Annotated in this window: 43 protein-coding genes and 1 pseudogene; 27 read left to right on the plus strand and 17 right to left on the minus strand. The window is 74.4% G+C overall.

What is annotated here, in order from left to right; translation table 11 throughout:
- Positions 1–131 precede the first annotated feature (131 nt).
- From ACFWJ4_RS08125 to ACFWJ4_RS08135, 3 genes are all read left to right on the plus strand, one after another.
- On the plus strand, positions 132–380 hold the full coding sequence (locus ACFWJ4_RS08125; RefSeq protein WP_380540709.1) for an amidohydrolase family protein: 249 nt from the start codon (positions 132–134) through the stop codon (positions 378–380).
- 389 nt (positions 381–769) lie between these two features.
- Positions 770–2,191, plus strand: a complete 1,422-nt coding sequence (locus ACFWJ4_RS08130; RefSeq protein WP_380540603.1) for an erythromycin esterase family protein — start codon at positions 770–772, stop codon at positions 2,189–2,191.
- Positions 2,192–2,300: 109 nt separating this feature from the next.
- Positions 2,301–3,206, plus strand: coding sequence for an immunity 49 family protein (locus tag ACFWJ4_RS08135; protein WP_380540606.1), 906 nt, complete (start codon positions 2,301–2,303; stop codon positions 3,204–3,206).
- A 44-nt stretch (positions 3,207–3,250) separates the two neighbouring features.
- On the opposite strand, the gene ACFWJ4_RS08140 is transcribed toward ACFWJ4_RS08135, so the two are convergent.
- The 3 genes from ACFWJ4_RS08140 to ACFWJ4_RS08150 form a co-directional block, all read right to left on the minus strand.
- A complete protein-coding gene (locus ACFWJ4_RS08140) occupies positions 3,251–4,468 on the minus strand; it encodes an amidohydrolase (protein ID WP_380540609.1) in 1,218 nt (405 codons plus the stop codon).
- A gap of 182 nt (positions 4,469–4,650) precedes the next feature.
- On the minus strand, positions 4,651–5,304 hold the full coding sequence (locus tag ACFWJ4_RS08145) for a response regulator transcription factor (RefSeq protein WP_359898483.1): 654 nt from the start codon (positions 5,302–5,304) through the stop codon (positions 4,651–4,653).
- The gene (locus ACFWJ4_RS08150) at positions 5,286–6,572 is read right to left on the minus strand and encodes a histidine kinase (protein WP_380540612.1); all 1,287 of its coding nucleotides are present in this window, start codon (positions 6,570–6,572) and stop codon (positions 5,286–5,288) included. The genes ACFWJ4_RS08145 and ACFWJ4_RS08150 overlap by 19 nt, the downstream gene beginning before the upstream one ends.
- Positions 6,573–6,682: 110 nt before the next feature.
- On the opposite strand from ACFWJ4_RS08150, the gene ACFWJ4_RS08155 reads away from it, so the two are divergent.
- Positions 6,683–7,429 carry an ABC transporter ATP-binding protein gene (locus tag ACFWJ4_RS08155; protein WP_380540615.1) on the plus strand — a complete coding sequence of 249 codons (747 nt, stop codon included), beginning with the start codon at positions 6,683–6,685 and terminating at the stop codon, positions 7,427–7,429.
- Complete coding sequence (locus ACFWJ4_RS08160; protein ID WP_380540618.1) at positions 7,423–9,906, plus strand: ABC transporter permease; 2,484 nt, start codon at positions 7,423–7,425, stop codon at positions 9,904–9,906. Before ACFWJ4_RS08155 ends, ACFWJ4_RS08160 begins: the two co-directional genes overlap by 7 nt.
- A 240-nt stretch (positions 9,907–10,146) precedes the next feature.
- Here the strand turns inward: ACFWJ4_RS08160 and ACFWJ4_RS08165 are convergent, their stop codons facing one another.
- Positions 10,147–10,731, minus strand: coding sequence for an SRPBCC family protein (locus ACFWJ4_RS08165; protein WP_380540621.1), 585 nt, complete (start codon positions 10,729–10,731; stop codon positions 10,147–10,149).
- A 38-nt stretch (positions 10,732–10,769) separates the two neighbouring features.
- On the opposite strand from ACFWJ4_RS08165, the gene ACFWJ4_RS08170 reads away from it, so the two are divergent.
- Both ACFWJ4_RS08170 and ACFWJ4_RS08175 read left to right on the plus strand, forming a co-directional pair.
- Positions 10,770–10,952 (plus strand): hypothetical protein, encoded by a 183-nt coding sequence (locus ACFWJ4_RS08170; protein ID WP_380540624.1) that lies wholly within the window; start codon positions 10,770–10,772, stop codon positions 10,950–10,952.
- 71 nt (positions 10,953–11,023) lie between these two features.
- A complete protein-coding gene (locus ACFWJ4_RS08175) occupies positions 11,024–11,944 on the plus strand; it encodes a LysR family transcriptional regulator (protein WP_380540627.1) in 921 nt (306 codons plus the stop codon).
- An 18-nt stretch (positions 11,945–11,962) separates the two neighbouring features.
- Here the strand turns inward: ACFWJ4_RS08175 and ACFWJ4_RS08180 are convergent, their stop codons facing one another.
- The 3 genes from ACFWJ4_RS08180 to ACFWJ4_RS08190 all read right to left on the minus strand — a co-directional run bounded on the left by ACFWJ4_RS08180 (position 11,963) and on the right by ACFWJ4_RS08190 (position 14,061).
- Positions 11,963–12,346, minus strand: coding sequence for a hypothetical protein (locus ACFWJ4_RS08180; RefSeq protein WP_380540630.1), 384 nt, complete (start codon positions 12,344–12,346; stop codon positions 11,963–11,965).
- A 107-nt stretch (positions 12,347–12,453) separates the two neighbouring features.
- Entirely contained in the window at positions 12,454–13,224 is a 771-nt protein-coding gene (locus ACFWJ4_RS08185; RefSeq protein ID WP_380540633.1) for a GNAT family N-acetyltransferase, read from the minus strand.
- Positions 13,225–13,278: 54 nt separating this feature from the next.
- Positions 13,279–14,061 (minus strand): crotonase/enoyl-CoA hydratase family protein, encoded by a 783-nt coding sequence (locus ACFWJ4_RS08190; protein ID WP_380540636.1) that lies wholly within the window; start codon positions 14,059–14,061, stop codon positions 13,279–13,281.
- A gap of 146 nt (positions 14,062–14,207) precedes the next feature.
- Between ACFWJ4_RS08190 and ACFWJ4_RS08195 the strand changes: the two genes are divergently transcribed.
- Positions 14,208–15,542, plus strand: a complete 1,335-nt coding sequence (locus ACFWJ4_RS08195; RefSeq protein WP_380540638.1) for a PLP-dependent aminotransferase family protein — start codon at positions 14,208–14,210, stop codon at positions 15,540–15,542.
- A 76-nt stretch (positions 15,543–15,618) separates the two neighbouring features.
- Here ACFWJ4_RS08195 and ACFWJ4_RS08200 read toward each other — a convergent pair whose 3' ends face one another.
- On the minus strand, positions 15,619–16,590 hold the full coding sequence (locus ACFWJ4_RS08200) for a helix-turn-helix transcriptional regulator (protein WP_380540641.1): 972 nt from the start codon (positions 16,588–16,590) through the stop codon (positions 15,619–15,621).
- Between the two features lie 99 nt (positions 16,591–16,689).
- Between ACFWJ4_RS08200 and ACFWJ4_RS08205 the strand changes: the two genes are divergently transcribed.
- Positions 16,690–17,226: a DinB family protein gene (locus tag ACFWJ4_RS08205; RefSeq protein WP_380540644.1), complete on the plus strand. Its 537-nt coding sequence runs from the start codon at positions 16,690–16,692 to the stop codon at positions 17,224–17,226.
- Between the two features lie 68 nt (positions 17,227–17,294).
- Here ACFWJ4_RS08205 and ACFWJ4_RS08210 read toward each other — a convergent pair whose 3' ends face one another.
- Positions 17,295–17,510 carry a heavy-metal-associated domain-containing protein gene (locus ACFWJ4_RS08210; RefSeq protein WP_359898470.1) on the minus strand — a complete coding sequence of 72 codons (216 nt, stop codon included), beginning with the start codon at positions 17,508–17,510 and terminating at the stop codon, positions 17,295–17,297.
- Positions 17,511–17,819: 309 nt separating this feature from the next.
- Here ACFWJ4_RS08210 and ACFWJ4_RS08215 point away from each other — a divergent pair, with 309 nt between their 5' ends.
- The 3 genes from ACFWJ4_RS08215 (at position 17,820) to ACFWJ4_RS08225 (ending at position 19,742) form a co-directional block, all read left to right on the plus strand.
- The gene (locus tag ACFWJ4_RS08215; RefSeq protein WP_380540647.1) at positions 17,820–17,957 is read left to right on the plus strand and encodes a hypothetical protein; all 138 of its coding nucleotides are present in this window, start codon (positions 17,820–17,822) and stop codon (positions 17,955–17,957) included.
- Entirely contained in the window at positions 17,954–18,652 is a 699-nt protein-coding gene (locus ACFWJ4_RS08220; RefSeq protein WP_380540650.1) for a DUF3152 domain-containing protein, read from the plus strand. The genes ACFWJ4_RS08215 and ACFWJ4_RS08220 overlap by 4 nt, the downstream gene beginning before the upstream one ends.
- Positions 18,653–18,830: 178 nt before the next feature.
- Positions 18,831–19,742 (plus strand): glutaminase, encoded by a 912-nt coding sequence (locus tag ACFWJ4_RS08225; RefSeq protein WP_380540712.1) that lies wholly within the window; start codon positions 18,831–18,833, stop codon positions 19,740–19,742.
- Between the two features lie 104 nt (positions 19,743–19,846).
- Here ACFWJ4_RS08225 and glmS read toward each other — a convergent pair whose 3' ends face one another.
- On the minus strand, positions 19,847–21,673 hold the full coding sequence (gene glmS / locus ACFWJ4_RS08230; RefSeq protein ID WP_359898467.1) for a glutamine--fructose-6-phosphate transaminase (isomerizing): 1,827 nt from the start codon (positions 21,671–21,673) through the stop codon (positions 19,847–19,849).
- A gap of 45 nt (positions 21,674–21,718) precedes the next feature.
- The gene (locus tag ACFWJ4_RS08235; RefSeq protein ID WP_359898466.1) at positions 21,719–21,994 is read right to left on the minus strand and encodes a hypothetical protein; all 276 of its coding nucleotides are present in this window, start codon (positions 21,992–21,994) and stop codon (positions 21,719–21,721) included.
- 216 nt (positions 21,995–22,210) lie between these two features.
- On the opposite strand from ACFWJ4_RS08235, the gene asnB reads away from it, so the two are divergent.
- The 4 genes from asnB to ACFWJ4_RS08255 all read left to right on the plus strand — a co-directional run bounded on the left by asnB (position 22,211) and on the right by ACFWJ4_RS08255 (position 27,721).
- Positions 22,211–24,061, plus strand: coding sequence for an asparagine synthase (glutamine-hydrolyzing) (gene asnB / locus ACFWJ4_RS08240; protein ID WP_359898465.1), 1,851 nt, complete (start codon positions 22,211–22,213; stop codon positions 24,059–24,061).
- Between the two features lie 330 nt (positions 24,062–24,391).
- Positions 24,392–25,510: a hypothetical protein gene (locus ACFWJ4_RS08245; RefSeq protein WP_380540652.1), complete on the plus strand. Its 1,119-nt coding sequence runs from the start codon at positions 24,392–24,394 to the stop codon at positions 25,508–25,510.
- A 159-nt stretch (positions 25,511–25,669) separates the two neighbouring features.
- Entirely contained in the window at positions 25,670–27,124 is a 1,455-nt protein-coding gene (locus ACFWJ4_RS08250; RefSeq protein ID WP_380540655.1) for a pyridoxal phosphate-dependent decarboxylase family protein, read from the plus strand.
- Positions 27,125–27,253: 129 nt separating this feature from the next.
- Positions 27,254–27,721 carry a hypothetical protein gene (locus tag ACFWJ4_RS08255; protein WP_380540658.1) on the plus strand — a complete coding sequence of 156 codons (468 nt, stop codon included), beginning with the start codon at positions 27,254–27,256 and terminating at the stop codon, positions 27,719–27,721.
- A 9-nt stretch (positions 27,722–27,730) separates the two neighbouring features.
- Here the strand turns inward: ACFWJ4_RS08255 and ACFWJ4_RS08260 are convergent, their stop codons facing one another.
- The 3 genes from ACFWJ4_RS08260 to ACFWJ4_RS08270 form a co-directional block, all read right to left on the minus strand.
- A complete protein-coding gene (locus ACFWJ4_RS08260) occupies positions 27,731–28,021 on the minus strand; it encodes a muconolactone Delta-isomerase family protein (protein ID WP_380540661.1) in 291 nt (96 codons plus the stop codon).
- A 219-nt stretch (positions 28,022–28,240) separates the two neighbouring features.
- Positions 28,241–28,456 (minus strand): hypothetical protein, encoded by a 216-nt coding sequence (locus ACFWJ4_RS08265; RefSeq protein WP_380540664.1) that lies wholly within the window; start codon positions 28,454–28,456, stop codon positions 28,241–28,243.
- A gap of 194 nt (positions 28,457–28,650) precedes the next feature.
- On the minus strand, positions 28,651–32,571 hold the full coding sequence (locus ACFWJ4_RS08270; protein ID WP_380540667.1) for an amino acid adenylation domain-containing protein: 3,921 nt from the start codon (positions 32,569–32,571) through the stop codon (positions 28,651–28,653).
- Between the two features lie 262 nt (positions 32,572–32,833).
- On the opposite strand from ACFWJ4_RS08270, the gene ACFWJ4_RS08275 reads away from it, so the two are divergent.
- The 7 genes from ACFWJ4_RS08275 (at position 32,834) to ACFWJ4_RS08305 (ending at position 40,146) form a co-directional block, all read left to right on the plus strand.
- Positions 32,834–33,529, plus strand: coding sequence for a GNAT family N-acetyltransferase (locus tag ACFWJ4_RS08275; RefSeq protein WP_380540669.1), 696 nt, complete (start codon positions 32,834–32,836; stop codon positions 33,527–33,529).
- Between the two features lie 286 nt (positions 33,530–33,815).
- Positions 33,816–35,078 carry a MurT ligase domain-containing protein gene (locus tag ACFWJ4_RS08280; protein WP_359898457.1) on the plus strand — a complete coding sequence of 421 codons (1,263 nt, stop codon included), beginning with the start codon at positions 33,816–33,818 and terminating at the stop codon, positions 35,076–35,078.
- Positions 35,079–35,124: 46 nt separating this feature from the next.
- Entirely contained in the window at positions 35,125–35,853 is a 729-nt protein-coding gene (locus tag ACFWJ4_RS08285) for a glutamine amidotransferase (protein ID WP_359898456.1), read from the plus strand.
- A gap of 352 nt (positions 35,854–36,205) precedes the next feature.
- The gene (locus tag ACFWJ4_RS08290) at positions 36,206–37,231 is read left to right on the plus strand and encodes a 6-phosphofructokinase (protein ID WP_359898455.1); all 1,026 of its coding nucleotides are present in this window, start codon (positions 36,206–36,208) and stop codon (positions 37,229–37,231) included.
- 119 nt (positions 37,232–37,350) lie between these two features.
- Positions 37,351–38,346, plus strand: coding sequence for a 2-hydroxyacid dehydrogenase (locus ACFWJ4_RS08295; protein ID WP_380540672.1), 996 nt, complete (start codon positions 37,351–37,353; stop codon positions 38,344–38,346).
- 112 nt (positions 38,347–38,458) lie between these two features.
- Positions 38,459–39,094 (plus strand): RNA polymerase sigma factor, encoded by a 636-nt coding sequence (locus tag ACFWJ4_RS08300; protein ID WP_380540675.1) that lies wholly within the window; start codon positions 38,459–38,461, stop codon positions 39,092–39,094.
- Positions 39,091–40,146, plus strand: a complete 1,056-nt coding sequence (locus ACFWJ4_RS08305; RefSeq protein WP_380540678.1) for a CU044_5270 family protein — start codon at positions 39,091–39,093, stop codon at positions 40,144–40,146. Before ACFWJ4_RS08300 ends, ACFWJ4_RS08305 begins: the two co-directional genes overlap by 4 nt.
- 71 nt (positions 40,147–40,217) lie before the next feature.
- On the opposite strand, the gene ACFWJ4_RS08310 is transcribed toward ACFWJ4_RS08305, so the two are convergent.
- Complete coding sequence (locus ACFWJ4_RS08310; protein ID WP_380540681.1) at positions 40,218–41,183, minus strand: NAD-dependent epimerase/dehydratase family protein; 966 nt, start codon at positions 41,181–41,183, stop codon at positions 40,218–40,220.
- Positions 41,184–41,385: 202 nt separating this feature from the next.
- Here ACFWJ4_RS08310 and ACFWJ4_RS08315 point away from each other — a divergent pair, with 202 nt between their 5' ends.
- Both ACFWJ4_RS08315 and ACFWJ4_RS08320 read left to right on the plus strand, forming a co-directional pair.
- The gene (locus tag ACFWJ4_RS08315; protein ID WP_380540684.1) at positions 41,386–42,393 is read left to right on the plus strand and encodes a cytochrome c oxidase assembly protein; all 1,008 of its coding nucleotides are present in this window, start codon (positions 41,386–41,388) and stop codon (positions 42,391–42,393) included.
- A 178-nt stretch (positions 42,394–42,571) separates the two neighbouring features.
- Complete coding sequence (locus tag ACFWJ4_RS08320) at positions 42,572–43,159, plus strand: YdcF family protein (RefSeq protein WP_380540686.1); 588 nt, start codon at positions 42,572–42,574, stop codon at positions 43,157–43,159.
- 123 nt (positions 43,160–43,282) lie between these two features.
- On the opposite strand, the gene ACFWJ4_RS08325 is transcribed toward ACFWJ4_RS08320, so the two are convergent.
- Positions 43,283–45,505 carry an NADP-dependent isocitrate dehydrogenase gene (locus tag ACFWJ4_RS08325; RefSeq protein WP_380540688.1) on the minus strand — a complete coding sequence of 741 codons (2,223 nt, stop codon included), beginning with the start codon at positions 45,503–45,505 and terminating at the stop codon, positions 43,283–43,285.
- Positions 45,506–45,941: 436 nt separating this feature from the next.
- On the opposite strand from ACFWJ4_RS08325, the gene ACFWJ4_RS08330 reads away from it, so the two are divergent.
- Entirely contained in the window at positions 45,942–46,280 is a 339-nt protein-coding gene (locus ACFWJ4_RS08330; protein ID WP_380540691.1) for an SAV_915 family protein, read from the plus strand.
- A complete protein-coding gene (locus ACFWJ4_RS08335) occupies positions 46,277–46,603 on the plus strand; it encodes a hypothetical protein (RefSeq protein WP_359898446.1) in 327 nt (108 codons plus the stop codon). Before ACFWJ4_RS08330 ends, ACFWJ4_RS08335 begins: the two co-directional genes overlap by 4 nt.
- A gap of 86 nt (positions 46,604–46,689) precedes the next feature.
- On the opposite strand, the pseudogene ACFWJ4_RS08340 reads toward ACFWJ4_RS08335, so the two are convergent.
- Positions 46,690–46,936: pseudogene (locus ACFWJ4_RS08340) on the minus strand (hypothetical protein); the annotation flags it as partial.

The raw sequence follows: 46,936 nt of genomic DNA on the forward strand, positions 1-46,936 counted from the left end.
GGATCGCTCTCCTCTTCAGCCCCGGCCGGGGGGGGGGGGGGCCAGGGGGGGCCGCGCCCACCCGGCCGCCCCCCCCCCCCCCGCGGGGGGGGGTCGGGGGGGGCGCCCCCCACCGCCGCCCCAGCCGCAACCTGAGCCAGGCCCCGCACAACCCCGGCCAGGCGCTCACCGCCCTGGAGTCGCTGCTGGCGATGACCGCCAACGCCGCCCGCGCGGCCGGTGAGGAGCAGCTGGCGGGCCGGATCACCGTCGGCCACCGCGCCGACCTCACCGTGTTCGCCGCCGACCCGCTCACCACTCCGGCCACCGAACTGGCGGACCTCCCCGTCCTGCTGACCGTCCTGGACGGCCGTCCCACCCACCGGTCCGCCTCGCTCTGAACCGGCCGCGGCCGACGAACGCCCGGCGGCCCCGCCGTGCACCCCCGAACGGGGGCACGCGGGGCCGCCCGGGCCCCGCATCCGTGTCCTCGTCCATTCGTCCTGAACCGCGCAGCCCCCGCCCTCCGTTGTCTTCCGCTTCCGTTGTCCGTACGGTGGTCCCGCGCTCCGACCCGCCCCGCCGGGAGCGCCGGACCTCCCGGGGGTTGTCCCCCCGCCGGATCCGGTGGTGTTCCCCAGCGCGTCGCCGCCCCTCGGTGATCGACGATTCGTTGGCCGGCATTCGTCGGCGAACCGTTCGCACCCATCGAACCGGCTGCCCGAATCGTCGAATTGACGGTCGGCGTACCGGCGGATCGATGGTTCGAGGAACCGAGGAGCAGCCCGACATGACCGCACGCAGCGAGGAGCGCGGCAAGCGCATCGACCGACGCGCCCTGCTGACCGCCACCGCGGCCGCCGTGACCGCCACCCTGCTCGCCCCCGCGGCCCGCGCGGACCAGCCGACGAACGCCGAGCAGCCGGAGAAGGCGAACCGGACCGACCGTCAGATCTCCACCGTGGTCCGCGAACTGGGTGCGCTCGCCCACCCGCTGCGGTCCACCGAACCCACCGGCCGGACCACCGACCTGCGGCCGCTGGGCGCGATGATCGGCGACGCCACGGTGGTGGGGCTCGGCGAGGCCACGCACGGCGCGCACGAGTTCTTCACCTTGAAGCAGCGGGTGCTGCGCCACCTGGTCGAGGAGAAGGGGTTCACCACCTTCGCCCTGGAGACGAGCTGGTCCAGCGGCCTGCGGATCGACGACTACGTCCAGGGCCGCACCGGCGGCGACGCCCGGCAGCTGGTGAAGGACACGATGGGCACCTCGCCCTGGGAGCGCCAGGAGTTCGCCGACCTGATCGACTGGATGCGCGACCACAACCGTGAACACCCGCTGCGCCCGGTCCACTTCCTCGGCGACGACCTGAACTTCCCCGCGATCGGCGACCAGCTCTTCGACCGGGTGACCGCCTATGTGCGCGAGGCCGCCCCCGGGTCGCTGCCGCGGCTGGAGCAGCTGTACGCCGGCCTGCGCCCCTTCGACGACGCCATCGGCTACGTCACCACGCGGCCGCTCGCCGAGCGGCGGCAGAACGCCGTCGTGGCGCAGCGGACGCTGGAGCTGGTCACCGCCGCCGGGCGCGCGGCCGGAGCCGGGGCCGGGGGCAAGGAGGACGACGCGTACGCGTGGGCGCTGCAGAACGCCCGGAGCATCGCCCTGACCTTCGCCTTCAGCGCGGTGAACCTGGAGGACACCGCCGACGTGGCCGCGATGCAGCAGCTCCGCGACCGGGCGATGACCGACAACACCCTCTGGTGGCAGCGCCGCACCGGCGGGAAGGTGCTGCTGTCCGCGCACAACGGCCATGTCGGGTACCGGAGCAGCGACCCCGAGCTCTACCCCAGGACCCAGGGCGAGTACCTGCGCGACGCCCTCGGCACGGGCTACGTCGCCATCGGTCTCACCTTCGGCCGCGGCTCGTTCCTCACCAAGGACTCCCCGTTCGCCCCCGTCTGGAAGAAGGTCACCGTTCCCCCGGCCACCGCCGGAATGAACGAGTACGTCCTCGACCGGGTGCGCCCCCGCGACTACTACGTCGACCTGCGCTCCGCCCCGCCGGCCACCCGCTCCTGGCTGGACACCGCCCGCCCGACCTACGACGCCGGGACGGAGTTCCGCAGCGACCCGCTGCCGCGGCTGGCGATCGGCCCGGCCTACGACGCGCTGGTCCACCTCCACGAGACCGGCGCGGCCCGCCTCCTCTGAGCGCCGGCTCCCGGTGTCAGTGGTCGCTGCTAGCGTGCCTCTCCGTCAGCACGGTTATGCGGGACGACGGACCGCGCCACCGACGGGGAGGCACCAGCACGTGCGGGAAGTGACGCGTCACACCGTGGTCCAGCAGCGGATCCGCGACGCCCTGGGGGACGTCCGCGGCCGGGCGCTCGGCCACTGGTACGACCTCGAGGACGAGTTGACCATCGGGTCGGTCCGCGCGATGGGCGAGGAACTGCTCGACCACGTCGCCGCCCTCTCCCTGGAGGACGGGGGCCTCACCGGAGCCGACGCCCGCGCGGCCCTGTGGACGGCGGCCGAGTGCGCCCTCGGCGTGCTCCAGCTCGGCTGCTTCCCCCGGGGCGACTTCGACGTCCCCTTCCCGTACATCGGCAGGACGCTGGACAGCGAGGACATCCGCTTCGGTGCGGTCGTGGACTTCGCGCCCACGGCCGCGACCTGGGTGGAGGCCTTCGCGATGTGCCTGATCGGCGGTCTGCTGCCGCACCGCGACCGCATGCTCGGCCCGCTGCTCGTCGAGGACTACGCGCCCGCGGTCCGCGACGGCCTGCCCCACTCGGACCTGACGTCCGTCTCCGAGCCCGCGGACCTGGCCGGGATGACGGCCCTCGGCTCGTACCTCTTCGTCGTGGAGACGGAGCGGTCGCCGTGGATCGCCCCCGGTCCCGTCCCGCTGCGCAAGCCGGACGCCGACGAGCGCGCGGCCGCCGTCCGGGGCCTGGACGCCGCGGCCGGGGCGGCGCCCGGCGGGCTGAGCCCGGACCAGCGGCTGCTTCGGGTCATGCTGGACGACGACCGGGCCGCCTTCGAGGAGGCACTCGCCGCCCGCCTCGCCCTCCACCGCGACAGCACGCCCGCGACGGCCCGGCCCCGCACCCTGCTCCCGGTCGTCCCGATCGCCCTCGCCGCCCTCGCGGTCCAGGCGCACGGGTGGGAGCTGGGCATATCCTCCGGCTACCTCCCGGCGACGCTGGTCGGCGCGGGCTGACCGATCCTCGGATCGACAGGCCCGCACCGGCCCCGCGGCGCCGCTCAGCCCGCGAACCGCCCGTCCCGCGCCACCACCCGGCCCGCGCGGACCACCAGGTCGGGCCTCGGCAGGTCGATCACCACCTGCGGCAGGCACTCGCCCGTCACCAGCATGAAGTCGGCGGGCGAGCCGGCCTCCAGGGTGGCGGCCGGCAGGTCCAGCAGTTCGGCGCCGCCGTCGGCCGCCAGCGCGAAGCAGTCGGCCAGCTGCTCGTCGGTGCGGGCGTCGGTGGTCCAGCCGAGCAGGTGGGCGCGGTGCAGCATGTCGGCGTTGCCGTACGGGCTCCACGAGTCGCGCACCCCGTCCGAGCCGAGCCCGACCCGCACCCCGTGCGCCCGCAGCTCGCGGAACGGCAGCACCTGGTGGGCCGAGGGCGCCACGGTGGTGAGGCCGACGCCGGATTCGGCCAGCTCGGCGGCGAGGTCGGCGAGCGGGGCACCGGTCAGTTCGGGGACGCAGAAGGCGTGGCTGACGACCACCCGTCCGGCCAGTCCGGCCGCCCTGGTCCGCGCGGCGATGTCGCGCAGCGGGCCGAGGCCGCGCTCGCCCCGGTCGTGCAGGTGGATGTCGAGGCGCAGTCCGTGCTGTTCGGCCAGGCCGAACAGCAGCTCCAGCTGGGCGGGCCCCTCACCGTCGCCGCCCTCGGCCGGGGTGGCGTCGAAGCCCGCCGGGTCGATGCCGCCGACGGCGTCGACCAGTCCGCTCGCCGCCGCCTCCGCGAGCAGCGCGCCCGCGCCGGGCGTCCGCCGGACGCCGTGCTGCGGGAAGGCCACCAGCTGGACGTCCAGCGCGCCGGCCAGCCGCTCGCGCACCTCGGCGAGCCCGGTCACCCCGGCCAGCCCGTACGCGGGCGCCACGTCCACGTGGGCCCGCACGGCGCGGGTGCCGCGCGCCACGGCGTGGCTCAGCAGCCGGTGGGCACGGTCGGCGAGCGGGGTGCGCTGGTGCCGGTGGAGGTCGACGTCGCCCCGGACGTACTCGGGCAGCGAGCCCGCCGGGCGCCGGCTGTACCAGGGCTCGCCCCAGGCGGTCTTGTCGGGGTGGATGTGCGCGTCCACCAGGGTGGGCAGCGCGATCCGGCCACCGCCCTCGACCACCTCCGGCACCGCCCCGTCCGGCACCCGCTGGGCCAGCAGGCCGTCCACGGCGACCAGGTCGACGGCCCGGTCGGCACCGTACGGGCGGACGTCCCGGAAGACGGTGACGGAAGGCGCGGTCATGGGCTGCTCGCTCTCGCTCTGGTTCCCGAGGCGGTCCGGCGCCGTGGACGGATACTGTCCGACAGGCAAAACGTCCTACCTTTCATTCAACAGTCTGTTTATCATCTCCGGGTCCCTGTCCCCCGTCCGGAGTCGCTCACGCATGTCCACACCACCGCCCGCAGCCCCGGCCTCGGCGGTCCTCACGACCCCAGGTACCTCAGCACCGCCAGCACCCGGCGGTGGTCGTCCGGCGCCTGCGGCAGGTCGAGCTTGGTGAAGATGCTCGCGATCCGCTTGGCCACCGTGGCCTCGGTGACCACCAGCCGGCGGGCGACGGCCGCGTTGGAACGGCCCTCCGCGATCAGCGCCAGCACCTCGCGCTCCTTGGGGCTCAGGCGCTGCAGCGGGTCGTGCCGGCGGGTCAGCAGCTGGCGGACCACCTCCGGGTCCACCACCGTCCCGCCCCCGGCCACGTCGGTGAGGGCGGCGACGAACTCCCGCACCTCGCCGATCCGGTCCTTGAGCAGGTAGCCGGTGCCCGCGCCCCGGTCGCCGGCGGAGATCAGCTCCGCGGTGTACCCCTGCGAGACGTACTGGCTGAGCACCAGGACGGGCAGCCGCGGATCCTCCTCGCGCAGCCGGCGGGCCGCGCGCAGTCCGTCGTCGGTGTTGTCCGGGGGCATCCGGACGTCGACGACCACCACGTCCGGCCGGTGCTCCCGGACCGCCTCGACCAGTGCCGGGGCGTCGCCGACGGCGGCCGCCACGGTGTGCCCGAACCGCTCCAGCAGGGAGACCAGGCCCTCCCGCAGGAGCACCGAGTCCTCCGCGACGACTAACCGAAGTGCCGGCACGGGATCTCCACTCGCAGGACGGTCGGCCCACCGGCCGGGGAACGCAGGCACAGGGTGCCGTCGATGACGGCGAGCCGGTCGCTGATGCCCAGCAGGCCGGTCCCGGCGGCCGGGTCGGCGCCGCCGGCCCCGTCGTCCCGGATCTCCAGCACCAGCCCGTCCGCCGCCGCGCGGCCGTGCACCGAGGCGCGCCGGGCGCCGCTGTGCCGGACCACGTTCGCCAGCGCCTCGCAGACCACGAAGTAGGCGGCGGCCTCGACCGGGGCGGGCGGCCGCCCGGGCAGCGCGACGTCGACGTCCACCGGCACCGCCGAGCGGCCCGCGAGGTCCCGCACCGCCGGTTCCAGCCCCCGGTCGGTGAGGACCTGCGGATGGATGCCGTGGATCAGTTCGCGCAGTTCCCGCAGCGCCGTCTGCACCTCCTCCCGGGCCTCCCGGACCTGCCGGGCGGCGGCCGAGTCCTCGGGCAGGTCGAGACCGGCCAGGCCGAGCCTGACGGCGAGCGAGACCAGCCGCTGCTGGGCGCCGTCGTGCAGGTCGCGCTCGATCCGGCGCCGTTCCACCTCGTACGCGTCCACCAGCCGGGCCCGGGAGGCCACCACCCGGGTCAGCTCGTTCTCGGCGGGCTCCAGCACGGCCCGGGCGGTCACCGCCCGTACCCCCGCCCAGGCCGCCAGCGGGTAGGCCGCCACCGGGAGCAGCACGAGTCCGGCGAGCGGTCCGAGCCAGGAGGCGGTGGGGTTCGCGGTGGGCTGGAACGGGGCGGCCAGCAGGAACAACGGGGTGCCGAGGCCCACCGCGACCAGTCCGAGGTCGATCCACCAGAGCAGCAGCAGGGAGACCAGCCCGTAGCCGAGGTCGCGCCGGGCCGCCGGCCCCCGGACCAGTTCGCGGGCACGTCCGCGCCGGCCCTCCGCCCCGCCCCGCGGCCCCGACGGTACCGACCCTGACGGTACCGACCCCGGCACCACCCGCCCCGACCGCACCCGCCCCGACGGCCCCGCCCCGGGCAGCACCAGCCGCAGCCGCCACCGCTCGTACCCGGTCACCGCCCGCCCCGCCAGGGCCAGCGGCGGCAGCACGACCGCCACCGCCAGGGGCCCCAGCCCGCCCCACAGCAGCACCGGCAGCGCCGCCAGCCCGGCGGCCGTCGCCCCCACCACGGCTCCCGCGAGCAGGAAGCCCAGCGCGCGCCACGGCCACACGGAGCCGAGGAACGCCGACGGCCGCTGGGCCAGCGCCTCCAGTGTGTTGCGGACAGCGATCACCCTGCCGACCCTAGCCGCCGCCCACCGCCCGCCGCAGGGGTGCTGGCACTACCTCTGTTCTCGCCCCAACGCCCCTGCGCTCCGCCACCGTTGACGGGTTGCCTGGGACCATGACGAACTCGACCGACACGGTCCTCCTGCGGGCCGTGACCAAGCAGTACGGCACCGGCGACCGCGCCGTCACCGCACTGGACGACGTGACCGTCGCCTTCCCGCGCGGCAGCTTCACCGCGGTGATGGGCCCCTCCGGCTCCGGAAAGTCGACGCTGCTGCACTGCGCGGCCGGCCTGGACCGGGTCTCCGACGGCACCGTGGTGATCGACGGCACCGAACTCGGCGACCTGGACGAGACCCGGCTGACCCTGCTGCGCCGCGAGCGCCTCGGCTTCGTCTTCCAGTCCTTCAACCTGGTCTCCGCGCTGACCGCCGAACAGAACGTGGCCCTGCCGCTGCGGCTGGCCGGGCGCCGCCCGGACCGGGCCGAACTCGCCACGGCGCTCGCCGAGGTGGGGCTCGGCCACCGCGGCGGGCACCGGCCGAGCGAGCTGTCCGGCGGCGAGCAGCAGCGCGTCGCGATCGCCCGGGCGCTGATCACCCGGCCCGCCGTGCTGTTCGCCGACGAGCCGACCGGTGCCCTGGACACCCGTACCTCGCGCGAGGTCCTCACCCTGCTGCGCGGCATCGTCGACCGCCACCGGCAGACCGTGATCATGGTGACCCACGACCCGACCGCCGCCGGCTACGCCGACCGCGTCCTGCTGCTCGCCGACGGACGGATCGTGGAAGAGCTGCACGGCCGCAGCGAGGCCGCGGTCATCGCCGGCCGGATGGCCGCCCTGGAGGCCCCGGCATGCTGAGCCTCGCCACCGTCCGCGCCCGCTGGACGTCCCTCCTCGGCACCTTCGTCGCGCTCGGCCTGGGCGTGACGGTCCTGGCCATGACCGCCCTGGTGCTCACCTCGGCCGAACCGGAGGTGCCCCGACGCTACGCGGGCACCCGGGTCGTGGTGCAGAGCCCCGCCGTCGACCAGTCCGACGGCACCTTCACCCCGGGCCGGCCCTGGTCGCGGGAACGCACGCGGGAGCTGCTGCGCGCCCTGGCCGCCGTTCCGGGCGTGGACCGGGCCGTGCCGGACCGCGCCTTCTACGCCCAGCCGGTGATCGACGGAAGGCCGGTGGGCGCCCCGGGCCCGGAACCGCGCGGCCGCAACTGGTCCGGCACCGCGTTCGGGCCCGAGCGGCTCGTCGCGGGCGGCCCGCCGGCCGACGAGCACCAGGTGGTGCTGGACGCCTCGCTGGGCCTGGCACCCGGCTCGCCGGTCACCCTGCTCACCGCCGCCGGGCCGGCCCGCTACACCGTGTCCGGCCTCGTCTCCGGCACCGTCTCCGGCACCGTGTCAGGAACTGCCCCCGGGACCGTCGACCCGCCGTCCCTCTACCTGTCCGACCGCGCCGCCGAGGCGCTCGCCCCCGGGGTCCGGGTGATCGGCCTGGTCACCGCGCCGGGCGCCGACGTCCCGGCCGTCGCCGCGGCCGTGGCCTCCGCCGTGGGCGGCGACGGGACGGTGCTGCACGGCGCCGCGCTCACCGCCCTGGAGGACAGGAGCGCCGAGAAGACCCGCTGGATCGGCCTGCAGATCCTGACCGCGACGGCCGGGCTGACCGCCTTCGTCTCCGTCTTCGTGGTCGCCTCCACCTTCGCCTTCGCGATCGTCCAGCGGCGGCGCGAGTTCGGCCTGCTGCGCACCATCGGCGCCACCCCCCGTCAGATCGCGCGCACGGTGTACGCCGAGTCGCTCGGGGTGGGCGTCGCGGCCGGCGGCGCTGGTGTACTGCTCGGCGCGCTGCTGGCGCCCGCGCTGGGCGCGCTGATGGTCGAGGGCGGCCTGGAGCCGGCGGGATTCACCGTACGGTTCCGGGCGCTGCCGCTGCTCGGCTCCTTCGCGCTGGGCCTGGTGGTCGCGCTGCTCGGGGTCTGGTCGGCCTCCCGCCGGGCGGCCCGGACGGCCCCGCTGGAGGCGCTGCGCGAGGCCGCCGTCGAGCACCGGCCGATGACCCGCGGCCGGTGGATCGCCGGCGGGATCTCCACCGCCCTCGGGCTCGGGCTGGTGGTGGTCGCGGCCGGCAGTGAGTCCGACAGCATGATCAACAACGCCCTGTACGCGGCCATGGCGCTGATCGTCGGCCTCATGCTGTTCGCACCCGCCGTCCTCCCGCCGATCGTCCGTACGGTCTGCCGACCGCTGTCCGGGCTGCGCGGCGCCACCGCCGCGGTGGCCCGGGAGAGTGCGGTGACCGCCGTCCGGCGCACCGCCTCGACCGCCGCTCCGGTGCTGGTGACGGTGGGTTTCGCGGTGCTGATCGCCGGACTGTTCCAGCTGCGGGCCGGCGGCTACGCGCTGGAGGAGACCGTCCGGCAGCAGGCCACCTCGGTGGTCACCCCGCAGGGCACACCCGGGCTCTCCGACGCCGCCGTGGCCGCCGTACCGGGCGGTGCCTCGCTGCTGCCCACCCGGCTCTACGCCGGCGGCACCGACCACGTCGGCGCGGTGGGGATGAGCGAGGCCGCGTTCCGCGGGGCCCGCACCCGGATGACCGTCACCTCCGGCTCCCTGGACGGCCTGACCGGCGAGAACACCATGGTGGTCAAGGCCGGCACGGCCGCCTGGCTGGGCTGGACCACCGGCCACCGCGTCCCGGTCACCTTCGAGGACGGCAGTACCGTGGACGTCACGGTCGTCGCGGAGATCACCGACGGCTCCGCCACCGCGAGCGTGCTGCTGACCACCCGCACCGTCCGGGCGCACGACCCCTCGGCGCTCACCTCGGTCGTCTACACCGCCGGCGCCACCTCGTCGGCCGTCCTCGCCCCGCTCGGCGCCCGGGCGCTGAGCAGCGCCGAGTACGCCTCCCGCACCACCTCCGAGGACGACGCCCTGGTCCGGATCTTCCTGGTCGTCCTGATCGGCACGTCGCTCGGCTGCAGCAGCCTGGCCGTCGCCAACACCCTGCTGATGGCCACCGCCCAGCGGGCCGGGGACTTCACGGTGCTGCGGCTGTCCGGCACGACCCGCCGTCAGGTGCTGCGGATCGTGGCCGCCGAGTCGACCCTGGTGGTCGGGATCGGTGCCGCGCTCGGCCTGCTGATCGCGGTGGTCACCCTGGCGGGCGTCCGCTCCGGCCTCTCCGCCCGGCTCGGCACCCGGGTCGACCTCGCCCTGCCCTGGTCGACCATGGCCCTCACCACCGGCCTCTGCCTGCTCCTGGCCCTGCTCGCCGGCGTGCTGCCGGCCCGGGCGGCACTGCGCCGGCCCGGCGCCCGACCGGCCGACTGACGACCGACTGACGACCGACTGACGGCCCACCACGCGGATCGGCTGCTCCCGGTCGTCCGTTCCGCCCGGCAGTTCGACCGGCAGCAGGCCCGGATCGTCCTGCTCGGCGTCCCACCGGTCGTAGGTCGGATCCAGGAGGACCATCACCGGGACCAGCCACGACAGCCGTCAGCGGAACACGACCGGCGGCCGGTCCGGTCGGCCGGACCGGCCGGACCGGCCCGCCCCGCGGGTTCGGGATCAGCGCTCGGGCCGGGCCCGGTCCCCCTGCTCGGCCAGCGCCTTGATGCCTTCGAGGGTGGCCGTCATGCCGGTGCGCAGCTCGTTCAGCCGGAAGTCGACGATCTTCTCCTCCAGTTCCGGCTTGGCGTCGATGACCAGGCTGGCGCCACTGCGGCCGGGGCCGATCACCACCGACTGGCGCAGCCGGGTGCCGTCGCCCTCGGGGGTCAGCTCGAAGCGCCACCGGGCCAGTGCCCCGCCGAGGTCGGACACCGGCTCGCCGTAGCGGCCGTCCGCGTCCATCACCCCCCAGGCGAAGACCCGGCGGCCGTCGGGCCCGGCCGGTCCCGTTCCGCCGGCCGGTCCGGTCAGCTCCGTCACCTCGGAGACCGTCCGCCAGTCGGGCATGCCCGCGCGGGTGTTGTGCCCCTCGAAGCGGGCGCCCGGCGCGGGGCCGTCCGCTCCGTCCAGCCAGGCGACGCGGTGGAGTTCCGGACTGAGCCGGGCGGGCAGGCCGATGTCCGTCACCAGCTCCCACACCCGCTCCACCGGCGCCCCGACGAACACCTCGCACCGCGTACCCGGACCATCGGCGTACCGCATGCCCGTTCCCCCTCCCGTCGTACGTCACCGCGCACATCGTGAACGTGCGCACCGTGACCGTGCGCATCACCATGAACGGCAACCTGAACATCGATGTGCACACCGGCGCGCACATCGCCTTGCGCGGATGCGGGTCGACACCCGCCCGTGCCCCCGCCACGGCGTCCGGAACGCCGGCGAGGGCAGCGGGCGGGTTGCCGCCCTGGGCCCTGGATCGATGATCGATCCCGCGGAACATCCAAGTCAATCCGCCGATTTACTGGGGTACCCCCAAGCGATATCTTGGGTCCCCGTGACCATCGACGACCTCCGCGTCTTCGCCGCGGTCTGCCGGGCCGGCTCGCTCAGCGCCGTCGCCCGCGACCTGAACCGCACCCAGTCCGCCGTCAGCCAGCACGTGAAGCGGCTCGAACGGGAGGTCGGCCTCGCCCTGATCGAGCGCCACCCGCGCGGGGTCGTCCCCACCAGGGCGGGGAGCCTGCTGCGCGCGGCGGTCGCCACCGGGCTCGGCAGCATCGACCACGCGCTGCACCGGATCGCCGAACTCGCGCGCGGCGAGGGCGGATCCGTACGGATCACCACCGGGGCCACCAGCATCCGGCACTTCATGTCCGCGGCCGTGGTGGACTTCCGGCGGCGCTTTCCCCAGGTCAGCCTGGAGTTCCAGACGGAGGTCTCCAGTCGCAGCTGCCTGGAGTCGCTCAACGCCGGCCGGGCCGACCTCGCCTGGATCACCCTCGGCGTCCCGGCCCGGGGCATCGACCAGCGGCCGGTGGTCGACCTGCCCTGGGTGCTCGCGGTCGCGGCGGGTGACCCGCTCGCCGGCCGGGCCCGGATCTCGCCCGCCGACCTCCAGGACGCCCGGCTGATCGGGCTGCCGCAGAACTCCGTCTCCCGCTCCCAGGTCGAGGCCTGGCTCGGCAAGTCGGGTGTCCGGCCGGTCTTCGACACCAGCGTCGCGGACTGGGACACCGCGATCCTGCTCGCCGAACTCGGCCTCGGCCACGCCGTCGTCCCCGCGCTCCCGCAGTGGCAGGGTCCCGGCCACCCCGGCCTGCGGCTGCTCCCGCTGCCCGACCTGCCCGCCCTCACCGCCGGCTGGGCCGTGCGGGACTGGGAGAACCTCGGCCCGCTCGCCCGCGCCTTCGCGGACACCGTCGCCGCCCACTGCGGTCGCGGAACCCCGCCGGCCGTCGGACCGGGGAGGGACTGACCCGGCGACCGGCCGCCGCTACCCCTCGTCCTGCCGGGCTGTCCGGTCCCCTGCCGACAGGACGCCTCCGACCGGCATCCACACCCTGTCCCGGGAGGTCGCCGTCCGCAGCGGGGCGAAGTCTTCCGGCAGGACGTCCAGCAGACTGCGCACGCGGTCCCCGCCCCGCACGGCGAGCGCCGCCTCGCAGCGCAACTGCCTCGGCAGCTCCGGCCGGTGGGTCAGCTCGTGCCACAGCGCCGGCCGCAGCCAGTGCCGTCCCTGCGGATCGGCATGGGCCCGCACCCACGCCCGACCCAACCGCTGGGCGAGGCCGAGCCCTTCCGCCCGTTCCTGCAACCTCAGGAGGGTGGGGGTGTCGATCACCTTGACCTCGCCGGGGAGGTCCTCGTACCGGTCCATGGCTCCATGATGCCCGGCGCCGCCGTACGGGGCGCCGTGCGAGTGCCGCACGAAACTCCGTGGCCGTAGAAGCTCAGCGGCCGTAGAAGCCCAGTGGCCGCAGCGGCTCAGCGGCCGTAGAAGGAGTGGCCGCGCCCGATCTCCGCGAAACCCCGGCGGCCGTACCACGCGCGCGGCCAGTCCGCCGCGTCCGCGAGCAGGAACAGCCGGGGGATGCCGGCTTCGGCCGCCAGCGCCAGGCCGGTCGCCAGCAGGGTGTCGCCGTGCCCCGCGCCGCGATGCCGCGAGCCGGTCACCAGGTCCTCCAACTGGGCGAGCCGGGCGGACGGTTCGAGGTAGAGGTCGCTCCAGGCCGCGACCTCGCCGGTTCGCGTCCGCGCGGCCAGGAAGTGCACGCGCCCGGCGCCGCGCAGCCGGGCGGCGCGGCGGTCGGTGAGCTGCCGGGCGAGCTCCTCGTCCTCGATCCACTCCCGCTGCTGACGCAGCACCGCCTCCCGCACCTCGTCCAACTCCACGGGGTGCGCGGCCGGTTCGGGATGCGTGCAGCCGTCCGTCGAGCGGGTCAGGATCACCTCGCCCTGCCGCTCCCACCCCGCTGCCGCCAGCACCGGGGCTGCTCGCCCGCCCGACTCCTGGTCCAGCACGGTGACGCGGTACCGGTCGCGCGGCCCCAGCCACCGGGCGGCCAGCCCGGGCAGCGCCGCCGGGTCGGTTCCCGACCCCTCGACGATCAGTTGGTTGTGCTCCTCGGAGCGGTCGTACTCGGTGTTCCGGACGGCGAACACCCCGGGAAACTCCGGTAGTTCGAGGACCTCCTGCGCCTGGCGGCGGGCGAAGGCGGCACGGAAGGCGGTCACGCGGGCGAGGAGATCCGACATGCCGTCATGGTCGACCCTCGACCGCCACCGGACAACGGATTTCCCGCACCCGCCTCAGGAGGCCGCGCCGGAGGACGAGCGGTCCAGGAAGCGCCGGATGCCGTCCCGGACGCCGTCGGTCGGCACGGTCGCCGCGAAGGCCGCCGCCTCCACCGCGAGCCCCTCGTCGATCGGCAGGTTGATGCCCCGGGTCACGGCCCGCAGGCAGGCGGCCACGGCGGTCGGCGCGTGCCGGACGATCCGCTCGGCCAAGTTCCGTGCGGTGTCCAGTAGTTCGTCGGCCGGGACGACCGAGTTGACCAGGCCGATCTCGGCGGCGCGGGCGGCCGGGATCGGGTCGCCGGTGAGGATCAGCTCCAGGCCGCGCTTGCGGCCGGCGTGCCGCGGCAGCCGCTGCGATCCGCCGAAGGGCGGCGGGAAGCCGAGCGAGATCTCGGGCTTGGCGAAGCTCGCGTGCTCGGCCGCGACGGCCAGCGGGGCCGCCTCGGCGATCTCGCAACCGCCGCCGTAGGCCAGGCCGTTGACGGCCACGATGACCGGCTTGGGAAGCTCCTCGATCCGCCGGGCGAGGGTGTGCCCGCGCCGGACGAACTCGCGCAGCGCCCGCTCGGGCCCGCCCGCGACGCTGGCCGCCAGGGACGGGATGTCGGCCCCCGCGCTGAACGCCCGCTCGCCGGCGCCGGTGAGGATCACGGCGCGGACGGTGTCGTCGGCGTCGATCCGGTCGAGTTCGGCGAGCAGCGCGTCGATCGTCGGGTAGTCGAGGGCGTTGAGCTTCTTCTCCCGGTCGATGGTGAGGGTGACGACGTGCCGGTCCCGCTCGCTGCGGATGGTCATGGGCGCGTGCTCCGTTCCTGGCCTCGCTGCTGGATGTGACGAGGCTAGGAACTCCCGGCCAGGACAATCCACTTATTGTCCTGGATACACTCGGGCACGCACCCGGGCACGCCCGTGCCTCCACTCCCGGGAACGGCAGGTGACCCGTGCGACCGCCCTCCTACAAGGCCATCGTCGACGAGTACGCGACCGCCATCCGCTCCGGCGCGCTCCCGGCCGGCACACGGTTGCCGACCCACCGCACCCTCGCCCGCGAACGGCGGATCGCCCTCGCCACCGCCACCCGGGTCTACACCGAACTGGCCGCCGCCGGACTGGTGGTGGGCGAACAGGGCCGCGGCACCTTCGTCCGGCTGCGCGCCGGCTACGACGGCCTCGAACCCTCCCGTGCCCTCCCGGTGCCCCGGGTGGCCGACCTCTCCTTCAACCAGCCGCTCACCCCCGGGCAGGGCGACCGGCTGCGGCGGGCCCTGCGCGCGCTCGCCTCCTCCGGCGACGCCGAAGCCCTGCTGCGCCAGCACCCGCCGGGCGGCCACCGGCACGACCGGGCCGCGGTGGCCACCCACCTGCTGGACCGCGGGATCGACACCGCACCCGGGAACGTCCTGCTCACCAGCGGGGCGCAGCAGGCCCTGGACTGCGTCCTGCGGACGCTCACCCGCCCCGGCGACGTCCTCGCCGTGGACGCCCTCGGCTACCCGGGCATCAAGCTGCTCGCCACCGCCCACGGGCTGGACCTGGCGCCCGTCCCGGTCACCGCCGCGGGCCCGGACCTCGACGCGCTCGACCGGCTCTGCCGCGCCCGGCCGGTGCGGGCGGTGTACACCCAGCCGACCGTCCACAACCCGCTCGGCTGGGTGCTCGGCCCGGAACAGCGCGAGCGCCTCGTCCGACTCGCCGCCGACCACGGCTTCACCCTGATCGAGGACGGCACCTACGCCTTCCTGGAGGCCGCGCCGCCGCCACCCCTGCACGCCCTCGCCCCCGAGCGCACCTGCTACCTGGCCGGTCTCTCCAAGAGCGTGGCACCGGGCCTGCGGTTCGGCTTCGCCGTCCTGCCCGGCCATCTGCTCCGGGCCGCCACCACCGCCCTGCGCACGGCGGCCTGGGGTGCCCCCGGCCTGATCACCGCCCTCGCCACCGGCTGGCTCGCCGACGGTACGGTCGCCCGCCTGGAACGGGAACGCCGCGCGGACGCCGCCGCCCGCCAGGCCGTCGCCCGCACCGCCCTGGCCGGCCTGACCACCACCGCCCACCCCACCTCCTACATCCTCTGGCTCACCCTCGAACCCCATCAGCGCCCCGACCACGCGGCCGCCGCCCTGGCCGCCGAGGGCATCCTGGTCTCCACCGCCGACGCCTTCGCCACCACTCCCCACCACCCCAACGCCCTGCGCCTGGCCCTCGCCACACCCCCGCTCCCCGTCCTCCCCGCCGCCCTCACCCGCCTCCGCACCACCCTCGACGCCATCGCCCCCTGACCGACTCCCCCGCCCCCACCACGCCGCACCACGAGCCGACGAGCCGACGTGCCCGACGTCCCGCTCCCGCTTCTCCCTACTCCGCGCCCTCGACCGACCCGCGGGCGAAGCGGGCGCTCCACTCGGCGAGCAGGTTCCGCAGCGCGTCCGGGGCGAGCACCCGGAACTCGGCGCCGAGCGAGCCCAGGGCCATGGCGGGCCAGTCGAGCGAGTCGGCGGTCATCCGCAGCCGGCAGCGGTCCGGGGTGACGGGTTCCACGGTGGCCCAGCGGCCGACCCTGGCCCGGACGTGCTCCGCCGGCGACTCGATCAGGGCCTCCACCAGGTGCGGCCTGGGTATGCCGTTGAGGCCCGCGCGGACGAACTCGGCCGCGTCGGCCGCCGGGAGGGTGCGCGGGGCGAAGCGGGCGCCGCTGCCGGAGGGGGCGGTGAGCCGGTCGAGGCGGAAGGTACGCCAGTCGGCCCGGTCGAGGTCGTACGCGACCAGGTACCAGCGGCGGTTCAGGCAGACCAGCCGGTGCGGTTCGACGTGCCGTTGCGTGCCGCGCCCGTCGGCGGCCGTGTAGGAGAACCGCACCCGCTCGTCGTCCCGGCAGGCGAGCGCCACCACCGTCAGGATGTCCGGGTCGACGCCCGCGCCCGTCGGCGGCCCCCAGTCCACCGGGACGGTCACCGCGCGCAGTGCCTCCACCCGCCGTCGCAGCCGGGCGGGCATCACCTGGACGACCTTCGCCAGCACCCGCACCGAGGCCTCGGCGACCCCCTCCACCGGGCTCTCGGCCGCCGACTGCAGCCCGACCGCGAGGGCCACCGCCTCCTCGTCGTCGATCACCAGCGGCGGCAGCGCCGCGCCCGCCGCCAGCTGGTAGCCGCCGTCGACGCCGCGCTGCGCCTCGACGGGGTAGCCGAGTTCGCGCAGCCGGTCGATGTCGCGGCGCAGGGTGCGGACGGAGACGCCGAGCCGGTCGGCCAGTTCGTCGCCCGGCCAGTACCGGTGGGTCTGGAGCAGGGAGAGCAGTCGAAGCGTCCGGGTGCTGGTGTTCGCCATGCGTCGATTCTCCCCGGGATTCAGGACAGGAAGTGGCCGCAATGGTCCGTAACGTTGTTCTTGTCCGAGGGAGCAGGACCCGAACGAAAGGCCTTGACGATGACCACGACCTCCGCCGCCCAGAACCTGACCGGCGAGCGCGCCGACCTCCTGACGGCCCTGGAGAAGCAGCGGCACTTCCTGCGCTTCACCACCCGCGACCTCACCGACGAGCAGGCCGGCCTGCGGACCTGTGCGAGCGAGCTCTGTCTGGGCGGCCTGATCAAGCACGTGACCAACGTCGAGCGGCTCTGGGCGGAGTTCATCGTGCAGGGCCCGTCCGCGATGCCCGACTTCACCAAGTGGACGGAGGAGGACCTCGCCCGCCGCGCGGACGAGTTCCGGATGCTGCCCGGCGAGACGCTGGCCGGCGTCCTCGCTGACTACGCCGAGGTGGCCCGCCGCACCGACGAGCTGGTGGCGGTCCTCCCCGACCTGGACGCCACCCAGCCGCTGCCGAAGGCCCCCTGGTTCGAGGGGGACGCCCGGTGGTCGGCCCGCCGGGTGCTGCTGCACGTCGCCAACGAGACCGCCCAGCACGCCGGTCACGCCGACATCATCCGGGAGTCGCTGGACGGTGCGAAGAGCATGGGCTGAGCCCGGCCCGCGGCACGGCGGCGGGGCCCCTCGGCGACATCCGAACCCGACGGGCCCCGCCGCCGTCCTCAGGCCCGCCCGACGAAGGTGAACCCTGCCCCGTCGACCACGCCGCGGACCAGCGCCTCGTCCAGCGGCTGCGCGGAGGCCACGGTGACCCGGCCGCTCGGCGCGTCGGCGCTGACGTCGGTGACGCCGGGCAGGACGGCGAGCCCGGCGCTGACCGTCTTCTCGCAGTGGCCGCAGCTCATGCCGTCGACGGCGAATACGGCGGTGGTGGACATGACGGCGCCTCCGATGGCGTTCCGGACGGGACGGGCTCGACCCGGGCGGGTCGAACCCGACGCGTCGACTCCGACGAACCGACCCGGACGGGTCGACCCGCCCGCCCTACGACACCCGATTCCGACGGCGCCGCCCAGGGACACGCCGCCCGGGTGACACCATCGAGCGGTTCCGGGAACCGCCCGGGCCTCCCGTCCGACTGGGCCGTGCCGTGGCGCGCGCCACGTCCTGAACCGCCGCGGCGCCCCGTCCCGTTCCTCCAGGTACCACCCTTTCGCCCGCCGATCCCGTCCTGGAGCACCTCCGCCATGTCCACTCTGGCCCCGATCCACGACCGACCGGACACCACCGCCCTCCCGATGACCCACGACGCCCTGCGCGGCGAGTCCGCCCGCCTCGCCGAGCCCTGTCGCGCGCACCCGGACGCGGCGGGAGCGGGCCGTTGAGGGCGCTCACGCGGCTCCGCCGCTGCAAGCCCCGGCACGGCGCCCTCGCCCTCGCGCTGACCGCGGCGCTGACCGCCGGGCTGCTCTGGTGGCAGCCGTGGAGCGACGGGGACGGGGACCGGCTGGCGTTCACGACCGCGTCCGGCGGCTCGGCCCGCTTCGGCACCGGCGAGCGCCTGTACCGCTACAAGGTGCGGGTGGAGGACGGGATCGCGGAGAGCCCGGCGCAGTTCGCGGCCGAGGTGGACGCCGTCCTGGGCGATGTCCGGCGCGGTTGGGCGGCCGGCGGCACGGTCTCGTTCCAGCGGGTGCCCGCGGACCCGGTGGACTTCACCGTCTACCTGGCCACCCCGAGGTCCACCGACCGGATCTGCGGCCAGTACGGGCTGGACACCGGCGGCTGGGTGAACTGCGGCGTCACCCACCAGGTGGTCATCAACCTCAAGCGCTGGACCGAGCTGTCCGAGTTCTACCGGGGCCGGCCCGAGCTGTACCACGCGCTCGCCGTCAACCACGAGGTCGGCCACATCCTCGGCAACGGCCACGTCGACTGCCCCGGCCCGGGCGCCCCGGCGCCGGTGATGATGCAGCAGATCAAGGGGCTGCACGGCTGCGTCCCCAACGGCGTGCCGTACTCGGACTCCGGCACCCTGCTCACCGGCCCGCCCGTCCAGGCCCCCACGAACGCGCCGTGACCCGCCCGCGCCCGACCCCCGTACCGGGCCCGCGTCCGGAACACGGATAATCCTGGTCGGACCGGACGCCCCCGCACCGCGCGACCGGGCCCGCCCGTGTCCGCTGCCGGTCCCGGTGCTGTCCGCGGTCGGTGCCGGTGGAGGAGAAGCGTTGAACGGTGTGCCCGGCGGGGAGATCCTGGACTGGCCGGTGCTGCTGGAGGCCGCCGAGGCGGCCGCCCGGGCGACCGCGGGCCGGGGCCGGGTGGCGGACTACATCCCGGCGCTCGCCACCGCCGACCCGGAGGCCTTCGGCATGGCCGTCGCCACCGTCGACGGGGAGCTGCACGGCGTCGGGGAGTGGGAGCGACCGTTCTCCGTCCAGAGCGTCTCGAAGCTGTTCTCGCTCGCCCTCGCGGTGGCGTACGGCGGCGACGCGCTCTGGCAGGGCGTCGGCCGCGAGCCGTCCGGAAACCCGTTCAACTCCCTGGTGCAGCTGGAGACCGAGCACGGCATCCCGCGCAACCCGTTCATCAACGCGGGCGCCCTGGTGGTCACCGACCGTCTCCAGACCATGACCGGTGACGCCTCGGGTGCGGTACGGGAGTTCCTGCGCCGCGAGTCCGGCAACCCGCTGCTCGACACCGACCCGGTGGTCGCCGCCTCGGAGGCCGAACACGGCCACCGCAACGCCGCGCTGGCCCACTTCATCGCCAGTCACGGCAACCTGCAGAACCCGGTCGAGACCGTGCTGGAGCACTACTACGCCCACTGCGCCGTGGCCACCAGCTGCCGCGACCTGGTGCTGGCCGGTTCCTTCCTCGCCCGCTACGGCGTGCGCGCCGACGGCACCCGGCTGATGTCCCGCAGCGAGACCAAGCGGATCAACGCCGTCCTGCTCACCTGCGGCACCTACGACGCCGCCGGCGAGTTCGCCTTCCGCGTGGGCCTGCCGGGCAAGAGCGGCGTCGGCGGCGGCATCCTCGCCATACTCCCCGGCCGCGCCGCCGTCTGCGCCTGGGGCCCGCGCCTGGACCAGGCCGGCAACTCCGTCGCCGCGGTCGCCGCCCTGGACACCCTGACCACGCTCTCCGGGTGCTCGGTGTTCTGAAAGCACGCAAGGGGAGAACGCGGGCCCCGGCCGTCCGCACAGCGACCGGGACCCGCGGGTCCGATGCGAGCGCCCCGCTCCCGGGGCGCTCGCCGCGAGGGGCCCTACTCCACCGTCACGCTCTTCGCCAGGTTGCGCGGCTTGTCCACGTCGCGGCCGAGGGCGACGGCGGCGTGGTAGGCCAGCAGCTGGAGCGGGATGTTGAGCAGCAGCGGGTCCAGTTCGGGCTCGCTCTTGGGCACCAGGATGCAGTGGTCCGCGAGCTTCTCCTCCGGCCGCCGGTGGGCGACGGCGATGATCCGCCCGGAGCGGGCCTTGATCTCGCCGAGCGTGGTCAGGTTCTTGTCCAGCAGCTCGTCGTCCGGAACCAGTGCCACGGTGGGCAGTTCGGGGCTGATCAGCGCCAGCGGGCCGTGCTTGAGCTCGCTCGCCGGGTAGGCCTCGGCGTGGACGTAGGAGATCTCCTTGAGCTTCTGCGCGCCCTCGCGGGCCACCGGGAAGCCGCGCACCCGGCCGATGAACATCATGCCGGTGGAGTCGGCGTACTCGGCGGCGAGCCGGGCGATGGCCTCGCTCTGCTCCAGCACCTCGCGGATCTGGTCCGGCAGCGCCTGGAGCGCCGAAACGATCCGGCGCCCGTCGGCGGGCGACAGGTCGTGGATGCGCCCGAAGTGCAGGGCGAGCAGCGCGAAGGCGACCACGGTGGAGGTGAACGCCTTGGTGGAGGCGACCGAGACCTCCGGACCGGCGTGCAGGTAGATACCGCCGTCACACTCTCGGGCGATAGCACTGCCCACGGTGTTGACGACGCCGAGTACCCGCCCGCCCTTGCGCTTGACCTCCTGGACGGCGGCCAGCGTGTCGTAGGTCTCGCCGGACTGGCTGACCGCCACGTACAGGGTGTCCGCCTCGATCACCGGGTTCCGGTAGCGGAACTCCGAGGCCGGCTCGCTGTGCGCGGGGATCCGGGCCAGCTCCTCGATCAGCTGCGCGCCCATCTCGCCCGCGTAGTAGGCCGATCCGCAGCCGAGGATCTTCACCCGGCGGATCTCGCGCAGCTCCCGGGCGTCCAGGTTGAGGCCGCCGAGGTGCGCGGTGGCGAAGCGCTCGTCGAGCCGGCCGCTCAGGGTGCGCTCGACCGAGCCGGGCTGCTCGTGGATCTCCTTGAGCAGGAAGTGCTCGAAGCCGCCGGTGTCGTAGGAGTCGACCTCCCAGTCCACGGTGGACGGCTGGCGGTGCGTGGTGCGGGCGTCCGCGGTGAAGGTGCGGAAGCCGTCGGCCCGGACGGTGGCCAGCTCGCCGTCCTCCAGGTGGACGACCTGGCGGGTGTAGCGGACCAGCGCGGAGACGTCCGAGGCCGCGAACATCTCCTTCTCGCCGATGCCCAGCACGATCGGGCTGCCGTTGCGGGCGACCACGATCCGGTCCGGCCGCTCGCCGTCGAGCACCGCGATGCCGTAGGTGCCGACCACCCGGGCGAGCGCGGCCCGTACCGCGTCCTCCAGCTCGACGCCCTCGGCGACGTTCGCGGCGATCAGGTGGGCGAGCACCTCGGTGTCGGTCTCGGAGCGGAACACCGCGCCGTCGGCGGTGAGCTTGGCGCGCAGCTCGTCGGCGTTCTCGATGATGCCGTTGTGGACGACGGCGATCCGCTCGGCGTTGTCCAGGTGCGGGTGCGCGTTGGCGTCACTGGGGACGCCGTGGGTGGCCCAGCGGGTGTGGCCGATGCCGGTGGTGCCCTTGAACCGGGCCGGCACGGCGGCGGCCAGGTCGGCGACCCGCCCCTTCACCTTGCGGAGCTTGATCCCGCCGCTGCGCCCGGTGACGGCGACGCCGGCCGAGTCGTAGCCGCGGTACTCCAGCCGCGCCAGCCCCTCCAGCAGGAAGGGGGTCGCATCCTTGGGGCCGATGTAGGCCACGATTCCGCACATGCGTGGTCTCCTCTTCGAGGTCTTCAGAAGGTCGGGAACGACGGCTCAGCCGTAGACGATCCGCCGCAGCTGGCGGGCCGAGAGCTCCGGCGCCGAGACCCGGCGCTGCGGCAGCTCCTCGGCGAGCCTGGCGAAGATCCGCTCGTTGGTCAGTCCGCGCGCCTGGAGCTCGGTGTGGCGGCGGCGCACGTAGTCCTCGGTGCTCTCGGAGAAGTACGCCAGCACCTCCGCCACGACCCGCGCCGCCTCCCGGGGCCCGAGCGGGCTGGTCCGGGTGAGGTGGGCGAGGAGGTCTTCGTGGGGGTGGGGTGAGCTCGGCACGAGTGAGGAGCCTAGGTCGGCGGGCCCGCCGAAGCCAAAGTTTCTGCCCGAAATCGGGCAGACATTACGACTTTCAGACTGGATTCACTCCTTCTTCACATTCGACCGCCGAACGGCCACCCGATCACCCCCGTTCCCGAAAGCCCCTTGAAGCGGCACCAACTCCGCACGTAGCGTGACCCCCTGAACACGAAGCGGAAGACCGGAGGCTTGCTGATGTGCGGGATCACCGGATGGGTCGCGTTCGAGCGCGACCTCACCGCCGAACGGGGTGTCCTCGACGCGATGACGGCCACCCAGGTCCGCCGCGGCCCGGACGCCGGCGGCGTCCACCTGGAGCCGCACGCCGCGCTCGGCCACCGCCGGCTCGCGGTGATCGACATCGAGGGCGGCGTCCAGCCGATGACGGCCGAGCACGACGGCCGGACGCTGGCCGTGCTCACCTACAGCGGCGAGGTCTACAACCACCGCGAACTGCGCGCCGAACTGGAGGCGGCCGGGCACCGCTTCCGCACCCGCAGCGACACCGAGGTCGTGCTGCGCGCCTACCTGGAGTGGGGCGAGCACCTGGCCGAGCGGCTCAACGGCATGTTCGCCTTCGCGGTCTGGGACGTCCGGCGCGAGGAGCTGCTGCTGGTCCGCGACCGGATGGGCGTCAAACCCCTGTACTACCACCGCACCCCGGACGGCGTGATCTTCGGCTCCGAGGTCAAGGCCCTGCTCGCCCACCCCGCCGTCCGCCCGGTGGTGGACCTGGACGGGCTGCGCGAACTGCTCGGCTACACCCGCACCCCCGGCCTCACCCCGTACCGGGACATCCACGAGGTCCGGCCCGGGCACGTCGTCCGGGTGCGCCGCGAGGGCCTGTCGGTCCGCCGCTACTGGGCGCTGGAGGCACGCGAGCACCGCGACAGCCTGGAGGCCACCGTCGCCACCGTCCGGGCCCTGCTGGACGACATCGTGCACCGCCAGCTGGAGGCGGACGTCCCGCTCTGCTCGCTGCTCTCCGGCGGCCTGGACTCCAGCGCCGTCACCGCCCTCGCCGCCCGGACACTGGGCGCCGCCGGGGCCGGCCCGGTGCGCTCCTTCTCCGTCGGCTTCGCCGGGCAGAGCGAGACCTTCCACGCCAACGACGTCCGGCAGACCCAGGACGGCCCGTTCGCCCGGCTGCTCGCCGCGCACGTCGGCGCCGACCACAGCGTCGTCGAGCTGAACGCCGCCGACCTGACCGACCCGTCCCGGCGCTCCGTCGTGCTGCGCGCCCGCGACCTGCCCAACGGCGTCGGCGACATGGACACCTCGCTGCTGCTGCTCTTCCGGGGCGTGCGCCGCCACTCCACCGTCGCGCTGTCCGGCGAGTCCGCGGACGAGCTCTTCGGCGGCTACCGCTGGTTCCACGACCCGAAGACCGTCGCCGTCGAGGACTTCCCCTGGGCCCTCGGCCTCACCGGCATCGCCGGCGGCGGAGCCACCCCGCGCGAACACCTCCTGGACGCCGAACTGCTCCGCAAGCTCGACCTGGACGGCTACCGCAGGGCCCGCTACCGCGACGCGATCGCCGAGGTCCCGCACCTGCCGGCGGCGGATCCGGTGGAACGCCGGATGCGCGAGATCTCGTACCTCAACCTGACCCGCTTCGTCTGCATCCTGCTCGACCGCAAGGACCGGATGAGCATGGCCAACGGGCTGGAGGTGCGGGTGCCGTTCTGCGACCACCGGCTGGTCCAGTACGTCTTCAACGCCCCGTGGGCGATGAAGTCCTTCGACGGACGGGAGAAGAGCCTGCTGCGCGCCGCCGTCCGGGACGTGCTGCCGGACGCGGTCGCCCAGCGGCCGAAGAGCCCGTACCCGGTCACCACCGACCCGCACTACCCGGCGAAACTGCGCGCCGAACTCGCCCGGCTCGCCGCCGAGCGCACCTCCCCGGCCCTGGACCTGCTCGACCGGCGGCGCCTCGCCGACGCGCTCGCCCCGGACACCGACCCGCAGTCCGTCCGGCTGGCCGTCGACCTCGCACTGGACTTCGACGCCTGGCTGACGGACTACCAGGTGACGCTGGAGCTGTGAACGGTCGGGGCCCGGCGCCCCGACCACCGGAGCGGTGAGCGCCGGAGCCCCGGAACGACGGCGCGAGGAGAACACCGGAGGCCCCGAACGGCGGCACGCGGGGCACCGGGGCGCGGGTGCCACCACTCGGACGGCGCAGTGGCGCGTGCCCGCGCCCCCATACTCCGTCCGGGTGATTGTGAGGGGGAGCATCCCGCCGGTCCCGGCGGTCCGACCGTGCGATAGCGTCGCCGACACCTCCCGAATGGCGGGCGAATTCGCGGATTAACCGCTCATCTGCCGTCAGGATGGGAGCGAAACGTTCACCTCGATCCGCCGGGGGATCCCGTCATGCAGCCGCGAGTCTTCGCGATTCTCACCGCCCTGCTCCTGGGCGTCCTGGGCCTGGGGTCGGTGGCCGTCACCGACTGGTCGCCCGCGGCGTCCGGCGCGGCCCCCGCCGCCGTCGCCCCCGGGGCCCCCGCCACCGGCGCCCGGCCGGCCGCGGCCGGGCCGGCGAGCGCCACCCCGACCGGCGACCCCGCGGTGTGGACCCGCTCCACGCTGCGCAACAAGCTGATGGCCGAAATGGACGCCACCGACCCCGGCGTCGCCCTGGCCGACCTCGACAGGATCACCAAGGAGAAGCCGTACACCGTGCGCTTCTGCCACCCGATCGCGCACGAGCTCGGCCACGCGGCGGTCAAGCGTTTCAACGCCGACTTCCAGAAGGTCATCTCCTTCCCGCACGAGACCTGCGCGGCCGGCTACCTGCACGGCGCGGTCGAGGAGATGCTCAACGCCTCCGCCCAGCCCGAGACGGACCTGCTCAAGCTCTGCGCGCCCAAGAACAGCGGCCCCTGCATCCACGGCGTCGGCCACGGCACCATGTTCGTGGTCAAGCAGGACGTCGCCAAGGCCCGCGACCTGTGCAACAAGTTCCCCACCGACCAGAACCGGATCCGCTGCTCCGAAGGCCTGTTCATGCAGCTCTTCGGCCCGGACGAGGAGGACGAGCAGGCCAAGGCCAACCTGCCCGCCGACAAGCTCGCCCAGGACCCGCTCTACCCGTGCAAGGACCAGCCGGCGCTGTTCCAGTCCGCCTGCTTCTTCTACGCCCCGACCTTCTACCTGTCCTCGCACGACTACCCGAACCACCCCGAGGTCTACGCCGAGGCCCTCAAGTGGTGCCTCAACGGCAAGGCGAGCGGCGGGGCGGTGGACTGCAGCCGCGGTGTCGGCTCGCGCACCATGAAGTACAACCTGGACCGCGAGGACTGGGCGGCCGAGCAGTGCGCCACCGCCGCCGACGGCTGGCAGCGCAAGGCCTGCGCCGAGGGCCTGGTCAGCTACTACACGGTCAACTACACCGACGGGGGCGCGGCCGGACGGCTCTGCGCCAAGATCACCAACAAGGAGATGCAGGGGTACTGCCGTTCGGCGAGCGGCCTGTCCGGCTCGCTGGACTGACGCCCCGGTCTCCCGACCGACACCCCGGTCCCGGTATGAGGGCCCGCGCCGCACGGCGCGGGCCCTCATGCGTAAGATCGCCCGATCATCGCCTGATCAGGGTGCGCCAAGGACGCCGCGCCTCGCCCAGCCCGTCCCCCGGCCTCCCTGGAGCACGCCATGACCACCGAGGACTTCCCCGGCACCGACCTCCCCGGCACCGACTTCCGCCGCGCCGCCCACGCCACCGCCGACCTGGTCTCCGACTACCTCGCCGAACTGCCCGGCCGCCCGGTCTGGCAGCCCATGGACGAGACCGCCCGCCGGGCCCTGCTCGACGCCCCGCTGCCCACCGAGGGCCGCCCGCTCGACGAGCTGATCGGCGCCATCGGACGCGACGTCCTGCCGTACCCGATGGGCAACGGCAACCCGCGCTTCTTCGGCTGGGTCAACTCCGCCCCCGCCCCCGCCGGGGTGCTCGCCACCCTCGCCGCCTCCGCCATGAACCCCAGCTCGGCCGGCGGCGACCACGCAGACGTCCACCTGGAGCGCGCCGTGGTCCGCTGGACGGCCGAGCTGGTCGGCTTCCCCCACCCCGCCGGCGGCGGCCTGCTCACCTCCGGCACCTCGATGGCGACCATCGTCTGCCTCGCCGCCGCCCGCGACCGGGCCGCCCGGCGGGCCGGCCGGGACGTCCGCGAGGAGGGCCTGGCGGGCCTGCCGCCGCTGGTCGGCTACGTCACCGGCGAGACCCACTCCTGCGTCCGCAAGGCCGCCGAACTCCTCGGCCTCGGCAGCAGGCACCTGCGCACCGTGGCCACCGGCCCCGACGGCCGGCTGGACACCGCCGACCTGCGGGCAGCCGTCGAGCGCGACCGCACGGCCGGCCTGCTGCCCTTCCTGGTGGTCGCCTCGGCGGGCACCGTCGGCACCGGCGCGGTGGACGCGTTCGACCCGATCGCCGACCTCTGCGAGGCGCAGGGCCTCTGGCTGCACGTCGACGGCGCGTACGGCGCCTTCGGCCGGCTCGACCCGGCGATCGCCCACCGCTACGCCGGCCTGGAGCGGGCCGACTCGCTCGCCCTCGACCCGCACAAGTGGCTCGGCGTCCCGGTCGACTGCGGCTGCGCGCTGGTCCGCGACGCGGAGGAGCTGCGCGGCACCTTCAGCGTCGTCCCGTCCTACCTGCGCGACGAGGCGGCCGGCGCGCTCGGCTGGTTCTCCGAGTACGGCACCGAGCAGACCCGTCCCTTCCGGGCTCTCAAGGTCTGGGCCACCATCGCCCACAAGGGTCGCGCCGGCCTCGCCCGGGACATCGCCCGGTGCACCGCGCTGGCTCGCCGGCTCGGCGAACTCGTCCAGGCCGACGAGGAGTTGGAGCTGCTCGCCGAGGTGCAGACCTCGATCGTGGCGTTCCGCCACCGCGCCCCCGGCCTGGACGGGGCCGCGCGCGACGCCCTCAACCGCGACCTCCCCGCCGCCGTCCAGCGGCGCGGCCGGGTCTTCGTCACCGGGGCCCGCCTCGGCGGCGCCGAGATGCTCCGCGCCTGCCTCCTCAACGCCGCCACGACGGAGGCCGACCTCCACCTCCTGCTCGCCGAGGTCAGAGCCGCGGCCCGCGAGCTGCTCGGGTAGGCCGCCGGACGCCGTCCGGCCTCCCGGGGCGGCCCCGCGCGTTCCTCCCGTAACAGCCCGGCGCGGACCGTAACCGGCTGGTCACGACGGATGCCCGACCGGGAAACACCGGTCGGGCACGGTGGCGGCATGGAGCATTCGAAGCCCTCTCCCCGCCGTGCCCCCGGTGCCCCCGCCGCCTTCCGCGCCCCCGCCGGTCCCCGTGCCCGCCGCACCCGCCACTGGCGCCGTGACACCGTCGAACTCGCCGCCGTCTTCCTCTCCGTCACCGCCGCCGACCTGATCGCGAAGGTCGTCGTCCACGGCCCCGAGGGCCCGGCCGTCCTCGTCGGCTCCGCCCTCGCCCTGCTCGCCGTCACCCTCCTGCACGCCTGGGTGTCCCCGCACGCCCCGCCCCCGACCACCCTCTGGCGCGTCCGCACCACCGTCCTCGCCCACACCCCCACCACCCTCGCCGACCACCGGATCACCCTGCTCTCCCTCCACCCCCAGGAGCTCTTCCTCCGCACCGAGCACTCGGTGACCCCGGCCGTTCTGACGACGCTGCTGACCACCACCGGCCACACCCTCCAGGACGCGCCGACCCGCATCGCCTGAGCCGTCGCCTCAGGCCGGGCCGGGGTCGTTGGGGTGGGGTTCGAGCGGAGTCACCACGGCGGTCATCCACGGCCACATCGGAAGGCTGCCGAGCACCTCCGCGCGCAGTTGCGCCTCGTCGGCCGCCCGCCAGACGCCGAGGCTGCGCCGTTCGCCGACCGGGCGCCACAGCCTGGCCAGGTGGCCGGTGGCGGCCAGCTCACGGGCCCGGACGGCCTCGGCGGCGCGCCGCCGGTCGACCTCCTCCTCGGCGGTGCCCTCGGGTACGGCGGTGGTGATCTCGACCAGGAACTCCTTCACGGTCCTGCTCCCTTCTCGTCCCGCCCCCACCCGCTCATCCTCGGCCCGGCACCCGCCCGCCGCCACGACCGGCCCGCCCCCGGTGGGCCGCTCGGGTGGTCGCGCCGGTCACGGCGGCCACCGGATGGCACGGGCGGCACACGCCCACCGGAAACACCGGTCGTGCCGGCGGCGGCCCGAGGAGGGCGGCCGCCGCCGGCGGCGGATTCCCGGGAGGCGTCAGCCCTGGTCGGCGGGCTGCACGACGCACACGGCGTTGCCGAGCATCGGCCCGAAGCCGCCCAGCAGGGCGCCGAGGACCTGGTGGCAGGCGGCGGCCTCCTCGGGCGTCTTGGGGCCGTTGTGCTCGTCGGCGGCCGCAGCCGGCTGGGCGAGGGCGAGCGGCAGGGCCAGCAGCAGGGCGCAACAGGCCGTGGCCAGTGCGGAGTTCTTCACGGACCGGGCAGCGGACGACGGAGCGGACGGCGGACCGGATCGCGGAACGGACGACTGGACGGACGACTGAACGGACATCGGAAAGCCCCTTCGGTAGGGAGTCGGGATCGGCGGAAAGCCGAGCCATCCCTATCCGAAGGGGCTTCCCCGCTGACGGATCCTGGGCCGTCCGTGAGCGTGTCCACATCATCCGATCAGCGGTCCGGGAGCTCCCCGGGGACCGTCCGTTCCACCTCCCGGATCGCGGCGGCCAGCTCGCCCACCCCGTGCTCCCGCAGCACCCCGTAGTGGTCGCCGGCCAGGTCGACCACGGTGGGCGGGGCGGCCGAGTAGCCGGTGCTGCCCTCGATGAAGGAGTAGTCGTCGCCCGCGGCCTTGAAGACGGTCACCGGCGCGTCCAGCCGCCGCTCGGCGAGCTCGCGGAAGCTGTACTCGAACTCGTACGTCTCACCGACGATCCCGGTGATCCGCCGGATGAGCTCCTCGTCCAGCTCCGGCAGCATCCGGTGCACGGAGGCCACGAAGGTGGGCTCGTCCACCGTGTCGGCCAGGCAGCGCTCCAGCTCGGGGCCGCTGATCCGGCCGGTGAACACCCCGAACAGGATGGTCAGGTACCCCTGGTCGGCGTACGAGGCCTCGCGGCCCCAGCGCTCGCCGTCGGCCCGGCGCACCTTCGGGTTGCCCGGGCAGATCAGCAGCAGCCGCTCCACCCGCTGCCCGGCCCGCTCCAGCTGCCAGGCCGCCTCGAAGGCGACCCGGGCGCCGAAGGAGAAGCCCCATAGCGTGTACGGCCCCCGCGGCCGCACCCGGCGCAGTTCGGCGACGTCGGCGGCCGCCATCTCCCCGATGGTCGGGTACGGCGTCTCGCCCGGGTTGATGCCGTGCGCCTGGATGCCGTAGAAGGCCCGGTCCCCGCTCGCCTCCCGGCCGAGCAGCCGCAGGTTCATCGGGTAGCCGCCCAGTCCGGGCCAGCAGAACACCGCCCGGTCGGCCCGTCCCGGGTGCAACCGGATCAGCCGCGAACCGGCGGCTCCTGTCCTGCCCGCGCCGTCCTCGCCGCACGCCTGCTCGACACGCGCGGCCAGCTCGCCCAGCCGGGGGCACTCGAAGAGCACCTGGAGCGGCAGGGCGATGCCGAACTCCCGGTTGATCCGGTGGACCAGGGCGACGGCGATCAGCGAGTTCCCGCCGACGGCGAAGAACTCGTCCGTCACCGAGGCGTCCTCGTACCTCAGCGCCCGCCCCCAGGCCTCGGCCAGCCACCGCTCGTACCCGGTGGCCGGGGCGACGTATTCGCCGCGCACGTCGGCCGTGCGGACGGCCTCCGAGGCGGCCAGCGCCTTGAGGTCCACCTTGCCGTTGGCGGTGAGCGGCAGGGCGTCCGTCACCAGCACCCGGTTGGGCAGCATGTAGTCGGGCAGCAGGGTGGCCAGTTCGTCCTTGATGATCTCGGCCGGGCCCTTCATGTGAACGGTGTCCTCGTGCATGCCCTCGCTGCTGATCTGCTCCTCGCTCACCCTGCCGCCGAGGAAGAAGTACGACGGGCCGGGGGTGATGCCGAGGCCGGCCAGGATCTCGTCGATGCGCCGCGAAGCGGGCAGCGGGTGGCCGGACTTGGAGCTGTAGCCGGAGGACATGAAGCCCAGGGACAGGCCGTTGCGCTGGAGGCGGTGCAGCACCGCGCCGAGCGCGATGTACTCCAGCCACTCCTCCTCGGCGCGGCCGACGGCCGTGATGCCGAACGCGGCCCGGGCGTAGACGGCCTGGTTGATCGCGATCACGTGCCGGGATTCCACCACCTCGTCCGAGACGTGCGTCAACTCGCCCTCGGCGTACCGGTAGAGGCCGCCCGGCAAGCCGTCCACCCGGTCCTGGTGGGCCTGGACGTACAGCTCGGTGCGCTCGGCCCGGGCCGGGCCGCCGGCCCGGACGACCGCGAAGCCGCCCAGGTAGTGGTCCTCCCCCGCGACGTCCAGCCGGTCCTTGACGGCCGGGTCGAGGCCGAGCGGACGCACGTCCAGCCCGTACTCGGGCAGCACCTCCTCCAGGACGCCCAGCATGTGGCCGGTCTCGAACTCCAGCACCTCCCGGATGTTGTTGCGGTAGACGGGTTCGACGGCGCCGTGCTTCCCGGAGAAGTGCAGCGTCAGGTACGCCTCGGCCCGGGTCCCGGCCGGCCCGATCCGGACCAGGACGTGCTCGACCGGGTGGTAGTAGTACAGCCCGGCCGCGAGCCCGTCCAGGCCGCCGGTCTCCAGGTACAGCTGGGTCGCGTACAGCGCGCCGGGCGAGGCGTAGGCGTACTTGGGCAGCAGCCGCTCCTCACTGTGGAACTGGCCGAACCACCGCAGGACGCGGCCGAGTTCGGGCAGGCTCAGCAGCTCCGGGTCACGGCCGAAGGTGCCGGCCGGGCGCGGGGCGAGCAGCGCGGTGAGGTCGTCCCGGGTGACCGCGCCGCCGTCGTAGAAGCGGTAGGTCTTGCGGGCGAAGACCTCCCGGCGCTGGGCCGCGGTCTCCTTCCGGCCGGGCAGCTCGACCCGCTCGCGGCCCGCCAGCCGGTCCCGGTCGCGCAGGCCCGGGTCGGACAGCTGGGCCTTGACCTGGAGCTTGCTGGCCTTGGACTGGTGGTGGCCGCCGTGGACGCCCTGGTCCATCAGGGCGGCCTCGCGCGGGTTGAGCTCGACGCAGGCGACCAGGTTCGGGTGCCCGGTGCGGCCGTCCCCGGTGACGACGGCGGCCGCACGGCGCACCCAGGTGTGCTCCTCGATCGCGCGGGCGATCTCGTCCAGCTCGACCCGGTACCCGCGCAGCTTGACCTGGTTGTCCACCCGGCCGGCGAACTGGAGGGTGCCGTCCGGGTTCCACCGCACGAGGTCGCCGGTGCGGTACAGCCGCTCGCCGGGGGCGAACGGGGAGCGGACGAACCGCTCCGCGGTCAGCTCCGGCCGGTTCAGGTAGCCGCGGGCCAGCTGGACGCCGCCGATGTACAGCTCGCCCACACCGTCGGCGGCCACCGGCACCAGCTCCTCGTCGAGGACGTAGCACTCGGTGTCGGCCACCGGGCGCCCGATCGGCACCGATCCGGCGCCGTCGGCCGGATCGGCCGGGTCCACCAGGTGCGAGGTGGCGTTGATGGTGCATTCGGTCGGGCCGTACAGATTGACCAGGGCGGCCTGCGGCAGGGCCCGGCCCAGGTCGCGGGCGAGCCGCCGGGAGAGCGCCTCGCCGCCGGAGAACACCCTGGTCAGGCCGGTGCACCCGGCGAATCCCTCGGTGTCCAGCAGCGCCCGGAGCAGGGTCGGCACGCACTGGAGCGCCGTCACCCCGTGCCGTCGGACGGCGGCGACCAGCGCCTCCGGGTCGCGGTGGAGGCCGGGGGTGCCGGCCACCACCCGGGCGCCGACCGCCGGGGCGAGGATCTCCCACTGCGCGGCGTCGAAGCTCATCGGGGTCTTCTGCAGCACGGTGACCTCGGGGTCGAGGTGGCCCGCGGAGTGCATCCAGTGCAGCTGGGAGACCACCGAGCGGTGCTCGATCATCACGCCCTTGGGCCGGCCGGTGCTGCCCGAGGTGTAGATCACATAGGCCAGCGACTCCGGTTCGACGGCCTCCCGCCCCTCCGCGTCCCGCGGCGGCGGGGCGTCCTCGACGGCGAGGACCGCCGTCCCGGCCGGGGCCAGCGCGGCCAGCCGCTCGCACAGGTGCGCCTGGGTGAGCACGATCCTGGTGCCGCTGTCCTCGATCATGTAGCGGAGCCGGTCCTCGGGGTACTCGGGCGACAGCGGCAGGTAGCCGGCCCCGGCGTACAGCACGCCCCAGGCTCCGGCGACCAGCTCGACGGACGGCTCGACGTACAGGCCGACGCAGCCGTCCGGGCCGGCGCCCAGGCTGCGCAGCCGCTCGGCCAGCCGGCGGGCGGTCCCGACGAGCTCCTGGAAGGTGAGGCCGCCGCCGGCGCCGAGCACGGCCGGCGCGTCGGGCCGCAGGCGCGCCTGCCGGTCGAGCAGGCCGGTGAGCGCGGTGCCGGCCGGAGCGCGGCGGGCGTGCGGGACGACGGGGGTGGCGGCGGCGGCGGTGGTGTCGGTGGTGGTGGGGACGGACGGGGTGTCACGCATGGGAACGGCCTTCGGTACGTGGACGTACGGGGCCCGGCCTCCTGCTCACCAGGAGCACCGGGACGCAACCCACCGTCGGCCGCCCGCCGTCCCACCCGCATGAGGCACCGGCCGTGACCTGCGCCGACACCGTCCCGGCCGGACGGCCCGCGGTCCCGGGCCGGGGCCCGCCCGGTCCCACCCCGCCGACCACGCCCCGGGGCATTCGCGCGTTCACGATCACGTAACCGAACGGAAGCGCACCGTCGGTAGCGTCGGCGGCATGAAGGCATCACGCACACGCCCCGAACGGCTCTGGCACCGGCCCTTCCGCAGGCCCGACCGCAGGTGCGCGGCGCCCGAGGGCCAGGCCACCCGGCTGCCCGCGCTCACCGGCGGGCCGTACCGGACCGTCCGGCCGCACCCGCCCGCGACCCGCGCCGCCCGGACGCCGGAGGCCCCGTCCCGGCTGTCCCTGCCGGACGGGACCGGGCTGCTGCTGCGCCCGGCCGGGCCGGCCGACCGGGAGGCGGCGCTGGCGATGCACGGCCGCTGCTCCCCCGCCTCGCTGCGGCAGCGCTACCACGGCCCGGTCCGCGACGCCGGCCGCTACCTGGACCACCTGCTGGACCCCCGGCACGGCCGCAGCTTCGCGGTGACCGCCCCGGACGGACGGCTCGTCGCGCTCGGGCACCTGATGTGGGACGACGGCGAGGCCGAGCTGGCCGTCCTGGTCGAGGACGGCTGGCAGCGCCACGGGCTGGGTCTGGCGCTGCTGCGGCGGCTGTCGGCGGCGGCCCGGTCGGCCGACGTGCGGACGGTGTACGCGGTGACCCACGGCACCAACACCGGGCTGATCGCCGCGATGCGCCGGCTGGACGCGCCGCTGGACTTCCGCGCCGAGGACGGCACCCTGGTGATCACCGCCACGTTGGCCGCCGGCGATCCGGCCGACTGTGCCCACCGTCCGGGCCACTGATCATTTCTTCACCAGATCCTTACCCGGGCACCTCGGGAACCCGGCGGTGCCCGTGGAGCGTCGTCAAGGAGTAGGGGCTCGGCCGGGGCCGAAGCCCCGGGGTCGCTCCGTACACCGCCCTCCTCGACGGGCCCTCAGCCGCACCCGCGAACGCGTCGCAGCAGGCGGCACGGGGTCCGGATCGTCCGGCCGGGCGACGGAGTCGGTAGGCTGACCCCCGTCCCCGCCGCCCGACGGCCCGTTATCCGGCCGCGAGCGGTGCCGCAGCAAGGAGGAACCACTGAGCATGGCAGGCACCGAATCGGAGCCCACAGGCGCACGCGACGCCTCGCTGCCGGCCCGCGCGAAGATCGCGGTGACCGCCGGGCGGGTCGCCGCCGCCGTGTCGCGCAAGGCCGGACGCGGGAGCGGCTCGGTGATCGGCGGCAAGGTCGCCCTCAGGCTCGACCCCGACCTGCTCGCCACCCTCGCCGACCACCTCGACGTCGTCCTGGTCAGCGCGACCAACGGCAAGACCACCACGACCCGCCTGATCGCCGAGGCGCTGCGCGCCGCCGGCCCGGTGGTCTCCAACGCCCTGGGCGCCAACATGCCCGCCGGCATCACCTCCGCCCTGGCCGGCGGCACGGACGCCCGCTTCGGCGTGATCGAGGTCGACGAGAAGTACCTGGCGATGGTCGCCCGCGACACCCGCCCCAAGGCGATCGCCCTGCTCAACCTCTCCCGCGACCAGCTCGACCGCGCCGCCGAGACCCGGATGATGGCCGAGAAGTGGCGTGAGGGCCTCCAGAACACCGAGGCCGTGGTCATCGCCAACGCCGACGACCCGCTGGTGACCTGGGCCGCCTCCTCCTGCAAGAAGGTGGTCTGGGTGGCCGCCGGACAGGCCTGGAAGGAGGACGCCTGGTCGTGCCCCGCCTGCGGCGGTGTGATGCAGCGCCCCGGCGACGACTGGTTCTGCCAGGACTGCGGCTTCCGCCGGCCCAACCCGCACTGGGCGCTCCAGGGCACCCACGTGATCGACCCGCAGCGCGGCGCCTGGCCGATCCAGCTCCAGCTGCCCGGCCGGGCCAACCTGGCCAACGCGACCAGCTCGGCCGCCGTCGCCGCCGTCTTCGGCGTCGCCCCGCAGGTCGCCCTGGAGCGGATGCGCTCGGTGGCCGCCGTGGCCGGCCGCTACGACGTGGTCCAGTACCAGGGCCGGGACATCCGCCTGCTGCTGGCCAAGAACCCGGCCGGCTGGCTGGAGACCTTCTCGCTGATCGACGGCCCGCCCGCCCCGGTGATCCTCTCCGTCAACGCCCTCGACGCCGACGGCACCGACACCTCCTGGCTGTGGGACGTCGACTACGAGCGCCTCGCCGGGCACCCGGTCTTCGTGATGGGCCAGCGCAAGCTGGACCTGGCCGTCCGCCTGGAGGTCGCCGGACTCCAGTTCCACGTGGTCGACACCCTGGAGCAGGCCGTCCGGATGGCCCCGCCCGGCCGGATCGAGGCCATCGCCAACTACACCGCCTTCCAGCAGCTGCGGAAGGTCGTGGCCGGCTGATGCCGCGCCCGCACACCAGTCTTTACGTGACGGAAGGCCTTCGAGGATGAGTGAGAGCAGCCTGCGCGTGGTCTGGGTCTACCCGGACCTGCTCAGCACCTACGGCGACCGGGGCAACGCCCTGGTCGTGGAGCGCCGGGCCCGCCAGCGCCACCTCAACGTGACCCGGATCGACGTCCGCTCCGACCAGGCGATCCCCACCAGCGGTGACATCTACCTGATCGGCGGCGGCGAGGACCGCCCGCAGCGCCTGGCCGCCGAGCGGCTGCGCGCCGACAGCGGCCTGGTGCGGGCCGCCGAGAACGGCGCGATCATCTTCGGCGTCTGCGCCGGCTTCCAGATCATGGGCCACGAGTTCATCAACGACCTCGGCGAGCGCGAGCCGGGCCTGGGCCTGCTCGACGTCTGGACCGCCCGCGGCGAGGGCGAGCGCTGCGTCGGCGACGTGCTCGCCGACGTCGACCCCCGACTCGGCCTGCCGCAGCTGACCGGCTTCGAGAACCACCAGGGCGTCACGCATCTCGGCCAGGGCGTGCAGCCCTTCGCCACCGTCTCCGTCGGCCGGGGCAACGGCACCGGGGACGGCACCGAGGGCGCCTGGCGGGACACCGTGTTCGGCACCTACCTGCACGGCCCGGTGCTGGCCCGCAACCCCGCCGTGGCCGACATGCTGCTCAAGCTGGCGCTGGACGTCAACGCCCTGCCGCCGGCCGACACCACCTGGTACGACGCGCTGCGCGCCGAGCGCATCGCGGCCGCGACGCGCCCCCAGTAGTACGTCCGGTACGCCCCGGCCGGGTGCCCGCCATGCGGTCACCCGGTCCGCGGGTGGCCCCGGAAGTACCACAATGGGGCTGCCTACTGCACACCCTCCTCGGCAGCAGGCTGCAATTCCGCGCGGGGGCGCCGACGGCGCCGCTCCCGCGTCGGCTCCTGCCCGGCCGGACCAGGGGCCGTATGCTCGACTTCACGGCCGTTTTCGGGCGTTCTGTCCGGATCGGCCGGTCCTTCACCCCACGGCCACCTCCCCGCCATCGCGGCGTGGGAGCGCCCCGTTACGGTGACGGCTCGTCGTCCCAGCCTGTAGTCCGGCCGTTCCTCGGTTCTGCTCGGGAGTTGCAAAGCTAATGCGTATTGGAGTGCTGACCAGCGGCGGTGACTGCCCCGGCCTGAACGCGGTGATCCGCTCCGTGGTCCACCGGGGGGTGGTCGACCACGGCGACGAGATCATCGGGTTCGAGGACGGGTGGCGCGGATTCCTGGAGGGCCACCACCGACCCCTGACCCTGGATTCGGTGAGCGGCATCCTGGCCCAGGGCGGCACCATCCTCGGTTCGTCCCGGGTCCAGCCGAGCCACCTGCGGGACGGCGTCGAGCGGGCCAAGCGGTACTGCTCCGACCTCGGCCTCGACGCGGTCATCCCGATCGGCGGCGAGGGCACCCTCAAGGCCGCCAAGCTGATGAGCGACGCGGGCCTGCCGATCGTCGGGGTGCCGAAGACCATCGACAACGACATCGCCGCCACCGACGTGACCTTCGGCTTCGACACCGCCGTCTCGGTGGCCACCGAGGCGCTGGACCGGCTGAAGACCACCGCCGAGTCCCACCAGCGGGTCATGGTCGTCGAGGTCATGGGCCGGCACACCGGCTGGATCGCGCTGAACGCGGGCATGGCGGCCGGCGCCCACGCCATCGTCGTCCCGGAACGCCCGTTCCACATCGACAAGCTCACCGATGTCGTCCGCGAGCGCTTCGACCGCCAGAAGAAGTTCGCCATCGTGGTCTGCGCCGAAGGCGCCAAGCCCGAGCCCGGCACCATGCACTGGGAGGAGGGCACCAAGGACATCTACGGCCACGAGCGGTTCACCGGCATCGCCACCCAGCTCTCCCGCGAGCTGGAGCACCGCCTCGGCAAGGAGGCCCGCCCGGTGATCCTCGGCCACACCCAGCGCGGCGGCACCCCGACCGCCTACGACCGGGTGCTCGCCACCCGCTTCGGCTGGCACGCCGTCGAAGCCGTCCACAAGGGCGCCTTCGGGCACATCACCGCGCTGCAGGGCACCAACATCAACCTGGTGCCGCTGGCCGAGGCGGTCGCCGAACTGAAGACCGTGCCGCAGGACCGCTACCTGGAGGCCGAGACGGTCATCTGACCGCCCTCCGCCCCTCCCGAGGCCCCCGGACCGCGCCGTCCGGGGGCCTCGGCGCGTCCCGGGGACGGGCCGCCGCATCCGGCGGGCGTCCGCGGGCCCCGGCCGTTAGCGTGTCCGGCATGGAGATCCTCGCGTACGGAGTACAGGCCGACGAGCGGCCACTGCTGGAGCAGGCCTTCGCCGGCCGGCACGGGCTGCGCTGCCTGGACGTGTTCCTCAACCGCGACACCGCCCCACTCGCCGTCGGCTACCCCGCCGTCAGCAGCAGCGTCAACGATGTCCTGGACGCCGGTACCCTCGCCATCCTCGCCGCCGGCGGAACGAAGCTGATCGCCCAACGCTCCACCGGCTTCAACAACATCGACCTCGACGCCGCCGCCGAACTCGGCCTCACCGTCGCCCGCGTCTCCCACTACAGCCCGTACTCCGTCGCCGAACACGCCTGGGCCCTCGCGCTCGCCGTCAACCGCCGCCTCACCCGCGCCGCCAACCGCTCCCGCGAGTTCGACTTCCGCCTCGACGGCCTGCTCGGCCGGGACATCCACGGCATGACCGTCGGCGTCATCGGCACCGGCAAGATCGGCGAATGCTTCGCCCGCATCGCCGCCGGCTTCGGCACCGAACTCCTCGGCTGGGACATCGCCCCCAACCCCGCCTGCCTCGACCTCGGCATGCACTACACCGAACTGCCCGAACTCCTCACCCGCGCCGACCTGGTGAGCCTCCATGTCCCCCTGCTCCCCGCCACCCACCACCTCATCGACGGGGCCGCCCTCGCCCGGATGAAGGACGACGCCATCCTGATCAACTCCAGCCGCGGCGGCCTCGTCGACAGCGCCGCCCTCGTCGAGACGCTGCGCGCCGGACGCCTCTCCGGCGTCGGCCTCGACGTCTACGAGGAGGAGACCGGCGTCTTCTTCACCGACCGCTCCATCGAGGGCATCACCGACGACACCCTCGCCCGCCTCGTCACCTTCCCCCAGGTCCTCGTCACCAGCCACCAGGCCTACTTCACCCGCACCGCCGTCGGCCAGATCATCGACGCCACCGCCCGCAACATCGACGACTTCGCCGCCGGCCGCACCAACGAGAACACCCTCGTCCCCAGGAAGTAGCCCACCGGAATCCGGAACGCGAGCTCCTCGGTCCGCAGTCGTACGCTCGTGCCGGCCGCGGGTGGTGACCCGTGTCACAGGAACCGGTGTCGCCGCTCGGACAAGGCATGACGTGAACCATCCGCACTCCCGGCTCCGGGCCGGGAACCCCGAAGCGTTCCGCGACCTCTTCCGGGACCACGCCTCGTTGGTGTACCGCCACGCCGTGCGCGTGACCGGAAGCTGGGCACTCGCCGAGGACGTGGTCTCGCTGACCTTCCTCGAAGCCTGGCGCCTGCGCGGGAAACTCCGCGACGAGGGCGACAGTCCACGCCCCTGGCTCATGGGCATCGCCGTCAACGTGCTGCGCAACACGACGCGCGCCGCCCGCCGCCACGGCGCGGCCATGGCCCGCATGCCCGCGGTCGATCCGGTCCCCGACTTCGCCGACGAACTCGTCGGCCGCATGGCCGACTCCGAGCAACTCGCGGCCGCCCACAAGGCCTTGGGGCGCCTGCGGCGCTCGGAACGCGAGGTCTTCGCCCTCTGCGTCTGGTCCGGGCTCGGCTACGCGGAAGCGGCAGCCACCCTCGGCGTACCCGTCGGCACCGTACGCTCGCGCCTCTCCCGCGCCCGCACCCGACTGCGCAGACTCGCGGCCGAGGAACTGCGCGCCGCGAAGAAGAACACGGAACCGCTCCCGATCCCCGGACAAGTACAGGACAGCCGCAGCACTGCGGCCCGGCCGCACAAGGAGACGCACCGATGATCCGCAACTCGCGGCGGCGCACCGAACCGCTCGACCACGCGGAACTGGCCCGTCTGCTGCCGGCGCCGGCCGATCCCCAACTGGCGGCCAACCGCCAGGACCTGCTCGAGGAGCACCTGATGAGCGAGATCCACCGGCCCGAGCACGCCCCCGCGGCGTCCCCGGTGCGGCGCCCGCTGCGCCGCACCGTCCTCTTCGCGGCGCCTGTCGCCGCGGCCGCGGCCCTGGCCCTGGTCGTCTCCCTGAGCAACTCGGCCGGCACCGGCACCGTCGCCTCCCCGCAACCGGTCAAGGCACCCGTCGTGCAGATCGAGGAGGGGAGCACCGTCCAGCTCGCCTCGACGGTCCACGCGATCGCCGCCGCCGCGACGGCGCGCACCACGCCCCAGCCCGGACCGGGCCAGTACATCTACATCAAGAGCCAGGTCTCCTTCATGGCCACCCGTCACAACGCGGACACCGGGGAGTCCGTCACCTGGGTCCAGCCGCTGCACGACCGCGAGGTGTGGAAGTCCCCCGACGGCACCAAGGGCTGGCTGGACGAGCCGGGCTACCAGGACAAGGGCGGCATCACGCTGGACAACGACGAGCCCCGCAAGCAGCTGTCCTACAAGTGGCTGGCGGCCCGACCCGCCGACCCCGACGCGTTCCTGGAGTCCGTCTACTCGACGGTGAGCGGCAGCCGGGACCACGACCAGCAGGCGTTCAACGAGATCGGCTCCATCATCCGCGAGCAGCTCGTCCCCTCCGGCCTCGCCGCCTCGCTCTACGAGGCCGCCGGCAAGATCCCGGGCGTCGTCGTGGTCGAGCACGCACAGGACGCCTCCGGCCGCGACGGCATCGCGTTGGCGCGACTCGACCCCCAGACCGGCGAGCGATCGGAGTGGATCTTCGACCGGGACAGCCACCAGTACCTCGGCAGCCGTGGCGTGCAGGTCCGGGAGGTCAACGGCATCAAGCCCGGCACCGTCGTGGAGCGCACGACCATCCTCACCCGGGCCGTCGTCGACGCGAAGAACCAGCGTCCCGGCGCCGGGCAGGCCACGGCCTGACGGTCCGCACCGGGTGGGGCGGCCTACGCCCCCGTCGGCCCGGCGCCCGGGGGGGTCGGGCCGACGGCCGGTCAGGACCCGCTCAGGCCGAGCGCCTCGCGGTACCAGGCGGCGGCCTCCGGGAGGCGGGCCAGCGGGCCGGGGCCGGGCGGGCAGGCGGCGAGCCGCCAGATCCGTTCGCTGCGGTACCAGTGGTCGCGGGCGATCAGGCCGAACTGCCGCTCGGAGACCCGGCCGGGGGCGGCGGCCAGCAGTCGGCGGCACTCCTCCCACGGGACGGCCAGGCCGTCCGGGGCGGGCAGCAGGCCGAGGGCGGCCAGGGCGGCGAGCAGGTCGCCGCCACGGACCGGCCCGGGGTGCGAGGCGTGGTGGACGCCCGGCGGGGCGGCGTGCTCGTCCAGGGCGAGCGCGGTGATCAGCCGGGCCAGGTCGGTGCGGTCCACCAGGGAGAGCCGGGCGCTGCCGCCCTCCCAGCGGACCGGCACCCGGCGGACCAGCTCGGCCAGCGCGGGCACCACCCAGCGGTCGCCGGTGCCGGTCACCAGCCCGGGGCGCAGCACGTACCCGCCGGCCGCGAGCGCGTGGCCCTCGCCGAGCAGCCGGGTGCGGCTGGCCTCGGACACCGGGGCGGGCGGCACCTCGTCCACCTCGACGTCCGCGTGCGGGCCCTCGCCGTAGACCGCCGCCGTGGAGAGGTGGACGATCCGCCGCACCCCGGCGCGGGTGGCGGCCGCCATCAGGGCGGCGGTGCCCCGGTCGTTCACCGCCTCGCACTCCTCGGCGCCGCCGTCGACCCGGGAGGCGAGGTGCACCAGGGCCCCGGCGCCCGTGCAGAGCTCCGTGAGCGCGGCCGGGTCGGCGAGGCCGCCCGGTACCCAGGCGGTGCCGGGAGCGGCGTCCTGGGGCGGTGTGCGGGCCAGTGCCCGCACCGGGACGCCGCGCGCCGTGAGGGCCGCCAGCACGGCGGAGCCGATGAAGCCGGTCGCCCCGGTCAGTGCGACCGCGGGGCGCGCCGCGGATCCGTGTTCCGTCGCCATCTCCGACCCTCCCTGCCGACCGGCCGGTCAGTCTAGCCAGCGGGCGCCCCCGTGGGGAGGCACCCGTACGGAGGGGGTGGGGGGATGGCCCGAGGTAAGGCCCACCTAGGCTGTAGACCAAGCAAAACGGGCGAACCGGACCCCCACCGGGGACCACGAGGACGGAAAGCGGGACCCGCCGATGGGCGACGGAATGTCAGGCATGCACCACCACGGCGGGATGACCCGACTAGGCCCGTTCACCTTGTCCAACGTCTGGACCTGGTCCCCGGACTGGGTGTTCCTGCTCGGCGGCCTGGTCCTCCTGGGGCTGTACACGGCGGGCGTGGTGCGGCTGTACCGGCGCGGCGACCGCTGGCCGATCGGCCGGATGGTGGGCTGGGCGGCGGGTGTCGCCAGCCTGCTGCTGGTCACCTGCACCGGGCTGAACGACTACGGCATGGTGCTGTTCAGCGCGCACATGATCCAGCACATGGTGCTCTCCATGCTGACGCCGATCCTGCTGCTGCTCGGTGCCCCGATCACGCTGGCGCTGCGGGCGCTGCGCCCGGCCGGCAAGGGCCGTCCGCGCGGGCCGCGCGAGCTGCTGGTGGCTCTGCTGCACAGCCGGTACGTCCGGATCGTCTCGCACCCGGCGTTCACCATCCCGATGTTCATCGCGAGCCTGTACGGGGTCTACTTCACCCCGTTGTTCGACTTCCTGATGCAGTACCGCCTCGGGCACATCTTCATGATGGTGCACTTCCTGCTCACCGGTCTGGCGTTCTTCTGGCCGATCATGGGCGTGGACCCGGGCCCGCACCGCCCCGGCCACGTGATGCGGATCATCGAGCTGTTCATGGGGATGCCGTTCCACGCCTTCTTCGGCGTGGCGGTGATGATGGCCGCCCACCCGCTGGTCACCACCTTCACGGTGGAGGGCGCGCCACCGGGGACGAACCTGCTGGAGGACCAGAAGCTGGCCGGCGGCATCACCTGGGCGTTCGGCGAGATCCCGACCGCGATCGTGCTGATCGCGCTGGTCTACCAGTGGATGGGCTCCGAGCAGCGGCAGGCCCGCCGCCGCGACCGCTCCGAGGAGCGCACCGGCGACGCCGAGCTGGAGGCGTACAACGCCTACCTGGCCTCCTTGCACAAGCGTGACCGGCGCCCGGTCACGGCCCCGGCCGCCCCGGTCACCGGCGCCGCCCCGGCGGCCGACGTCGGCTGAGCCCGCCGCCCGCCGCGGAACCCCTGTTCCCGGGAACCCCCGTTCCGCCTCCGGAACGGGGGTTCCGCCGTTTCCGGCCGCCCGCGCGGCAGGGGCCCACGGGAGGCCGGAACGGCTGCGGGACAGGGGTTCCGCCGGGCCCCGGAACGGTCGTTCCGCCGCGGGCGTTCGAACGGATATGCACGTCCTGCTGTTCGTCGCCGTCCTGCTCTGCGGGTCCGTCCTGCTCTGGCCGCTCGGCTTCCTCGGCGTGGCGCTGTACCAGCGCCGTCGGCCCGCGCCGGCCGGCTCCGACTACCTGGTGGTCCTGGGCGCCGCGCTGGACGGCTGCGAGCCCGGTCCCCCGCTCGCGGCCCGGCTGGACGCCGCGCTGGAACGTTTCGCCGCCGAGGAGGCCGCCGGGTACGCCCCACTGGTCCTGGTGACCGGCGGGAAGGGCCCGCACGAGGAGTGCACCGAGGCCGCCGCGATGGCCCGCTACCTGACCGCCCGGGGCGTCCCGGCCGAGCGGATCCGACGCGAGGAACGGGCCGTGAACACCGCCGAGAACCTGCGGTTCAGCGCCGCCCTGATGGCCGCCGAGCGCCCCGGCTACCGCTGCACGGTGGTCACCAACGGCTTCCACACCGTCCGCTCCGCGCTGGCCGCCCGCCGGGCGGGCGCCACCGCCGCCGTGCTCGGCGCGGACGGCCCGCTGGCGCACGGCCCGTACCTCCTGCTGCGCGAGGCCGTCGGCACCGCCCTCGCCCTGCTCGGCCGGGCCTGAACCGCAGTCCGGGCGTGAACACCGAACCTACGATCCGGCGATCCGGCGATCCGGACGTGAACGCCGAGAGGCCCCGGGTCCGATGCGGACCCGGGGCCTCTCGTCGGCTCAGCTCGGCCGGGTTCAGCCGAGGTTGGCGAGCGCCTCGTTGAAGGTCTTGGACGGGCGCATCACGGCCGCGGCCTTGGCCGCGTCCGGCTGGTAGTAGCCGCCGAGGTCGACCGGCGAGCCCTGGACGGCGATCAGCTCGTCCACGATGGCCGACTCCTGCTCGGTCAGCGTCGCGGCCAGGCCGGCGAAGGCCTCGGCCAGCTCGGCGTCGGCGGTCTGCCCGGCCAGCTCCTGGGCCCAGTACATGGCCAGGTAGAAGTGGCTGCCGCGGTTGTCGATGCCACCGAGGCGGCGGCTCGGCGACTTGTCCTCGTTGAGGAAGGTGCCGGTGGCACGGTCCAGGGTGTCGGCCAGCACCTGGGCGCGGGCGTTGTCGGTGGTGGTGGCCAGGTGCTCGAAGCTGGCGGCCAGCGCGAAGAACTCGCCCAGGCTGTCCCAGCGCAGGTAGTTCTCCTTGACCAGCTGCTGGACGTGCTTCGGGGCGGAGCCGCCGGCGCCGGTCTCGAAGAGGCCGCCGCCCGCCATCAGCGGGACGACCGACAGCATCTTGGCGCTGGTGCCCAGCTCCAGGATCGGGAACAGGTCGGTCAGGTAGTCGCGCAGCACGTTGCCGGTCACCGAGATGGTGTCCTCGCCGCGGCGGATGCGCTCCAGCGAGAACGTGGTGGCCTCGACCGGGGACTTGATCTCGATCTGCAGGCCGGTGGTGTCGTGCTCCGGCAGGTACTGCTTGACCTTCTCGATCAGCACCGCGTCGTGGGCGCGGTTCTCGTCCAGCCAGAACACCGCCGGGACGCCGGTGGCGCGGGCGCGGGTGACGGCCAGCTTGACCCAGTCCTGGATCGGCAGGTCCTTGGTCTGGCAGGCGCGGAAGATGTCGCCCGGCTGGACGGCCTGCTCCAGCACCACGTTCCCATCGGCGTCGACCAGGCGGACGGTGCCCGCGGCGGCGATCTCGAAGGTCTTGTCGTGCGAGCCGTACTCCTCGGCCTTCTGGGCCATCAGGCCGACGTTCGGCACCGAGCCGATGGTCGCCGGGTCCAGGGCGCCGTGGGCGCGGCAGTCGTCGAGGACGGCCTGGTACACGCCGGAGTAGCTGCTGTCCGGCAGCACGGCGAGGGTGTCGGCCTCCTTGCCGTCCGGGCCCCACATGTGGCCGGAGGTGCGGATCATGGCCGGCATCGAGGCGTCGACGATGACGTCGCTCGGCACGTGCAGGTTGGTGATGCCCTTGTCGGAGTCGACCATGGCCAGGGCCGGGCCCTCGGCCAGCTCGGCCTCGAAGGAGGCCTTGATCTCGGCGCCCAGGTGCGGCACGTTGTCGAGGCCGGCCAGGATGCCGCCGAGGCCGTTGTTCGGGTTCAGACCGGCGGCGACCAGCACCTCGCCGTACTTGGCGAAGGTCTTCGGGAAGAAGGCGCGGACCACGTGGCCGAAGATGATCGGGTCGGAGACCTTCATCATGGTGGCCTTGAGGTGCACCGAGAACAGCACACCCTCGGCCTTGGCGCGGGCGACCTGCGCGGCCAGGAACTCGTTCAGGGCGGCGGCCCGCATCACCGAGGCGTCGACGACCTCGCCGGCCAGCACCGGCACCTTCTCGCGCAGCACGGTGGTGGCGCCGTCCTCGCCGAGCAGCTCGATGCGCAGCGCACCGTCGGCGGCGATCACGGCGGACTTCTCGGTGGACCGGAAGTCGTTCTCACCCATGGTGGCGACGTTGGTCTTCGAGTCGGCCGTCCAGGCGCCCATGCGGTGCGGGTGGGTCTTGGCGTAGTTCTTGACCGACTGCGGGGCGCGGCGGTCCGAGTTGCCCTCGCGCAGGACCGGGTTGACGGCGCTGCCCTTGACCTTGTCGTAGCGGGCGCGGACGTCCTTGTCCTCGTCGGTCTGCGGGTCGTCCGGGTAGTCCGGCAGGGCGTAGCCCTGGGCCTGCAGCTCGGCGACGGCGGCCTTGAGCTGCGGCACCGAGGCCGAGATGTTCGGCAGCTTGATGATGTTGGCGCTCGGGGTCTTGGCCAGCTCACCCAGCTCGGCCAGCGCGTCGCCGATCCGCTGCGCCTCGGTCAGACGCTCCGGGAAGCTCGCGATGATCCGCCCGGCCAGGGAGATGTCGCGGGTCTCCACGCGCACACCCGCGGTCGAGGCGTAGGCCTGGACAACCGGCAGGAACGAGTAGGTCGCCAGGGCCGGAGCCTCGTCGGTGTGCGTATAGATGATGGTCGAGTCAGTCATCGGTACTCCGCTTCACGTCTCCAACGTCTTGACGTCAAGATATCTCGTCACGGGCCTCCGGCTCCACCTCCCCCCGTTTCCGGTCGCGTTCCGGTCGCGTTCCGGTCCCGCACGGGACCGGTCGGCGGGCGCCGCGGCGCTCGCGGCGGGGCGCTCCGGCGGCCGTGAGCGGGGGCTCGGCGCAGGACTCGACGCAGGGCGCGGCGAAGGACGCGCCGGGGGCCGAACTCCACGGTGGTCCGGGTCGGCGCACACGGCAAGCGGAGCGCTCGACAAGTGGTTTGGTCCACTCGGGTGAGTCGGACGTCAGGAGTGCGTCAACGCACGACCCCATTCGGTCAACGGGGCGTCAGGACCGGCGCTCCCCGGGCCGGGCCGCCCTAGCGTCGAGGCAGTAGTTCCGGCAGGCACCACAACCCCACTCGGGAGCATCCGCATGGCCCGCGTCGTCTGGCACGTTCCGGTCACCGCCTCCGGCACCGGAAGCACCACCGCACTCCGCCTGTTCCGCCTGCGCGACGGCCGCCGCTGCGCGGTCGGATTCTCCAGCCCCGAGGCCCTCGTCGCCCTCCTCGGGCCCGACCAGGCCCACGCCGAACTCGGCGAGCCCGCCCTCCGTGACCTCACTGCCCCGCTCGGGATCGACACCCTGGTGCTGGACCCGCGGCTGGTCGCCCCCTCCGTCACCGCCCCGCCCGCCACGCCACTCACCCCGACCCTGACCGCCCCGGCCCCGACCGCCCCGGCCCCGACCGCCCGGCTCCAGCGCCGGTGACCGCCCCGCTCCGACTCGTCCCGGACGGTCCGGATCCGGCGGTACGGGCCCAGCCGGCCCGCTCCCTGCACGCGATCGTCCGGATCAGCCACGGCCCCGTCCCGCTCGACTTCGACCGCCTCGCGGCGGAGTTCCCGGCCGTCCAGAGCGGCCTGGCCCTGGTCGGCGAAGCCGACCTCGAACTGCGCCTCGCCTGTACCGGCCCCGAGGAGTTACGGACGATCGCCGCCGCCCTGCACCGCGCGGGCGCCGCCAAGGTGCACATCGACCTCGTCCTGCGCGCCCTCACCCCGGCCCCGGTCACCCTGCGCCCGGTGCCGTAGCGGTGCCGTGAGCGGCGCCGGTCCGGGCCGCCGACCCCCGGCGCCCCGCTCCCCCGCCCGGGGGGGGACGGGGCGCCGGAGTGCGCTCACTCCTCCCCGGGCCGCGGGTCCGGGTTGATCGCCTGGCCGTCGATGGGCTGGCCCCAGCCGTCCTCACCGGCCGCGTCGACGCAGTAGCCGCTGCCCTCGACGTGCCCGCCCGCGCTCCGGCACTGGTCCGCGGTGACGTCCCGGCGTCCGGTCGCCCCCGCCGCCCCCCCCGCCGCGCCCCCCGCCCCCGCGGCCGGGGGGGGCACGGGGCCGGTGGGGGAGGCCGCGGCCCCCCCGGGCCGG

This window comes from Kitasatospora sp. NPDC127067 (assembly GCF_042724755.1).
In the GTDB taxonomy this organism is placed as follows: Bacteria; Actinomycetota; Actinomycetes; order Streptomycetales; family Streptomycetaceae; genus Kitasatospora; species Kitasatospora lactacystinica.

Excerpts from the sequence above, each read along its gene's own strand:
- ACFWJ4_RS08270 (WP_380540667.1), bottom strand. The coding sequence starts at position 32,571 with ATGCGTGACACCCCGTCCGTCCCCACCACCACCGACACCACCGCCGCC.
- ACFWJ4_RS08180 (WP_380540630.1), bottom strand. The coding sequence starts at position 12,346 with ATGGACCGGTACGAGGACCTCCCCGGCGAGGTCAAGGTGATCGACACC.
- ACFWJ4_RS08185 (WP_380540633.1), bottom strand. The coding sequence starts at position 13,224 with ATGTCGGATCTCCTCGCCCGCGTGACCGCCTTCCGTGCCGCCTTCGCC.
- ACFWJ4_RS08275 (WP_380540669.1), top strand. The coding sequence starts at position 32,834 with ATGAAGGCATCACGCACACGCCCCGAACGGCTCTGGCACCGGCCCTTC.
- ACFWJ4_RS08310 (WP_380540681.1), bottom strand. The coding sequence starts at position 41,183 with ATGGCGACGGAACACGGATCCGCGGCGCGCCCCGCGGTCGCACTGACC.
- ACFWJ4_RS08190 (WP_380540636.1), bottom strand. The coding sequence starts at position 14,061 with ATGACCATCCGCAGCGAGCGGGACCGGCACGTCGTCACCCTCACCATC.
- ACFWJ4_RS08315 (WP_380540684.1), top strand. The coding sequence starts at position 41,386 with ATGCACCACCACGGCGGGATGACCCGACTAGGCCCGTTCACCTTGTCC.
- ACFWJ4_RS08165 (WP_380540621.1), bottom strand. The coding sequence starts at position 10,731 with ATGCGGTACGCCGATGGTCCGGGTACGCGGTGCGAGGTGTTCGTCGGG.
- ACFWJ4_RS08160 (WP_380540618.1), top strand. The coding sequence starts at position 7,423 with ATGCTGAGCCTCGCCACCGTCCGCGCCCGCTGGACGTCCCTCCTCGGC.
- ACFWJ4_RS08215 (WP_380540647.1), top strand. The coding sequence starts at position 17,820 with ATGTCCACTCTGGCCCCGATCCACGACCGACCGGACACCACCGCCCTC.
- asnB (WP_359898465.1), top strand. The coding sequence starts at position 22,211 with ATGTGCGGGATCACCGGATGGGTCGCGTTCGAGCGCGACCTCACCGCC.
- ACFWJ4_RS08330 (WP_380540691.1), top strand. The coding sequence starts at position 45,942 with ATGGCCCGCGTCGTCTGGCACGTTCCGGTCACCGCCTCCGGCACCGGA.
- ACFWJ4_RS08325 (WP_380540688.1), bottom strand. The coding sequence starts at position 45,505 with ATGACTGACTCGACCATCATCTATACGCACACCGACGAGGCTCCGGCC.
- ACFWJ4_RS08155 (WP_380540615.1), top strand. The coding sequence starts at position 6,683 with ATGACGAACTCGACCGACACGGTCCTCCTGCGGGCCGTGACCAAGCAG.
- glmS (WP_359898467.1), bottom strand. The coding sequence starts at position 21,673 with ATGTGCGGAATCGTGGCCTACATCGGCCCCAAGGATGCGACCCCCTTC.
- ACFWJ4_RS08140 (WP_380540609.1), bottom strand. The coding sequence starts at position 4,468 with ATGACCGCGCCTTCCGTCACCGTCTTCCGGGACGTCCGCCCGTACGGT.
- ACFWJ4_RS08290 (WP_359898455.1), top strand. The coding sequence starts at position 36,206 with ATGCGTATTGGAGTGCTGACCAGCGGCGGTGACTGCCCCGGCCTGAAC.
- ACFWJ4_RS08320 (WP_380540686.1), top strand. The coding sequence starts at position 42,572 with ATGCACGTCCTGCTGTTCGTCGCCGTCCTGCTCTGCGGGTCCGTCCTG.
- ACFWJ4_RS08295 (WP_380540672.1), top strand. The coding sequence starts at position 37,351 with ATGGAGATCCTCGCGTACGGAGTACAGGCCGACGAGCGGCCACTGCTG.
- ACFWJ4_RS08200 (WP_380540641.1), bottom strand. The coding sequence starts at position 16,590 with ATGGCGAACACCAGCACCCGGACGCTTCGACTGCTCTCCCTGCTCCAG.
- ACFWJ4_RS08255 (WP_380540658.1), top strand. The coding sequence starts at position 27,254 with ATGGAGCATTCGAAGCCCTCTCCCCGCCGTGCCCCCGGTGCCCCCGCC.
- ACFWJ4_RS08205 (WP_380540644.1), top strand. The coding sequence starts at position 16,690 with ATGACCACGACCTCCGCCGCCCAGAACCTGACCGGCGAGCGCGCCGAC.
- ACFWJ4_RS08305 (WP_380540678.1), top strand. The coding sequence starts at position 39,091 with ATGATCCGCAACTCGCGGCGGCGCACCGAACCGCTCGACCACGCGGAA.
- ACFWJ4_RS08130 (WP_380540603.1), top strand. The coding sequence starts at position 770 with ATGACCGCACGCAGCGAGGAGCGCGGCAAGCGCATCGACCGACGCGCC.
- ACFWJ4_RS08280 (WP_359898457.1), top strand. The coding sequence starts at position 33,816 with ATGGCAGGCACCGAATCGGAGCCCACAGGCGCACGCGACGCCTCGCTG.
- ACFWJ4_RS08285 (WP_359898456.1), top strand. The coding sequence starts at position 35,125 with ATGAGTGAGAGCAGCCTGCGCGTGGTCTGGGTCTACCCGGACCTGCTC.
- ACFWJ4_RS08250 (WP_380540655.1), top strand. The coding sequence starts at position 25,670 with ATGACCACCGAGGACTTCCCCGGCACCGACCTCCCCGGCACCGACTTC.
- ACFWJ4_RS08210 (WP_359898470.1), bottom strand. The coding sequence starts at position 17,510 with ATGTCCACCACCGCCGTATTCGCCGTCGACGGCATGAGCTGCGGCCAC.
- ACFWJ4_RS08245 (WP_380540652.1), top strand. The coding sequence starts at position 24,392 with ATGCAGCCGCGAGTCTTCGCGATTCTCACCGCCCTGCTCCTGGGCGTC.